The 56,038-nt window shown below is 67.9% G+C and carries 50 protein-coding genes and 7 pseudogenes (1 of these 57 cut by a window edge); 22 read left to right on the top strand and 35 right to left on the bottom strand.

The annotated features are described in order from the left end of the window. Together ACFV6X_RS28265 and ACFV6X_RS28260 are read left to right on the top strand one after the other, a co-directional pair. Positions 1-132 (top strand): annotated as a pseudogene (locus ACFV6X_RS28265) (hydroxypyruvate isomerase) (its annotated part extends 45 nt beyond the left edge of the window); the annotation flags it as partial. Positions 133-628: 496 nt separating this feature from the next. Next, positions 629-1,561, top strand: a complete 933-nt coding sequence (locus ACFV6X_RS28260) for a hypothetical protein (protein ID WP_385387976.1) — start codon at positions 629-631, stop codon at positions 1,559-1,561. A gap of 499 nt (positions 1,562-2,060) precedes the next feature. Here the strand turns inward: ACFV6X_RS28260 and ACFV6X_RS28255 are convergent, their stop codons facing one another. Next, positions 2,061-3,089 carry a cytochrome d ubiquinol oxidase subunit II gene (locus ACFV6X_RS28255; RefSeq protein ID WP_385387974.1) on the bottom strand — a complete coding sequence of 343 codons (1,029 nt, stop codon included), beginning with the start codon at positions 3,087-3,089 and terminating at the stop codon, positions 2,061-2,063. 7 nt (positions 3,090-3,096) lie between these two features. Then, positions 3,097-4,461, bottom strand: a complete 1,365-nt coding sequence (locus ACFV6X_RS28250; protein ID WP_385387972.1) for a cytochrome ubiquinol oxidase subunit I — start codon at positions 4,459-4,461, stop codon at positions 3,097-3,099. Between the two features lie 287 nt (positions 4,462-4,748). Between ACFV6X_RS28250 and ACFV6X_RS28245 the strand changes: the two are divergent. Further along, positions 4,749-4,953: pseudogene (locus ACFV6X_RS28245) on the top strand (IS5/IS1182 family transposase); the annotation flags it as partial. A 536-nt stretch (positions 4,954-5,489) separates the two neighbouring features. Here the strand turns inward: ACFV6X_RS28245 and ACFV6X_RS28240 are convergent. The 7 genes from ACFV6X_RS28240 to ACFV6X_RS28210 all read right to left on the bottom strand — a co-directional run bounded on the left by ACFV6X_RS28240 (position 5,490) and on the right by ACFV6X_RS28210 (position 10,471). Then, positions 5,490-6,074 (bottom strand): hypothetical protein, encoded by a 585-nt coding sequence (locus ACFV6X_RS28240; RefSeq protein ID WP_385387970.1) that lies wholly within the window; start codon positions 6,072-6,074, stop codon positions 5,490-5,492. 520 nt (positions 6,075-6,594) lie between these two features. Then, complete coding sequence (locus ACFV6X_RS28235; protein ID WP_385387968.1) at positions 6,595-6,750, bottom strand: hypothetical protein; 156 nt, start codon at positions 6,748-6,750, stop codon at positions 6,595-6,597. Between the two features lie 422 nt (positions 6,751-7,172). Next, positions 7,173-7,559: an FhaA domain-containing protein gene (locus ACFV6X_RS28230; RefSeq protein ID WP_385387965.1), complete on the bottom strand. Its 387-nt coding sequence runs from the start codon at positions 7,557-7,559 to the stop codon at positions 7,173-7,175. A gap of 97 nt (positions 7,560-7,656) precedes the next feature. Continuing rightward, positions 7,657-7,965, bottom strand: a complete 309-nt coding sequence (locus ACFV6X_RS28225; RefSeq protein WP_385387962.1) for an SCO5918 family protein — start codon at positions 7,963-7,965, stop codon at positions 7,657-7,659. Positions 7,966-8,015: 50 nt separating this feature from the next. Continuing rightward, entirely contained in the window at positions 8,016-8,420 is a 405-nt protein-coding gene (locus ACFV6X_RS28220) for a CBS domain-containing protein (RefSeq protein ID WP_385387960.1), read from the bottom strand. A 44-nt stretch (positions 8,421-8,464) separates the two neighbouring features. Further along, the gene (locus ACFV6X_RS28215) at positions 8,465-9,955 is read right to left on the bottom strand and encodes a DEAD/DEAH box helicase (RefSeq protein WP_385387957.1); all 1,491 of its coding nucleotides are present in this window, start codon (positions 9,953-9,955) and stop codon (positions 8,465-8,467) included. Positions 9,956-10,267: 312 nt separating this feature from the next. After that, positions 10,268-10,471: a cold-shock protein gene (locus tag ACFV6X_RS28210; protein WP_267058905.1), complete on the bottom strand. Its 204-nt coding sequence runs from the start codon at positions 10,469-10,471 to the stop codon at positions 10,268-10,270. A 743-nt stretch (positions 10,472-11,214) separates the two neighbouring features. Here ACFV6X_RS28210 and ACFV6X_RS28205 point away from each other — a divergent pair. Further along, on the top strand, positions 11,215-12,045 hold the full coding sequence (locus tag ACFV6X_RS28205; RefSeq protein ID WP_385387954.1) for a hemolysin III family protein: 831 nt from the start codon (positions 11,215-11,217) through the stop codon (positions 12,043-12,045). Here the strand turns inward: ACFV6X_RS28205 and ACFV6X_RS28200 are convergent. Together ACFV6X_RS28200 and ACFV6X_RS28195 are read right to left on the bottom strand one after the other, a co-directional pair. Beyond that, a pseudogene (locus ACFV6X_RS28200) lies at positions 12,032-12,229 on the bottom strand (MerR family transcriptional regulator); the annotation flags it as partial. The gene ACFV6X_RS28205 and the pseudogene ACFV6X_RS28200 sit on opposite strands and share 14 nt — an antisense overlap. A gap of 61 nt (positions 12,230-12,290) precedes the next feature. Next, a complete protein-coding gene (locus tag ACFV6X_RS28195) occupies positions 12,291-12,587 on the bottom strand; it encodes a hypothetical protein (RefSeq protein ID WP_385387952.1) in 297 nt (98 codons plus the stop codon). A gap of 702 nt (positions 12,588-13,289) precedes the next feature. On the opposite strand from ACFV6X_RS28195, the gene ACFV6X_RS28190 reads away from it, so the two are divergent. Next, the gene (locus ACFV6X_RS28190) at positions 13,290-16,622 is read left to right on the top strand and encodes a S8 family serine peptidase (RefSeq protein ID WP_385387950.1); all 3,333 of its coding nucleotides are present in this window, start codon (positions 13,290-13,292) and stop codon (positions 16,620-16,622) included. A 204-nt stretch (positions 16,623-16,826) separates the two neighbouring features. Here ACFV6X_RS28190 and ACFV6X_RS28185 read toward each other — a convergent pair. Next, positions 16,827-17,291, bottom strand: a pseudogene (locus ACFV6X_RS28185) (transposase); the annotation flags it as partial. 712 nt (positions 17,292-18,003) lie between these two features. Between ACFV6X_RS28185 and ACFV6X_RS28180 the strand changes: the two are divergent. After that, positions 18,004-18,501: a hypothetical protein gene (locus ACFV6X_RS28180; protein WP_385387947.1), complete on the top strand. Its 498-nt coding sequence runs from the start codon at positions 18,004-18,006 to the stop codon at positions 18,499-18,501. Between the two features lie 8 nt (positions 18,502-18,509). On the opposite strand, the gene ACFV6X_RS28175 is transcribed toward ACFV6X_RS28180, so the two are convergent. Beyond that, a complete protein-coding gene (locus ACFV6X_RS28175) occupies positions 18,510-20,108 on the bottom strand; it encodes an ISL3 family transposase (protein ID WP_385387945.1) in 1,599 nt (532 codons plus the stop codon). Between the two features lie 255 nt (positions 20,109-20,363). On the opposite strand from ACFV6X_RS28175, the gene ACFV6X_RS28170 reads away from it, so the two are divergent. Further along, positions 20,364-21,395 (top strand): hypothetical protein, encoded by a 1,032-nt coding sequence (locus ACFV6X_RS28170; RefSeq protein WP_385387942.1) that lies wholly within the window; start codon positions 20,364-20,366, stop codon positions 21,393-21,395. A gap of 204 nt (positions 21,396-21,599) precedes the next feature. On the opposite strand, the gene ACFV6X_RS28165 is transcribed toward ACFV6X_RS28170, so the two are convergent. The 3 genes and pseudogenes from ACFV6X_RS28165 to ACFV6X_RS28155 form a co-directional block, all read right to left on the bottom strand. After that, positions 21,600-21,797: a hypothetical protein gene (locus ACFV6X_RS28165; RefSeq protein WP_385387939.1), complete on the bottom strand. Its 198-nt coding sequence runs from the start codon at positions 21,795-21,797 to the stop codon at positions 21,600-21,602. Then, the gene (locus tag ACFV6X_RS28160) at positions 21,794-22,012 is read right to left on the bottom strand and encodes a LexA family protein (RefSeq protein WP_385387937.1); all 219 of its coding nucleotides are present in this window, start codon (positions 22,010-22,012) and stop codon (positions 21,794-21,796) included. The genes ACFV6X_RS28165 and ACFV6X_RS28160 overlap by 4 nt, the downstream gene beginning before the upstream one ends. A gap of 382 nt (positions 22,013-22,394) precedes the next feature. Beyond that, positions 22,395-23,627, bottom strand: a pseudogene (locus ACFV6X_RS28155) (PP2C family protein-serine/threonine phosphatase). A 258-nt stretch (positions 23,628-23,885) separates the two neighbouring features. On the opposite strand from ACFV6X_RS28155, the gene ACFV6X_RS28150 reads away from it, so the two are divergent. Then, positions 23,886-24,527 (top strand): hypothetical protein, encoded by a 642-nt coding sequence (locus tag ACFV6X_RS28150; RefSeq protein WP_385387935.1) that lies wholly within the window; start codon positions 23,886-23,888, stop codon positions 24,525-24,527. A gap of 371 nt (positions 24,528-24,898) precedes the next feature. Here the strand turns inward: ACFV6X_RS28150 and ACFV6X_RS28145 are convergent. Together ACFV6X_RS28145 and ACFV6X_RS28140 are read right to left on the bottom strand one after the other, a co-directional pair. Further along, positions 24,899-25,234: pseudogene (locus tag ACFV6X_RS28145) on the bottom strand (GNAT family N-acetyltransferase); the annotation flags it as partial. Between the two features lie 135 nt (positions 25,235-25,369). After that, complete coding sequence (locus tag ACFV6X_RS28140; protein WP_385387932.1) at positions 25,370-25,894, bottom strand: hypothetical protein; 525 nt, start codon at positions 25,892-25,894, stop codon at positions 25,370-25,372. A 544-nt stretch (positions 25,895-26,438) separates the two neighbouring features. Between ACFV6X_RS28140 and ACFV6X_RS28135 the strand changes: the two genes are divergently transcribed. The 4 genes from ACFV6X_RS28135 (at position 26,439) to ACFV6X_RS28120 (ending at position 29,660) form a co-directional block, all read left to right on the top strand. Then, a complete protein-coding gene (locus ACFV6X_RS28135; RefSeq protein WP_385387930.1) occupies positions 26,439-26,714 on the top strand; it encodes a hypothetical protein in 276 nt (91 codons plus the stop codon). An 868-nt stretch (positions 26,715-27,582) separates the two neighbouring features. Next, complete coding sequence (locus tag ACFV6X_RS28130) at positions 27,583-28,041, top strand: SPW repeat protein (RefSeq protein WP_385388032.1); 459 nt, start codon at positions 27,583-27,585, stop codon at positions 28,039-28,041. A 1,062-nt stretch (positions 28,042-29,103) separates the two neighbouring features. Continuing rightward, positions 29,104-29,298, top strand: a complete 195-nt coding sequence (locus ACFV6X_RS28125) for a hypothetical protein (RefSeq protein WP_385387927.1) — start codon at positions 29,104-29,106, stop codon at positions 29,296-29,298. 86 nt (positions 29,299-29,384) lie between these two features. Continuing rightward, positions 29,385-29,660 (top strand): hypothetical protein, encoded by a 276-nt coding sequence (locus ACFV6X_RS28120; RefSeq protein ID WP_385387925.1) that lies wholly within the window; start codon positions 29,385-29,387, stop codon positions 29,658-29,660. Between the two features lie 219 nt (positions 29,661-29,879). Here ACFV6X_RS28120 and ACFV6X_RS28115 read toward each other — a convergent pair whose 3' ends face one another. Both ACFV6X_RS28115 and ACFV6X_RS28110 read right to left on the bottom strand, forming a co-directional pair. Next, on the bottom strand, positions 29,880-30,224 hold the full coding sequence (locus ACFV6X_RS28115; RefSeq protein ID WP_385387923.1) for a MerR family transcriptional regulator: 345 nt from the start codon (positions 30,222-30,224) through the stop codon (positions 29,880-29,882). 640 nt (positions 30,225-30,864) lie between these two features. Beyond that, on the bottom strand, positions 30,865-31,362 hold the full coding sequence (locus tag ACFV6X_RS28110) for a hypothetical protein (protein WP_385387921.1): 498 nt from the start codon (positions 31,360-31,362) through the stop codon (positions 30,865-30,867). Between the two features lie 28 nt (positions 31,363-31,390). Between ACFV6X_RS28110 and ACFV6X_RS28105 the strand changes: the two genes are divergently transcribed. The 3 genes from ACFV6X_RS28105 to ACFV6X_RS28095 all read left to right on the top strand — a co-directional run bounded on the left by ACFV6X_RS28105 (position 31,391) and on the right by ACFV6X_RS28095 (position 34,787). After that, positions 31,391-31,861, top strand: a complete 471-nt coding sequence (locus ACFV6X_RS28105; RefSeq protein WP_385387919.1) for a DUF6233 domain-containing protein — start codon at positions 31,391-31,393, stop codon at positions 31,859-31,861. Between the two features lie 168 nt (positions 31,862-32,029). Then, a complete protein-coding gene (locus ACFV6X_RS28100) occupies positions 32,030-32,359 on the top strand; it encodes a DUF6207 family protein (protein ID WP_385387916.1) in 330 nt (109 codons plus the stop codon). A gap of 235 nt (positions 32,360-32,594) precedes the next feature. Further along, entirely contained in the window at positions 32,595-34,787 is a 2,193-nt protein-coding gene (locus ACFV6X_RS28095) for a SpoIIE family protein phosphatase (RefSeq protein ID WP_385388030.1), read from the top strand. A 189-nt stretch (positions 34,788-34,976) separates the two neighbouring features. On the opposite strand, the gene ACFV6X_RS28090 is transcribed toward ACFV6X_RS28095, so the two are convergent. From ACFV6X_RS28090 to ACFV6X_RS28050, 9 genes are all read right to left on the bottom strand, one after another. Beyond that, positions 34,977-36,206, bottom strand: a complete 1,230-nt coding sequence (locus ACFV6X_RS28090; RefSeq protein ID WP_385387913.1) for a CaiB/BaiF CoA transferase family protein — start codon at positions 36,204-36,206, stop codon at positions 34,977-34,979. A 5-nt stretch (positions 36,207-36,211) separates the two neighbouring features. Beyond that, complete coding sequence (locus ACFV6X_RS28085; protein ID WP_385387911.1) at positions 36,212-37,429, bottom strand: acyl-CoA dehydrogenase family protein; 1,218 nt, start codon at positions 37,427-37,429, stop codon at positions 36,212-36,214. Between the two features lies 1 nt (position 37,430). Beyond that, positions 37,431-38,384, bottom strand: a complete 954-nt coding sequence (locus ACFV6X_RS28080) for a 3-hydroxyacyl-CoA dehydrogenase NAD-binding domain-containing protein (protein WP_385387910.1) — start codon at positions 38,382-38,384, stop codon at positions 37,431-37,433. Further along, entirely contained in the window at positions 38,381-39,127 is a 747-nt protein-coding gene (locus tag ACFV6X_RS28075; protein WP_385387907.1) for an acetoacetate decarboxylase, read from the bottom strand. The genes ACFV6X_RS28080 and ACFV6X_RS28075 overlap by 4 nt, the downstream gene beginning before the upstream one ends. Before the next feature lies 1 nt (position 39,128). After that, the gene (locus ACFV6X_RS28070) at positions 39,129-39,896 is read right to left on the bottom strand and encodes a crotonase/enoyl-CoA hydratase family protein (RefSeq protein ID WP_385387904.1); all 768 of its coding nucleotides are present in this window, start codon (positions 39,894-39,896) and stop codon (positions 39,129-39,131) included. 30 nt (positions 39,897-39,926) lie between these two features. Further along, entirely contained in the window at positions 39,927-40,433 is a 507-nt protein-coding gene (locus tag ACFV6X_RS28065; protein ID WP_385387901.1) for a CoA transferase, read from the bottom strand. Between the two features lie 364 nt (positions 40,434-40,797). Beyond that, the gene (locus ACFV6X_RS28060) at positions 40,798-41,706 is read right to left on the bottom strand and encodes a LysR family transcriptional regulator (protein ID WP_385387899.1); all 909 of its coding nucleotides are present in this window, start codon (positions 41,704-41,706) and stop codon (positions 40,798-40,800) included. Positions 41,707-41,991: 285 nt separating this feature from the next. Then, positions 41,992-42,405: a DoxX family protein gene (locus ACFV6X_RS28055; RefSeq protein WP_385387897.1), complete on the bottom strand. Its 414-nt coding sequence runs from the start codon at positions 42,403-42,405 to the stop codon at positions 41,992-41,994. Positions 42,406-42,875: 470 nt separating this feature from the next. Then, positions 42,876-43,439, bottom strand: coding sequence for an NADPH-dependent FMN reductase (locus ACFV6X_RS28050; protein ID WP_385387894.1), 564 nt, complete (start codon positions 43,437-43,439; stop codon positions 42,876-42,878). Positions 43,440-43,572: 133 nt separating this feature from the next. Between ACFV6X_RS28050 and ACFV6X_RS28045 the strand changes: the two genes are divergently transcribed. Further along, complete coding sequence (locus ACFV6X_RS28045) at positions 43,573-44,067, top strand: MarR family winged helix-turn-helix transcriptional regulator (RefSeq protein WP_385387892.1); 495 nt, start codon at positions 43,573-43,575, stop codon at positions 44,065-44,067. A gap of 267 nt (positions 44,068-44,334) precedes the next feature. Here the strand turns inward: ACFV6X_RS28045 and ACFV6X_RS28040 are convergent, their stop codons facing one another. Beyond that, positions 44,335-45,672: a PLP-dependent aminotransferase family protein gene (locus ACFV6X_RS28040; protein ID WP_385387890.1), complete on the bottom strand. Its 1,338-nt coding sequence runs from the start codon at positions 45,670-45,672 to the stop codon at positions 44,335-44,337. 88 nt (positions 45,673-45,760) lie between these two features. Between ACFV6X_RS28040 and ACFV6X_RS28035 the strand changes: the two genes are divergently transcribed. Then, positions 45,761-46,384 carry a DJ-1/PfpI family protein gene (locus ACFV6X_RS28035; protein ID WP_385387888.1) on the top strand — a complete coding sequence of 208 codons (624 nt, stop codon included), beginning with the start codon at positions 45,761-45,763 and terminating at the stop codon, positions 46,382-46,384. Between the two features lie 544 nt (positions 46,385-46,928). On the opposite strand, the gene ACFV6X_RS28030 is transcribed toward ACFV6X_RS28035, so the two are convergent. Together ACFV6X_RS28030 and ACFV6X_RS28025 are read right to left on the bottom strand one after the other, a co-directional pair. Then, on the bottom strand, positions 46,929-47,384 hold the full coding sequence (locus ACFV6X_RS28030) for a nuclear transport factor 2 family protein (RefSeq protein ID WP_385387885.1): 456 nt from the start codon (positions 47,382-47,384) through the stop codon (positions 46,929-46,931). A 50-nt stretch (positions 47,385-47,434) separates the two neighbouring features. Further along, a complete protein-coding gene (locus ACFV6X_RS28025; protein ID WP_385387883.1) occupies positions 47,435-47,689 on the bottom strand; it encodes a hypothetical protein in 255 nt (84 codons plus the stop codon). A 103-nt stretch (positions 47,690-47,792) separates the two neighbouring features. On the opposite strand from ACFV6X_RS28025, the gene ACFV6X_RS28020 reads away from it, so the two are divergent. Together ACFV6X_RS28020 and ACFV6X_RS28015 are read left to right on the top strand one after the other, a co-directional pair. After that, positions 47,793-47,948, top strand: a complete 156-nt coding sequence (locus ACFV6X_RS28020) for a hypothetical protein (protein WP_385388035.1) — start codon at positions 47,793-47,795, stop codon at positions 47,946-47,948. A 16-nt stretch (positions 47,949-47,964) separates the two neighbouring features. After that, positions 47,965-48,176, top strand: a pseudogene (locus ACFV6X_RS28015) (integrase core domain-containing protein); the annotation flags it as partial. Positions 48,177-48,238: 62 nt separating this feature from the next. On the opposite strand, the gene ACFV6X_RS28010 reads toward ACFV6X_RS28015, so the two are convergent. The 3 genes from ACFV6X_RS28010 to ACFV6X_RS28000 all read right to left on the bottom strand — a co-directional run bounded on the left by ACFV6X_RS28010 (position 48,239) and on the right by ACFV6X_RS28000 (position 52,234). Continuing rightward, positions 48,239-48,727: a GNAT family N-acetyltransferase gene (locus ACFV6X_RS28010; protein WP_385387881.1), complete on the bottom strand. Its 489-nt coding sequence runs from the start codon at positions 48,725-48,727 to the stop codon at positions 48,239-48,241. 427 nt (positions 48,728-49,154) lie between these two features. Then, the gene (locus ACFV6X_RS28005; RefSeq protein ID WP_385387879.1) at positions 49,155-51,512 is read right to left on the bottom strand and encodes a glycoside hydrolase family 65 protein; all 2,358 of its coding nucleotides are present in this window, start codon (positions 51,510-51,512) and stop codon (positions 49,155-49,157) included. Next, positions 51,509-52,234 carry a hypothetical protein gene (locus ACFV6X_RS28000; protein WP_385387877.1) on the bottom strand — a complete coding sequence of 242 codons (726 nt, stop codon included), beginning with the start codon at positions 52,232-52,234 and terminating at the stop codon, positions 51,509-51,511. Before ACFV6X_RS28000 ends, ACFV6X_RS28005 begins: the two co-directional genes overlap by 4 nt. Before the next feature lie 140 nt (positions 52,235-52,374). On the opposite strand from ACFV6X_RS28000, the gene ACFV6X_RS27995 reads away from it, so the two are divergent. From ACFV6X_RS27995 to ACFV6X_RS27985, 3 genes are all read left to right on the top strand, one after another. Then, positions 52,375-52,524 carry a hypothetical protein gene (locus ACFV6X_RS27995; protein ID WP_385387875.1) on the top strand — a complete coding sequence of 50 codons (150 nt, stop codon included), beginning with the start codon at positions 52,375-52,377 and terminating at the stop codon, positions 52,522-52,524. A 360-nt stretch (positions 52,525-52,884) separates the two neighbouring features. Next, positions 52,885-54,963, top strand: a complete 2,079-nt coding sequence (locus tag ACFV6X_RS27990) for a SpoIIE family protein phosphatase (RefSeq protein ID WP_385387874.1) — start codon at positions 52,885-52,887, stop codon at positions 54,961-54,963. Positions 54,964-55,237: 274 nt separating this feature from the next. Next, positions 55,238-55,828, top strand: a complete 591-nt coding sequence (locus ACFV6X_RS27985; RefSeq protein ID WP_385387872.1) for a hypothetical protein — start codon at positions 55,238-55,240, stop codon at positions 55,826-55,828. Positions 55,829-56,038 lie beyond the last annotated feature (210 nt).

Genomic DNA, 56,038 nt, shown 5'->3' with positions numbered 1-56,038 from the left:
TTCACGGAACTCCCGCTCCTGGAGCGCCCGGCCGCGGCCGCCGCGGCCGGCTTCACCGCGGTCGAGCTGTGGTGGCCCTGGGTCGACTCCCCCGCCCCGAGCGGTCCGACAGCACGAACGCTTGATCGCGCGTGAGCTTGATGGTGATCGCTTCCTCGTCCACGACGTCAACCCAGCTCCCCTGGGAGACGGCGTCTCTGCCCCAACGACAGACGAAGACCAACACGCTTTCCAAGTCTGTCGGTGGGGGTGAGGAGTGCGGTTGGGGGCACCTGCGTTCATGTCCGAGCGGCGCTCTCGAACCCGAGGGCAACGGCGCCGTTCTGGCGTGACCTCGTCTCCTGACTGCACGGTGGCGGGAGCAGACAAGCACTGAGCTTGGGAATCACCGGCGCTGTCGGGCGGCATTGTGCCGATCACCTGCCTGAACGCCCGCACGACGGCACTGGAGGCCGGTAGGCAACGACCGGCATTGACCGTGGGTTTTCCTCTGTTCCGGCACGGATCTGGCACAAGCACCGGAAGGCATGTGTCAACTTCCCCCGCAGTCATAGTCCCTGCACCATGAGGATGATCGCCGGGCGCAGCTCGGCCGGCGGTGTCATTGGCCTGTGGTTCACTCCCGGTCATGGACGAATGGGAATTGCTCGCGGCCATTCACGCCCTGGTGGCACTGGATCAGGGAGATCTGGTGTGCAGCCAGGTCGGTCATGAGGCGGGGCATGTGTGCCTGGCGGCAGATGACGGCATGGACCTGCCTGCCTTCGGCCGGGTACTCAGCGGCCGGTACGGACAGAGGCGCAACCTGGCCATGGACGGGTACGCCGATCCGACACTGACCGGACGAACCGGAGCGCCGCTCCTCGCCCCCTTCGGAGACCGGGTCGTCGAGATGCGCGCATGGACGCACGCCGACCGATGGATCGGCTGCGGCGCGGTCCGGGCCGGCAGCGATGCGAGGCCGGTACTGCTGGTCGCCGAGCGGGCCGTACCGCAGCCGGACGGGCTGACGGAGGATGCTCCCTGGGTGGACCGCGTCGTCGCCGTCACCGGGTGGGAGCGGGAGCGGAGCAACGCGGTCGACTGGGTGACGGTCGAGACCCGTCTCGGGACGGCGCTGCCCAGTGACTACAAGGAACTGGTCGAACGCTTCGGGTACGGCGAATTCGACGACAACCTCGGCCTCCTGATCCCCGCCGGGCCGCCCGGCAGCCTCGACCTCGTCGGGACCAACGAGTTCTGGGCTCGATCGGCCGGAGCCGACGGCAGCGGCAGGTGGGATCCGTACCGCCTGTACCCGGCTCCGGGCGGGTTGCTGCAGTGGGCGAGCACGGAACAGCAGACGTCGTTCTACTGGCTCACCGAGGGCGCCGACCCTGACCGGTGGCCCATCCTCCTGACCGAGGACGACCACTCCGAGTGGGACCGGTTCGACGGCTCGACCGCGGAGTTCATCTATCGCATGCTCACCGACCCGCGGCATCCACACTCGACCGCTCGCTACTTCGACCGTCACTGGTTCATGAGCTACGAGAGCCCAAACAAGGAGGACGATCAGTAGCGCCGTCCGACACCCGCTCCACACAAGCGCCCTGACGTGTGGTGGGTCGCCTGCACCACGGGAGAGGAACCCCTCACCACACGAGAGCCGGCTTGAGCTCTCCCGCGCCGGCTATGCGCGCACAGCAGGGGGTTCGGAGTCCAGCCCCGGGGTGAGCCCTTCCGGCTGCAGCACAGTCGCGAAGCCCTGTGAGAGTTGAGCAGTCAGCTGTCTCAATCCGCGGCGGCGGCCGCTGACCTGGGATGTCCGGTTGTTTTGATGACGCGTAGTCAGGGGCGTGGGTGTGATAAAGGCCCAGGTGATGGTGTCTGTCCCGAGTGCGGCAGCACCTGGTACGCCGCAGACACTCCGTTCGGGAAGACGAAGAGATCCGACAGCCTGTACTGCTCACCCCGCTGCCGAACGAGGACCTGGCGTAGACGGTCGCGTTCATCCCACTACAACCCAAGCACGAGCCTCAGTCGGTGGCTGCGCCTCTGGGGGACCCCGTTCGTCGCCGTCACGAGGGGGGCGTGAGCTCGCGGTGCTCCCCGGTGCGATCGCGTTGGAAAGTGGCGTACAGCCACCACAGGGACGGCACGAGCAGGACGGCGCCGACCGCCAGGGCGCCGAGGCTGGCTCCCAGCACGGCGCCGGTCGCGGCTGCCTCGTCGAGAGAGACGCCCGGGAGCAGCACGGGGTGCTGGCCGATACCCCATCCCCACAGGAGTCCGGTGACCGCGAGGGCGGCGGTCAGCCGGACCATCAGGTAGGAGCGGCCCCATGCGAGCAGTGCCAGCGAGACGACGCCGGCGGCCACGGACAGCACGAGGAGGGGCAAGGCGGCGCCGGAAGTGAGGTCGTCGAACAGTGGCCGGGCGTCTGCGCGCAGAACGAACAGCCCGACGGCCGACATCACGCCGACGAACACCCCGGTGTGAAGGGCACGGAGCCTGAAAGCCTGGGTGAGGGCTTCGTCGCCGGTGCGCTGGGCGTCGCGGGTGAGATAGACGGCGGCGAGGTACGCCGCGGTCCCCACCGCCAGCACGCCGCTGATGAGGGAAGTGGGGTTGACCCAGCTGGTGACGAGGTCCCCGGCCGCAATGCCGGGCGGTACGCGGCCGGAGGCGATGGCGCCGGCGACGGTGCCGAGGAAGAAGGGTGTGACGAGTGAGGAGAAGGCGAAGGTGGCCCCGAACAGCCGTTGCTGCCACAGCTCGCGGCTCACCTTGCGAAACGCGAAGGCTGCCCCGCGCGCGATGATGCCGAGCGCGACGGCGGTGAGCGGGATGTAGAGGGTGGAGGCGATCGCGGCGAAGACGGAAGGGATACCGGTCCAGGTGAGGACGATCACGAAGATCAGCCAGACGTGGTTGGCCTCCCACACCGGGCCGATGGAGTGCTCGACCAGGTCGCGCTGGTCGCGGCCCCGTTCGGCTCCTCCAGCGAGCAGGTCCCACACCCCGGCGCCGAAGTCGGCGCCGCCGAACAGGACGTACGCCGTCAGGCCGATCCACAGCACGACCAGCATGATCTCGGGCAGGTGCACGGGAACCTCAGATGACTTTGTAGTCGGATACGTCGCGTTCCTGCGGGGCGACGGGAACGGGCTCGTCGCGGGCCAGGCGTCGCAGCACGTAGATGGTGGCAACGGTCAGGACCGCGTACACCAGCGCCACCAGGACGAACCCCCAGATGAGGCCGGGGGCGGGGTTGACCGCTTCCGAGGTGCGCATCACGCCGTAGACGATCCAGGGCTGGCGCCCTACTTCGGTGACGGTCCAGCCGGCTTCCAGTGCCAGGACCGCGCCCACGCCTGACAGGACGCAGGCGCGCAGGAACCACGGTGAGCGTGGCAGGTCCCGGTGGCGCTTCCAGGTGAGCGCGAGCCAGGCGGACAGCGCCAAGAGGCCGAAGCCGGTACCGACCATGATCTGGAAGGCCCAGTGTGTGACGTTGACCGGTGGCCGGTCGGCCTCCGGTACGTTCTCCAGTCCGACGATCTCCGCGTCGGGTGACCAGTGGGCCAGCAGGGACAGCCCGTTGGGGATCTCCAGCGCATAGCGGAGCTCGCCGCCGATGGCGAAGCCGCCCAGGTGCAGCGGGGCTCCGTGCTCGGTGTGGAAGACGCCTTCCATGGCGGCAAGTTTCACGGGCTGGTTCTCGGCGACGAAGTGGGCCGCCCAGTCCCCGACTCCGATCTGCACCGGGGTAATGATCGCGGCGACTGTGAAGGGAATGAGGAAGCCGAGACGGTGGTAGCGGTGGCGTCTGCCTCGCAGCATCGCCACGGCGTAGACACCCGCCATGAGAAAGCCGGCGACCATGAACGCCGCAAGGATCATGTGCACGGTCTGCGGCGGAGTCGCGGGGTTGAACATCGCTGCCCACGGATCTACCGAGACGATTTGCCCGTTCTCCGTGTCGAAACCGGTCGGCTGCTGCATCCAGGCGTTGGCGGTCACGACGAAGAAGGCACTGGCCACCCCGGCCACGACGATGGGCAGGCCGGACAGCATGTGTGGAACCGGCGGCAGCCGGTCCCAGGCGTAGAGGTAGATCCCCAGGAAGATCGCCTCGATGAAGAACGCAATGCCCTCCAGCGAGAACGGCAGGCCGATCACCTCGCCGTACGTCCCCATCAGCCCCGGCCACAGCAAGCCCATCTCAAACGACAGGATCGTGCCGGAGACCGCGCCCACCGCGAACAGCACACCCATCGCCCGCGCCCAGCGCCGCGCCAACAGTCGGTAGTTCAGATCTCCTGTGCGGTGTCCACGCCACTCCGCGATCAGTGTGATCGCGGGCATTCCCACGCCCAGGCAGGCCAGAATGATGTGCCAGCCCAGCGACAGCGCCATCTGCATCCGCGCGGCGCCAAGATCCGGCTCCCCGAATGCGGCATCGACGAAAGACGGCATGGTTCCTTCCTGGTGAGGCATGCGGCAAATAAGTACGGATCCCCACACAGGTCTCCACCTGGGGTGCCGGCGCAACTCGGCCAGCCACTTCATCGTCCGTATGGCGGCAGAAAATCACCCAACTGACCACGGCACGGTGCGGGTTGAAGCCTCAGGGGTCTGTCAAACGAACGGCCCTGTCTCACTTTCGGTGGTGACGGGGGGTGGCGCTGTCCGAGGAGAGAACCTTCTCCTCTCAGGAGCAGGTCTCCGTGCCGCAGCCCGGAGTCAGCAGGCCCTCGCATCCGCGACGCGGAATCCGGCACACCATCCCCGAAGGTCTCGACCAGCGCCAACACCGGCAGAATCGACGTTCTGGAGCGGGCGGCCCACCGGGTTCGACAGCGAGCGCTACAAGAAACGAAACACCGTTGAAGGGCCATCAACCGGCTGAAGGGCTTCCGCGCCGTCGCCACCCGCTTCGAGAAACGTGCCCGCATCTACCTCGGCACCTCGCAGCCCTCGCGATCTGGCTCCGCACATGATCCAAGAAACAAGGGCCTAGGAACAGGCTTACAGGGGGCCCTCCACCGGTGGGCAGTAGTGGAGGGCCCGCACAGAGCTGTTTCCCAGCCCCGCTGCCCCGAGTGGCCAGCAGTGGCCCACTTCATTCGTATGAGCGCGGCCGGCCGGAGCAGGCGCCCGGGGCGCCCGCGTGACACTTCATCGGGGGTGTCGTTGAACCGTGCACCCCCGAGTCGGGCCCCGGGGATTTCGCCCCTCGCCCCCGGGGCCCGTGTGATCTCGTGAAGAACCATCTGGCGGGCCCGCCCGATGGGCGTCTGGTGGTCAGTTGCGGCGCTTGAAGAGCGCTGTGAGGAGACCTGGATGCTGGCGGGACAGGTCCGTCCGGCAGTCGGGGCAGTGGCGGCCATCCTCCGCGGGCACGTCGTCATAGCGGATGCCGGGCTGCCCGGCACGGGGCTGACCGCACCGCTCGCACGCCTCCGAGGTGGGTGGGACGGGCCGCCTTGCGGCGGGCAGTTGCTCTAGGCGCTCATGCAGCACCGCCGGTCGCGGCGTGGTGGTCGGTTGGTCCCAGGCGATTTCCTGCTGCTGTTCGCGCTGGCGTTGCTCGTCGCGTTGGCGGCGGCGCGTTCCTCATCGCGCTTGTTCCAGGCGTCGACGTCGTCGGGGTTGGCCAGGACGGAATCGAGGGTTTCCCACTGGCCGTGTCCGCAGCGCCACCACACGGCCGCTCGCGGGCCGTGTGTCTGGAGTCGTTCGAGGGTGGTGAACAGGATGGGGATGGCGTTGGCGTAGTTGTAGTAGCCGTCCGGGTTCTCGACGCCGATGCCCATGCGCTCAAAGCTGCCGGACCAGATGGCGCGGGTCTCGGTCATGACCGCGTTCATGCGGTTCTTCAGCGCCTGCGATCCCCTCCTGGTGCCCGGATTGCAGACCACGGCGACCGGAGGGTGGCCCTCCCGGCCGGTCGGCGGGTACAGGTTCCGCCACGCCGGAACCTCCCCGCCGCGGTGGTCCTTGCTCTTCAGGCGGAAGAACCGCAGGTACTTGTCGGACTTCGCGGCCACGACATCGGCCGGCGGCGCTCCCGCTTCCGGTGCCTGCATGACCGCGTCGGCGCGGACCCGGAGCGGTTGCGGCCCGTGCTGGGCAGGTTCAGCCGCGACCTCGCTTGACCAGGACAAGACGCTGCCGATCCCCTCACCCGGCGCAGCCGGTGCGGTCTCGGTCGCCGGGGGCGTCTCTGTAGCTGGGTGCTGACGTCGTCGGCTTGCCGCCGCCACCAGTCGGCGGTGATGCGACGAACCATGCCGACGGAGCTGTGGCGTGCGCGGCGATGGTCTTGATGGTGAGGTGGTGTAGCGACGCTTCAGACCGCCTGGGCAGGTGCAACCTCCAAACGATCCAGGTGAGCGTAGAAAGCGCGGAGACGGCGAGCACGGTTGGACGCAGCGCACGGTGCCCTCCAGCGTCGCGGACAGCCAGCCTTCTGCCTCACGCAGACGACGTCAGCGGGCGCCTGGGCCCGCTGCTCTCAACGAATACATCAGCTACCACGGCTGACAACAACCACCGTCACACGCAGCGCGCCCCAGCCGACTGACGGGGAGGCGCCGCCCCTCGTCTCTAACCTTTGGGCAGCTCGGCCCACACGCGTGCGGCCATGCCATCGGCCTCGTCCTGTGGGGTCCCCGCCTGCACCAGGATGATCCCGCGGGACTGGTCCGGGAACGTGACCTCCCGCATCTCCGTACCCAGCGGGCCCATCGCCTCATCCGACATGGCGGCCTCCCTTCGACGGCTGCCGCTCACGCTAAAGGGACAACACGCAGAAGACGAGGACCCTCCACCAGACGGACTACAACCCTGGTGTCATAGACAGCCCAGCTCCACTCCCGCCGACCCGGGATGCAGGCTGCCTGCCGCCCGCAGCCCAGTTCGCTGTAGAGGCAAGCGATGACCGTGTGCGGGGGACGGCTTGGACGGCGCGGCGCAGTAGGCGTCCAAGTCGACCGGCGCCCGAGGGGGCCGTCGACGTCGTTCTGCACAGCGGCGTCCGCCGATTGCGGTGGTCGCCGCGCACCCGGGGGCCGTGACCGGGAGCAGCTGCGCGCGGTGGAGAAGGCCGACGTTCTCCGCACTGCAGCTCCCTGCCTGGTCTGAGCGGCGCGGCGCAATCGGCGACGACGCTCGAGCGCCGAGGGCTAGGGTCGCCCTCGCGCCGGGCTGATGCGGCTGTGGATGCGGAACCGGGCGGGCGTGTCACCTGGAGCGGGGCGCAGGTCGACGGCGACGGGGCCGGCGAAGGTGTATCCCTGTTCGGCGGCATGACGGCACACCTGATGGACGAGGACGGGTGCCACGGGCAGGGGGTTGTCGGAGAGCTGCCGGTGGATATCCGGGGGCAGTTCGATGACGAAGGCATTGGGCGCCACGATGTGCTGCCGGCCGAGAATCAGGGCGTTGTCGTCGCACTGCCGCAGGAGTATGGCCACGACCTCGCCCGGCTGCGGCTTGGCCGGCAGCAGGTAGCCCCGCACATTAGTTGCCCAGCGCTCCATGACGCGTTCACTCGTGCGTAAGAACCTCATCGGGGGCTCCTGCTCCCTCGTCTGGTGCGCAGGCTCACCCACGAGAGTGGTCTCGGATAGGGCAGCTGGCAGCCGCATGGCATGGGGCGCGTCGGTGTCAGGCGGGCAGAGGAGCGCCGAGCATCGCGGAAGCCCGCTGGAGCGGATCGATGATCCTTGCGGGCGCGGCTTTGGGAAGGGTGCGGCAGGTGAAGCCGAGCTGGGTCATGGCCCGCAGGACCTCGCCCGCGCTGAAGTCGCGGGGGTCTTGGCGAGTGACGACCTGGCCGACCTGCTTGGCGGGGTAGTGGCGGCGCCCGACGATCACGGTGTCGCCGACGACCGGCTCGGGCTTGACACCCTTCATCGATTCCAGCACGCCGTTCTTGGTCAGGTCGAAGGGAAAGCGGGCGATGACACAGCGCATGATGCCTCACAGGGAGAAAGAGGGAAGGAGGAGGGGCAGGCCGAGGAGGTTCAGCGGGAGAGGGCGAGGACGCCCAGGGCGTTGCCGTGTTCGTCGACCACGGGCAAGGTCGCAAGCTGCCGGTGGCGCATCGTGTGCTCGGCTTCTGCGATCGTGGTGAGTGGCGTGGCGAAGGGCCCGTTGTGGCCGACGATCTCGCGCAAGCGGACCCGGTCGGTGTACGCGCGGCTGTCCCGAACGGCGGCCAGCCGGGCGTGGGTGACGATGCCGGTGCACCGTGCGTCCTCGTCACAGACGACGAGGTGAGCTGTGCGGGCGGCGGTCATGACGGACAGCGCCACCTCGACGGTCATGTCGTCCAAGACCTGAGGCCCGGCCGGGTCCATGGCGTTGGCAACCGTCCGGTGCAGCAGGTCGGCGTTGATCGCGTGATGGTGTGTTTGGGTCAGCGTCAAGAGGTGCCTCCTGGGGGTGAGCCGGTTTCCTGGTCAGGACGGTTCTATGCTGCCGCGACGCCGGTGGACAGCTGGACGGGCGCGCGCCGGGCTGCCGAGGTGGGGCGGCGCCGGCCGCGGGTGGCGCTGCGCTTGGGGCGTTCGACGACGGGCGCGGTGATGACGACCGGGATGCCGCAGGGCGGTTGGGCGCCGGTGATGCGGTGCAGGGCCTCTTCGCCGGAGCGGACCTGGGTGGTCTGCGGGACGATGCCGGCCGTTGCCATGAGGCGGGTCATGGCGCGGCGCTGATTGGGGGTGACGAGGGTGACGACGCTGCCGGACTCGCCGGCACGGGCTGTACGGCCACCGCGGTGGAGGTAGTCCTTGTGGTCGGTCGGAGGGTCGACGTTGACGACGAGGTCAAGGCTGTCGACATGGATGCCGCGTGCCGCGACGTTGGTCGCCACCAGCACGCTGATGTGCCCGCTTTTGAACTGCGTCAGCGTCCGGGTGCGCTGCGGCTGCGACTTGCCCCCATGCAGGGCGGCGGCCCGCACCCCGCTGTTCAGGAGGTGCTCGGTGAGGCGGTCGACGGCGTGCTTGGTGTCCAGGAACATGAGCACCCGGCCTTCGCGTGCGGCGATTTGGGTGGTGGTCGCGTGCTTGTCGGCGCCGTGCACGTGAAGCACGTGGTGCTCCATCGTCGTGACCGCGCCGGCCGACGGGTCCAGGGAGTGCACGACCGGGTCGCTCAGGTAGCGGCGCACGAGCAGATCGACGTTGCGGTCGAGGGTGGCGGAGAACAGCATGCGCTGTCCCTCGGGCCGTACTTGGTCGAGCAGCGCGGTGACCTGCGGCATGAAGCCCATGTCCGCCATCTGGTCCGCCTCGTCGAGGACGGTGACGCCGACCCGGTCCAGCCGGCAGTCGCCGCGCTCGATGAGGTCCTTGAGGCGTCCCGGGGTGGCGACGACGACCTCGGCTCCACCACGCAGCGCGCTCGTCTGGCGGCCGATCGGCACTCCGCCCACCACTGTGGCCAGCCGCAGCTTCACGGAACGGGCGTACGGAGCGAGCGCGTCGGTCACCTGCTGCGCCAGCTCACGCGTCGGTACGAGAATCAGCCCGAGCGGCTGCCGGGCCTCGGCGCGCCGCCCGGCCGTACGGGCCAGCAGAGCCAGCCCGAAGGCCAGGGTCTTACCGGAACCGGTACGCCCCCGGCCGAGGACATCACGGCCGGCGAGGGAGTTCGGCAAGGTCGCGGCCTGGATCGGGAACGGTGCAGTCACGCCCTGCGAGCCGAGTGCGGCCAGCAGTCCTGCGGGCATGTCGAGATCGGCGAAGCCCTGGACGGCGGGGAGTGCCGGGGTGATCGTCTCCGGAAGAGCGAACTCCCCCTGTAGCGCCGGGGGCCGGCGGCTATGGCCACCGGAGCGGATGGGCCCGCCCGAGCGGCTCGGAGCCGACGGGCCGAGGCGTCCGCCGCTCTTTGCGGGGGCAGCACTGCCATTACGGGTACGAGCGAAACGGTCATTCGTGCGTGTGCGGTTCATGCGGACCTTCCTCGATGCGGCGCATGTCAAAGAATTTTCCGCAGCGATGAGCACGGAGAAACGCAAGAATGGCCTAATTGCATAGTCGATGCGTGTCTGCCGTCAGGCAATGCCCGCCCCGCAGAACGCGGAAATTGAAAAGGGGTGGCGCGATGGCGTTGCTTATCCAAGACGCCGGCTGCGGCGCAGTTATAGCGGCGTGTTCGCGCTTCCTCGGCGTCCCGGTGGCGAAGCACTGCGGGAAAACGCATGTAGCTGGGGCCCGCACCCCGAAGGATGCGGGCCCCAGCTACAAGTACGCGACAGTCAGCGTCAGGCGGGAACGATGTTCTCAGCCGTCGGGCCCTTCTGGCCCTGCGCTATGTCGAAGTTCACCTTCTGGCCCTCCAGCAGCTCGCGGAAGCCCTGGGCGGCGATGTTCGAGTAGTGGGCGAACACATCAGGACCGCCACCCTCCTGCTCGATGAAGCCGAATCCCTTTTCCGCGTTGAACCACTTCACGGTACCAGCAGCCATGTCAATCTCCTTTGGGGCAGTGCATCGGCGCCCGCACTGTACGGACACCGTGTCGCCGCGATGATCACCCCGCCCGGAAAAAGACCGGAAAACAAAAGCGCTGCCAACAACCCGGAGGCCAATTGAAAGCATTTGAAGCTCGGGACCACAACTGCAACTGACAACGACACTAGCACGCCGAAACAGTCTGAGCACATGGAAAGCTTCCACTTCAATCAACGCCGCAATAAAGCTGCCCTGCAAGTGCCGCAAAATTCTGATCCAGCGGACACAGGTATCAAAGCGCGTGGAGCACAGCGTTACGCCGGGACAGCGGGGATACCCAACCGCGCAGACCATGCTCGAGGGCCTCGACGTCCCCGCGGGCCAGCCCGGCGGGAAAACATCACCACCACGCATGGTCACACTCGGCCCCACCGCCGTTCGAGATGACGGCACTGCGCAACCCGTGTGCCAAGTTCAACGACTCTGTAAGGGACGCTCGGTGGGGTTGACGTCGTGGACCTCGTCCCGGGCGAGTTCACCTTCACGTCCGCCATCACGTCCGCCACGGTCCCGGCCGGCAGCGCGGAGTCGGCCGGGCAGTGAACGCAGCTGGTAGTCGTCACCTACGTCCGCTCCGGTTCCGGCCCGCGGTGATCGGCGGGTCGGCACCCCCCAAGTAACTGAGCAGGCACGTCCGATGACACCGGCATGGCCGACGTCCGAAAACGCTGTCGCGGGCAGGCTTCTAGCATGTCCGCATGGTTGCCTGTGATGACCACAAGGCCGAGTCAGGCCGAAGAGCTGCGTTTCGCGACAATGCCGATGGCGGAGTTCTGCCCGCGCGGCTGAACGGAGAGAAAGACGCTTCAGCCGTTCCCTCCGATGGATCAAACCAGCGTGGTGCGCAGGGACGCCCTCATCCTGCTACCACGCTGGCAGAGCGGGCGGCCGACCTGGTCGAACCGATCAAGCCCAAGCTGCGAGGCTGGCTCCACGCTGCAATGGCCCCTGCCTCGTTGATCGCGGGCATCACTCTGATCTGCCTGGCCCGGACACCACAGGCGACCCTGGCCTGCACGGTGTACGCCAGCACCGCCTGGCTGCTGTTCGGGACGAGCGCCGTCTACCATCTCGGTACCTGGGGACCCGTGGGCGAAGCGGTTCTGCGCCGCCTCGACCACGCCAACATCTTCCTGATCATCGCCGGCACCTGCACCCCTCTGGCCGTCCTCCTGCTCCCCTCCGACCGGCAAACCCTGCTGCTGTGGGTCGTGTGGACGGGTGCACTGGCCGGTGTCGCCTTCCGTGTCCTGTGGGTCGCAGCTCCCCGCTGGCTCTACACCCCCTGCTACCTGGCCCTGGGATGGGCCCCCGTGGGCTACCTGCCCGACTTCCTGCACCACGGCGGTGCAGCAGTGCCCATCCTGGTCGTGACCGGGGGTCTGCTCTACAGCGCAGGCGCGGTGGTCTACGCCCTGAAGCGTCCCGACCCCTCCCCCCGCTGGTTCGGCTTCCACGAGGTGTTCCACGCCCTGACCGTGACGGCCTTCGCCGCGCACTACACCGCCATCTCGATCACCGTCCACTGACCGCTGGTCGGGCGGCGGGGCGGCCATCGGCGTTGAGCCGCTGGCCCTCTTCGAGCTGGTCTTCCAGGATCACGATGCGGCAGGCGGCATCGATGGGGGTCCCATGGTCGACGAGTTCCCGGGCGCGGGCGGCGATGCGCAGCTGGTAACGGGAGCAGCAGCGGCGCCCGCCGGCGAATCGGACTTTTGACCTGCCGCGGTCACGCTCAGGGTCGAGGCGGCCGACGCCGTGGTCGGGCCTGTGGTCAGGGCATGTCACCCGAATAGTAGAAGCGACAGCTCACACCCGGACCCGGCGGGCGAGGCTCGCCGGGGCGCGGGTCGTACAGGGCACGGCCGCCCGGCCACCGTGACAGCTCAGTGAAAAGGGCAACGCCGTCATCGACGTCCTCGCTACGCCAGCCGGTGATGTCCAGCAACAGCCCGTCCAGCGGCCCGCCTACGAGAGCCGCGTACGTCTGGTGCGGAAGCGGGCCCGGGTTGGGGTCGTCGTGGTCGTGCCCGTAGACCCGGCCACGCAACAGCTGCTCATCACCATTCATCCGACCAGCCTTCCAGCCGCCACCGACAACGAAGGCTCGCCCCGATTCGTCATCTGTGGGAATGCCGTGCAGCGGCCGGCGCGGGCTCGCTTGATCATGCCTCGCTCGGTCCAGCGAGCGAGTTGTCGATACGTGGCGACGAGGGTGACGCCGCCGAGCAGCTCGGCGACCTCCCTTGAGCGCCAGAGCTGTTCGGGCTCTGCCTGCATGATGGCCAGGACACGCGCCATGCGGCTGCCGGTGTCGGCCGGGCGGGAGATGGGGATCCCGGAAAACGCCAGTGCCACGCCCCGCCGAGGGCCCTGGCGGGCTATCACCAGTGTCGTCTGCCGCTGCGGTGCGCGCGGCGTCGGATCTGGACGAATGGAACCGGGCCAAAGGCGAGCGTACGTGAAGGACGCCGCGGGCAACTCCTTCCAGCAGACCGTGATGAAGGCCTACCTCTTCAAACGTCAGGACCAGTGCTCGGCCCGCCGGGATCCATCCGGCGTCCTTCTGCCCTACAGGGCCCACCATCGAGTTCGTCACCAGTCGGAGTCGTCCGTCCACCTATCGCCTTTGGCGGAGAGGTGACTTGTCGCTGGTTGGACAGGCGGGAGGTGCTGACCTGCACCCTCGATGAGGCCACGCTGGCCGCCCATGAGACATGTGAACAACAGGTGGCGGCCGAGGGCCCACAGATCCCGGCCGCAGTATGTGGCGGTGGCCGCTCTGACAGCGCTGCTGGCAGGGATGACCGCCACGCCCGGTGTGGCCCACGACGCCGACCGGACCGCCGAGCAGACCGACTCGACGACTCAGAGCAAGGGCGCCGAGAAGCCGCGAATCACTGGGCAGCACGTCACCCTGATCACGGGTGACCGCGTCACTGTGGAGAAGGACCCGACCGGCCGGGAGAGTGTCTCGGTGGAACCGGCCGAGGGCCGCGAGCACATCAAGTTCTTGAAGCGTCAGGACCGTGGCGAGTGGACGGTCATCCCCGTCGACGCGCTTCCGCTGCTGACGGCGGACCGCCTCGACAAGGCCCTGTTCAACGTCTCGGCCCTGGTCGAGGAAAAGTACGCGGACCGGGCGAGCCTGCCGCTGATCGTCGAGTACGCGGGGGCGGCGGCCTCCGCCGAACGCCGGCTGACCACGGCCGGCGCCGACAAGGTCCGCACCATCTCGGGGACCCCGTTCGCGACCCTGCGCGAACACCGCAACGACGCCGCGGGGTTCTGGAAGAGCATCGCCCCCGCCGAGGCTGGCACCAGGGCCTTCGGGGCGGGCATCCAGCGGGTGTGGCTCGACGGCCGCTCCAAGGTCCAGCTCGACCGGACGGTGGCGCACATCGAGGCACCGCAGGCCTGGGAGAAGGGCTTCAAGGGCGATGGGGTCAAGGTCGCGGTGCTCGACACCGGTTACGACCCGAACCACCCTGACCTCAAGGGTCTCGTCGTCGAAGCGGCCAACTTCACCACCGAGCCGAACACCGATGACGCCAACGGCCACGGCACCCATGTGACCTCGACCGTCGCGGGTTCCGGAGCGGCCTCCGGCGGCACGTACAAGGGCGTGGCGCCCGGTGCGCGGATCCTGTCGGGCAAGGTCTGCACCTCGGACGGCTGGTGCGACAACTCCGATATCGTCGAGGCCATGGCCTGGGCGGCCGGGCAGGGCGCGAAGGTGATCAACCTGAGCCTGGGCGACACCGACACTCCGGAGACCGACGTCATCGAGGTCATGGTCGAGACCGTGACCCGTGAGCACGGTGTCCTGGTCGTGGCCGCGGCCGGCAACAACGGTCCCGGCAAGGTCAACTCGCCCGCGTCCGCCGAGGGCGCGCTGGCCGTCGGCGCCACCCAGATCAACGACGAGCTCGCCTTCTTCACCGCGCTAGGCCCCCGGGTGGGCGACTTTGGCCTCAAGCCCGACCTGGTTGCCCCCGGCGCCGGCGTCGTCGCCGCCAAGGCGGGCGGTACCACCGCCGACGACGGCTACATCGGCATGTCCGGCACGTCAATGGCCACGCCGCACGTCGCCGGTGCCGCCGCCATACTGTTCCAGCAGCACCCCGACTGGACCCCGGCGCAGGTGAAGCGTCAGCTGATGCAGACCACGTCCGGCGGCTTCGAGCGCGGCGCCTACTACCAGGGCGCCGGACGCGTCGACGTCGCCCGGGCGGTCGGGCAGCAGGTCACCGCCGAGACCAGCGGACTGTCCTTCGGGCAGATCCGCTGGATGGACGGCGGGCGGCCGCCGGTGAACAAGACGCTGACCTACCGCAACCCGGGCAGTGAGCCGGTCACCCTCGACCTCGCGCTCAAGGCGAGCTACCACTCGGAGAAGCCCGCACCGGAGGGTCTGTTCCGCCTCAGCGCCGACAAGGTCACCGTGCCCGCGCGCGGCACCGCGGACGTCACCCTTACCGCCACCCCGGAGATCGCCGCGATCTACGCGGCGTACAGCGGTGTGGTCATCGCCTCCACCGCGGACAAGTCGGTCTCGGTGCGCACTCCGCTCGGCATGGACGTCGAGCAGCCGGCCTACGACCTCCGCCTCAGCGTGAAGGACCGCTCGGGCGGAGCCCCCGACCACGCCTACCTGATCGTTGACTCGAACGACCGACAGTCCTACGAGGTGGAGCTGCACGGCAAAAGCAGCACCGTGCTGAGGCTGCCCCAGGGCAAGACCTACTCCGTGGGCGGCTTCCTCTTCGACGAGGCGTACACCGAGGGCACCGTAGTCGGTGTGCCGGAGGTCGTGATGACCACCGACCGGGACGCCGCCATCGACGCCCGGCAGGCCAAGCCCGTCACGATCTCGGCCCCGAGCCGTTCGGCTCGGATGCTTTCCAACGAGTTCGGCACCATTGGCTTGTCCGATCACCTGTTCACCGTCAATATGCCCGGCGCGATTGGCGGCGACCGCATCGAGGGCCTGTACGCGGCGCCGACCGCGAAGGTCAAGAACTCGACGTTCACCTACCTGGTCAGCAGCATCTGGGCTGAGCCCGCCGCCGACGGCGCGAACCCGTCCTCGGTCTACTACCTCACCAGGCCCGTACACGGCGGCATCCCGGCGGACCCGTCCTACCAGCCCCGTACGTCGGAGCTGGCCGAGGTGACCACCACGTTCGCCGCCACCGCACCGGGGACCACCGCATACCGCTTCATCTACATGCACGTCGACAATGTTCGTTTCGCCTCACACCGAATGGACGGGCTGCCGGTTCCGAACCGGCGGGTCGACTACTTCTCGGCGGCCGACGGCCTGCGCTGGCAGACCGCCTTCGACCAGTGGAACATTTTCGACCCGGACAGCCCCCGCGGACAGAGTTACCTCGCCACCCTGCACGGCTACAAGGCCGGCGCCAAGGTCGAGGAGCGCTGGAACCAGGGCGTGCAGGCCATGGGCTTCGCCCCCGAGGGCGTGGACACCTACCGTGAGGGCGACGACATGTGGTTCGCCATCCAGGACGCCGCCAACGGCAGCCTCGACCTGGTGGCGGGAACGTCGACCGGCAGCAAGCCCGAGTACGAGCTGCGCCGCAACGGCGAATTGGTCCCGTACCACTGGGGCTATGCGGCAGTACCGACCGACGTCACCCCGGCCGACTACCGCCTGACGTTCCAGCAGAAGCGCGACCTCTCCCCCGTCAGCTCCGTCTCCACGGATCTGCGGGCGGAATGGCGGTTCCGCTCGCAGACCGCGACGGAACGCAAGGCGCTGCCGCTGTACGCCGTGCGCATGGCGCCCGAGCTGGACGAGTGGAACCGAGCAAAGGACGGGCGCACATTCGACATCCCGGTCCTGATCCAGCGAGCGGTCGGCGCCACCGAGTCGCCGATCCGTACCTTCACCACCGAGGTCTCCTACGACGAGGGCAAGACCTGGCGGACGGCCAAGGCCAAGGGCTCCGGCATGAAGCGGACCGTGACCGTGGACCACCCGCACCGCTCCACGGGCGGCTCGGTCTCGCTGCGCACCTACGTGAAGGACGCCGCAGGCAACTCCTTCAAGCAGACCGTCATCAAGGCCTACCTCCTCAAGTAGGCACCACCAGCAGCACAGGGCCCGCCGGAACCGTCCGGCGGGCCCTCACTGCTGTTCCCGCAGCACAGGATGTTCGCGACGAGACCGGGCCGCAACCAGGAAGAGACCGGACGCCCTCTACCCTCCGTGACCCCCGCACACCCGCCCGCATCACCGCCCTCCCCACAGCCACCACCACCGGCCCCCGGGACGGCATCGAACGCCTCATCCAACTCCTCGACGAAGAACCCTCCTCCTTCCGGAGACCCCTCCAGCAATCCGAAACACCGCCACAGCCAGCCCCTTAACTGGCCCTGACAAAGCCTCTGGACGTGGCGGTGGGTGATCAGACAGACGGCTTCCGAGGAACGCTTCGTTGATGTCGTCGCGCCTTTCCCAGCGGATGCGCAGGCGGCGGAAGCCGTGCAGCCATGTCGGGCCGTCTCCGCGGTCGGCCGACAACCCCGGCCACCGCCGGGATCTTGTCGAGCAGGGGCAGCAACTGGGTTACGTCGTTGCGGTTGCCGCCGGTCAGCGACACGGCGAGCGGGATGCCCTGGCCGTCGGTGATGACGTGGTGCTTGCTGCCCGGGCGTGCGCGATCGACCGGACTGCGCCCGCTTTTGGCCCTCGCCGGGCCGCTCTGGCGTGCGAGGTGTCGATCACCGCCCGGGACCAGTCCAGCGGTCCATGGGTGGGGAATGGCACGCGGTCAGGTGCGCCATCCGAACCGACTGTCGCGGAGGCGTGCACGTTCGCCGCGGGCGCCGGCCTCTTGATCACAAGGTCGGGCGTCGCTCCCGGACTCCCGCGTCGTGCCCGGCAACGGCCGGGCGGATCCGGAAAAGGAAATCGGGCAGGCGACAGGGATGACTTCGACCCGGTCCACCACGGATGAGCTCATGGCTTCCTCAGCGGCCTCCGAGCGGACACCCGCCCCCGCAGCCGACCACAGCCAAACCGAGGCCGAACGGCTGCGCACGGAAAACCGGCAGCTGCGACAGGCCGTTGGTTCGTACACCGGGGTCGGCCAGGCCATCGGCGTCCTGACCGTCCTGGGTGAGACCCGCAGGACGGTTTCACCGTGCTCAGGGAGGTCTCCCAGCACACCAACATCAAGCTCACCCAGGTCGCCGAAGAGATCCTCAAACACGCCCAAGGCGCCGCGCTCCCCGAGTGCTGCACGCAGCCCTCGCCCGCCACACTCCCGGTACACGGCCGGAGCCCTGAATTTCACGCGGTGCCCAGTCCATCGCTGGAGACGGTTGTGGCGCCAGACGCCGAAGTGCCTCCCGAACTGAGGTTCTTGTCCAACTTCTGTGGAGCCCTCACACTCTGTAACCTGACGGGGCTGGATGCCCCTTCGTTACTTGCGGACAGACCTGTTTGGGATCATGCCCGCATGGACTTCGACCTCGCCCCACCAAACGGCGTTGGCCCGTTGCGGATCGGTATGACTCGACACGCGGCCAACACCGCGTTGGACTCGCTCCGCGATCCTTCTGCGATCTCGGAGTCCGACCGGTCGGGACAGCACGTGTTCCGTCCCAGCGGGCGGATGATCAGCATCCACTGCGCGCGCGACATGCTCGAAGCCATCGAGCTGGGAAGACCGTCGTCCCAGACGGACCGAGTGTTGTTCCAGGGTGTGGACGTGTTCACGCCTCCGGCCCGCGAGGTTGTCCGGCGCGTCGGTGAGCTCACCTCGATCGAGGAAGATCCTGACGACGATGCTTCATTCATCGCCCCGGACTTGCTGCTGAGCTTCTGGCGTCCGTTCGCAGCCGATGATGAGCCGGAAGAAGAACAGGGCTACTACTTCAGCTCGGTCGTGCTGGCACGGCCTGGCTACTACGACACCCCCGCTCAGGCTGCGGAGCGACTCGAGCAGAGCTCGTGACTGTCCCGTCAGGATGCCAACAGGACTCGTTTCCGCAAGAGGCTGAAGCCGGCACGGCCGTACATCTGGCGCTTGATCATTTTGATCCGGTTGACGTGGCCTTCGACGATGCCGGAGCTCCACGGCAGCGTTAGGCCGGCGGTGACAGCTACGAGATCTCGTTCGAGGCCGTTGACGAAGGCGTGGAGGCTGGGCAGGTCGTCAGCGCGGACCGCCTTGATCCATTGAGGGAGCTGGTCACCCTGGAGCTGGGTCAGCATCTTCCCGAACGCGCGGACGTGCCCAGTGAGGGCATCGAGTTCGGGGCAGCCGGCAAGGACGGATTTGAGCTTCAGGCGCTCGCTCTCCTGCAGGGTGTCGGGGTGAGTCAGGATCCAGCCGGTGACCGTGCGTGGGGACGGCGGACGGGCTGCAGGTGCGGTCGGGGATGTGCGGAACGGCTGGAGGTAGGCGCGGACGGCGCCGTAGCCGCCGGTGTAGCCGTGCGTCTTGATCTCTTCCCAGAGGGTCCAGGCGTTCGTGCAACTCTCAGACCACCGCTCGTGCAGGTAGGGCTTGAAGTTGTCGAGCTTCGTCCTGCGGTTCTGCCACTGCCCCTGGAACAGGTCTTCCGGCCTGGCGGCGTCGGCCAGCCGTTGAACGGTGCGGTAGGTCATGCCGAGCTGTCGCTGGATCGAGCGTCGGCTGTGGCCGGCGGCCAGCAGCGCGTGGACGGTGGCGTGCTTGGCACGGGTGCGGTCGGCGAACCGGTGCCCGGTGGGCCATGGCGACCCGCTCTCGGCCGGTTCCGGAGCCGCAGTCTTCTCCGGCTCCGACTCTGCGAAGGTCGCACGGAGGCACGGGCGGTGGCGGGAGACGCACCGCTCGGCCGCTTCGCCGAGGTTGCGCCAGAGGTGGCATCGGTCGGCGACCTGGACCGCGGTAGGCGCGCCGATGCTGGCGCCTTCGGCGAAGTACGGGGCGCGGTCGCGGCAGACGACCTCGATGCTCGGGTGCTCGGCCAGCCAGGTCGCGACAGTGCCTGCCTCGCGATCCGGCAGGAGGTCCACCGGTCTGCGGGTCTCGACGTCGACCAGCACGGTCCCGTAGATACGGCCTTGCGCATCGCGTATTCGTCGACGCCGACCACACGCGGGGCCTGTGGCTGGGGTTCCGGGAGAGCGTCGACCAACCGCAGGACTGTGTTCCGGCTGACCCTCGCCGGCGAAGACGTCGGCCAGCCGGGCACCGGCGCGACCGGCCAGGGCGAGGCCGACCTCGGCCAGCGCCGACCGCATTCGCTCGGTCCGCTGGCTGTACCGACGGGTCAGGCCCGCAACCTGCTCGACGAACGTCCGCTGCCCGCAGGAGACGTCTTTGCACGTGAAGCGCCGGACACGAAGCTGCAGCACCACCCGCCGTCCCGACATGGGGAGGTCAGCGGGAAACCGCAGGTAAGTGCCGTGCACCCGCCCCGACCAGCTTCCGCAGCCTGGGCACCGAGCCCCGGTCGTCCGGCATCTGACACCGATTCGGATCACCTCGCCATCGTCCTGCATCGACTCCACCTTGATCCCCGGATCCGCCAGGAAGAGCAGCTCTTCCAGCCGGAGCAGTACCTCGCACACAGCCCAGAACCATCAGCTCAAACGCGGTCGGCACCGGCAGTTTCCAGACGATCTCGTGTGACTGAACGCGATAGGTGGCCCCTGAGCATTCCGGTTGGCCCGACCGCATTTCGCCCTGAGAAGGGTGCCTTCCGGGTTCTCGGTGCTTCGTGGTGTGTCGGGATGTGCCCCTGGATGTCCGGCAGCCGACCGGCGGGGACGGACGGGCGGGCGGGCATGATCGAATCTCTGGGGATTCGATGGCGGGGGTGTGGTGTGAGGGATTGGTGGATCGATCCGGCGTTCGAGATGTGCCGGGCGCTGGTGAACGGAGCGGATCTGGCCTCGTTCGCGGGAGGCTCGTTCGATGTGCGGGCGGTGGTGGCCGGCATCCAGTCCGGGGCCCACAGCGGGTTGCTTCTCGACGCCGTTCCGTGGGGGAACTTCCCTCACGGGAACGATGCCCGGAAGGCCGTTCACCTGCTGCACACCGGCGAGGACCCCGCAAGCCACGCGACGGGCGTGCTGGGGGGCCTGTGTGCCAACGACAGCCGGGCCGCCGTCGCCCTCACCGTACCGTTCCTGATCCCCATCGCCACCGATGCCCACCACCCACACCGTGCCGCCGCCCTCGGCGTACTCTCCAGCCCGGCCCGCGCCCAGCACTTCGGCGTCGCCTCCCGCGATGAACTCCTGCTCCACCGCACCGATCCTCGGCGTCACGCCCCCGACGACTACGACGACTACGGCGTCGAGGTGACCGGCTACCCGGCAGGCTGGTCGGTGGCCGCCGCCCGCGCCGCGATCACCGCCGAAGCACCCGTGCTCCTGCCCCTTCTCAACGACTCCGACCCCACCATCCGCATCGACGCCGCCTACACTCTGGCCACCGCTGGCGACCCCGACCACACGGTCCGAAGCGACCTCGCTGCCAGGTTCGCCACGGAGCATGACGCCATAGTCCGTGCCGCCCTGCTCCTTGCCGCCGCGGAGACCAGTCGGGCCCACGCGCATCCGCCGACCGTCTGGTGGCTCCGTGAGCGGTGGCAAGACTGGACAGAGGCGCCCGAAGTCCGCCTGGCCGCGGCGATCGGCTGGCTCTGCGTCACGGACGAACCCGCCCCCGAGGACCTCCACCAGACCATCAACACTTTCGCCACAGACGAACGCGCGCATGCCATGGACGCCCTGCCGTGGATGAACGCCGCCGCCGGATCCGGTGAACCGGGACTCCGGCGCTGTATTCGCTGCATGCTCCACCCCGAAGAGCCCGAACCGTCGGACGACCCCTGGGCCTCCTCGCCTTGAGCGCCCAACCTCGGCCCCGTTTGTGCATCGAAGTTGTCCACCGGGGCCAGGTACGGTGCTCGGTCACATTTCGCGGGACCTACCAGCAACGCCCACGGTCACAGGGAGTAGGCACACCACAGAAGTTGGACCAGAACCCGAACTGATGGAGAAGCTGCTCCTCGACACGCACTGAGTGGAGGCCATGCCGGGCGCTCCGGCGTCCTACCGGTGGGGCCAGGCGGCCAGGACGTGGTCGGTCTCTTCGTCGCTGAGGGTGAGGTGGGCGTCGGGCATGCTGCCGTACTTGCCGACCCACCGCCGGAACTTGTCGCGCCCGGTCTCCTCACTTCCCCACCAGCCGTGCTGCACCGGCCGGCCACCAGTGGCGAGCAGCAGATGGTAGCGGCCTGGGCTGTTCACGCGAGGCGGATTTCTCTCCACCGGCTCGGCTCGCGCACGATCGCAGCCTTCGCCTCCAGCTCCGCCAGCTGGTAGTGCACCGACGCCCCGCTGCGCATGCCGACGGCTGCCCCGATCTGCTGCATCGTCGGCGCGTGGCCGTGATCGGCGATGTGCTGGCGGATACAGACCAGGACGCGCTCCTGGGTGTCGGTGAGGTGGTCCACGCGATGCATACTTCTATTAGAGCTCTTGTTCGATTAGGTGGACAAGTGGAGAGACACGGCAGCCGGGAGCAGCAGGTGAGTGGGCAGGAGCCGCTCTCGCGTCTCGACGCGCTGCACTGCGCCCGGCGCGTCGTGGAGCAGCAGCCTGTCCAGCAGCTGCGGGTCATCGACCGCTGTATCGCCGACGAGGAACGACGTGAGGCGGAGCGGCGGCGGGGTGAGGAGCGGCGGCCGCCCCCGCGGGACTTGGCTGGTCCAGTACGGTCTCAACGACGCGAACGTAGCGGGTACCGCCGTGCATCCACTGCCGACCTGACACAGCCGAAGAGGCGCGGCGCGAGAGCTTCTCCCCGGCCGCCTGCCACCGTTCAGGCGAGCGCCCTGGTCACGGCTACCTATTCGTGCGGCCGACTGAGGCTTGCTGAGTGTCCGCGCCGGAGCTGACGTGCCGATGCGTTTCCTGCGGGCCGTGCCAGTCCAGGCACATCACGGTGGCATCGTCTTCGAGTCGGCCGCTGGCGACGTCCCGGACAGCGGACGTCAGCGTCAGCGCGGTCTCCCGCGGGTGCAGGTCCCGGGTTTGTTCCAGCAGGGCGGGCAGATCGACCTTCTCCCCATGCCGTTCGAGCATGCCGTCGGTGAACATGAGCAGACGGTCACCCGGGCGCAGATCGAGGTCCTGAACGCGGTAGGGACGCGGCGCGAGCGAGGACAGCCCGAAGGGATGGTCCACCTTGCAGGTGATCACTTCCACAGCGCCCTCACGCATGCGCAGTGGTCAGGGGTGGCCGGCGTTGACGAGCTGGGCCTGCCCGGTGTGGAGATTGATGCGCAGCAGCTGCCCGGTCGCGTGACCGTGCCCGTGGTCGATCAGTGCCTGGTCGGCCCGGTGGGCCTGCTCGGCCAGACCGGCTCCTGCGCGGCGGGCGCCGCGCAGGGCGCCCACCAGGACGGTGGCGGCCAGGGCGGCGTCGATGTCGTGGCCCATGGGATCGGTCACCGATACGTGCAGGGTGTCGCGGTCCAGGGTGTAGTCGAAGGTGTCGCCGCTGAGGTCTTCGGAGGGCTCCAGGCTCCCGCACAGTGTGAATTGTGCCGCCTCGCACGATAGTGACGGGGGCAGCAGCTGGTACTGGATTTCTGCAGCCAGGGTCGGGGGCTTGGAGCGTTTGCCCCAGGTGTAGAGGTCGGTGAAGCGCCCATTGGCGATCACGACGTAGGCCAGGGCGTGGGCGGCTTCCCCGACCGCATCAAGGACGTCTTGGCCGGGGTCGGCCGGCAGGAGTAGTTCCAGCAGCCCGATCGCATCCCCCCGGTTGGTGACCGGCACGATCACCCGCTGTCCCTGGCCGGTCGCCTCCTGATACAGCCGCTGGGTACGAATCACCGTCTCGTAGACGCTGCCGAACAGGGGGATCCGCTCCGCTTCCCGCCCACCCTCCGCGGTCTCGGCAGTGGGCAGCCGCGCCACCGCCTTCCCCGTCAGGTCCACGATGAGAAAAGAGACCTCCGTGGCCTCGAAGCGCTGCCGCAGGTCCTCGGCGACTACGTCAACGGCTTCCACCGGCGCCGCTGTCTCCGCTGCCGTCAGCAGCCGGGGAAGTTCACTCTGCCCACCACTCACGACCACGGCCCCTTCCACCAGCCCCTCCCACCAGCTTGGGAACCTCCAGGATGAGCGTCAATCTGTGGCCAGCGCGGTAAGCGCGAAGGCGGTCACGTTGTCGTTCCCGGAAATGAGTAAGTCCTGGCGTCCGTCGCGGACGGGGCCGTCACGTCTGCCCTGGTCGCAAAACTCGGCGAGAGGCTGGCCGGATCCGTCCCACTGCTGGGCAGCCAGAGCTGGGACGCGCACAGGCGTCCCGTTTGTTTCGATGGAACCGTGTCTCACGAGACACGGCAAAGTCTGGAGAAGGACGGCTACCGCGCCCAGCTCGCCGTGTGTGCGGACGGGCGGGTGCTGCTGCGCTCAAGGCAGCGGACGGACATGACGGCCTGGTTTCCGGAGATTCGGACCGCGGCACTTGCGCAACTTCCGGCGGACACCGGGCTGGATGGCGAGCTGGTGGTGTGGGAGTCTGGCCGGCTGGCGTTCGAACGGCTCCAGCAATGCCTCACCCGTCGCGGGGCCGGTGCGGCGAAGGCCGGGCAGGAGTGGTCGGCGCACTACGTGGTCTTCGACCTGGTCCATGCGGGCGCTGATCTGACGGGCCGGCCGTACGCGCGGCGGCGGGCGGCCCTGGAAGAGCTGTTCGCATCGCGGGAGCTGCGGGCGCCGCTGACGCTGTGCCCGGCGACCACCGACCCGGCAGTGGCCCGTGAATGGCTGTCGTGGACGGCGGCCGGGCTGGAGGGGCTGTGCTTCAAGCGGCTCGACGGCCCCTACGTGCCGGGTGCCCGGTCGTGGCAGAAGTACAAGGTGCGGGTCACCGCCGAGGCCATCATCGGCGCCGTCACCGGCACCCTTACCGCGCCGCGCACGGTACTGCTGGGCCGCTACGACACGGCGGGCCGCCTGCAATAGACCGGACGCAGCACCACCCTGACCCAGTCCACCAGCCGCACCCTCGCCGGCGTATTGGCCGCCCCGGCAGGCGCCTACCCCTGGGCGGGGTGGACGTTCAGCGCGGGTGGGGAACGCGGGACACTCTCGTCATGCAGCTGGTGCAGCCCAGACATCGTGATGGAAGTCGCCGTCGACGTCGCACGCGACGCCTCAGGGCGATGGCGCCACCCCGTCCGGGCACACCGCCTCCGCACAGACATCGACCCAGCACAGGTCCCGCTGTTCGGTGGAACTGACCCCTGACCTGCCGTGGTCAGGCTCATGGATGACTCCTACCGCCTCGCCAGCACACGGGCACGAGCTGAGGAGCCGGCGAAGGCCGGCTGAGCTCACGGCGACCAGACATATTGTGTCGTCGTGGTGACCGCGTGCAGGCCAAGCCGGGTGAGGATCGGGGCGCTGTCTGCCAAGGCGTCGACGTAGACGTAGACGTAGACGTAGGGGATATCGCGGGCAGCAGCGAGCTGGGCTCGGTGGGCGACCATGGCCCGGTAGATGCCCTGTCCGCGCCATTCGTTGAGCGTAGAGCCGCCCCAGAGGCCGCCGAAGTCGACGCCGTCGTTAAACACTAGCCAGGCGGCGCAGACAACTTCGGTGCGCGCCTCGGCGACGAGTACGACGGTGTTTTCTGGGGCGTTCTCGATCCGGGCGGCCAGGTCGTCGCAAGAGTCGCGATCAATGACCGTACTTGCCGACCCACCGCCGGAACTTGTCGCGCGCAGTCTCCTCACCTGCCCACCAGCCGTGCTGCACCGGCCGACCCCCGGCGGCGAGCAACAGGTGGAAGCGGCCGGGACTGGTCATGCGAGGCGGGTCCCCCTCCACCGCCCCGGCTCACGCACGATCGCGCACTTCACCTCCAGCTCGGCCAGCTGGTAGTGCACCGAGGTCCTGCTGCGCATGCCGACGGCTGTCCCGATCTGCTGGATCGTCGGCGCGTGGCCGTGATCGGCGATGTGCCGGCGCATGCAGGCCAGGACGCGCTCCTGGGTGTCGGTGAGGTGGTCCACGCGATGCATACTTCTATTAGAGCGCTTGTTCGAATAGGTGGGCAAGCGGACGTCCGGCAGCTGCGGCTCATCGACCGCTGGATCGCCGATGAGGAACGACGCGAGACGGAGCGGCGCCGCGGCGAGGAACGGCGGCCGGCCCCGCCGGACTGGCTGGCCCAGTACGGCCTCAACCACACGAACCTGGACGGCGGGCACAACGGCGACTGCTCGGCAGCCGCCGACGGCGGACGATGCCGCCCCGCGACCCGGCAGCAGGTGGTCGACGCCCTGCGCCAGCAGGTCCCCGCCGTGCATCCACTGCCGACCCGACACAGCCCTCGGTGTTTTGGAGTGACGCAGAGAGCTCCCGCCAGCGTGCTGGCCGGGACTGAACTCGCGAAGGGGGTGTGTTCGTGAAGAGCGGTCGCCTGCACGGCGACAGGCTGTGCGGGCTTCAGCCGAACGATCACCCCGCATGCGAGACGTGAGGCCCGGGGACGCTGCCCCCCTTCACCATCACGCGCTGCTTACGCGCTGCCCCGCGATTGTTCCGCAGCTGCCAGCCACCCGGGCCAGATCCTGAAGACCGACGTCACGCCATGTCCCGAATTGGCCCACAGCATCCCCTAGGGTGCGGCGCCGTTCGCATGCCCACGAGGTGCACAGCGTTCCCCTGGAGGGGAAACGGTCGGGGACGGCATGTCCGTCGCAGGACCCGTCTGGGATGCTGAAGGCCAGGCTCGACAGGGGGCAGACGGTGTATACGGAACCTATGGCGCGAGCCGTTTTGGAACCAGCAGTACTCAAGCTGATACGGCAATACCCCCGTGGCAGGTCGTTCTCCACGACGGTCACATTCGGCGGGGACGGCTTCAGCATGTGCGCCCACATACGGGCGCAGTGGGCGGCACCCGGGCAGGTGAAGATCGCACTGGCCTGTTGGGCCGTCGACATGGACACCGCACGCTATCTCGGTGACAACCCACCTGCGGGGGAGGAGATGCGCCTGCCACCGGAAGGCACAGCGGAGTGGGACGAGGAACTGACCAGCCGGGTGATCGGCCACCTCGCAGCTCGTATGAACGCTCTTGCCACCGCCCTGCCGACCACCGACGAACACCTCACCATCACCGTGCCTCTCGTCCTGACGTAGTCCGGTTGAAGGGTCGGCCGCACAAGGCAGCAGTCCCGCCAGCACAATGGAAACCTTGACGCGCTTGCCCACAGGTTCACGCCGCAGCTCGAAACTGCGGCACACCGCCATCACGATCTCCAGACCGTGCTGCCCGACCCGGCCCGGATCAACAGGACAGGCCGCCGACAGCGCCGGATCGGCGTCCCCCACGCTGATCTCCACCGCACCGTCGCTGACCTCCAGGTCCAGCAGGCACGGCCCGGACGCGTACTTGTAAGCGTTGGCTACAAGCTCGCTGACCACCGGCTCGACCACGCCCGTCGCACGGTCCGACACCTGAACCCGTGAACGGCCTGCACCTCGGTCATGAACCGGCGGGCCGCATGCCGGGACTCAGCGATCGGCTCACCGCCGTCCAAGGCCACCGCGGACAGAACGGGGCGGCTGACCAGCGGCTCATATTCGTCTTCGTGCACCACTCGGCCACACCGCCACCCACCCCGAGCCACACGGCTGATGGCGCCCCGATACCCCTGAAACGGGGCCACACCAGGCTCGATGCACGCAGAAATCCGACCGGCTCCCACCGTCCCGAATCGCAGCACCTGCAGCCGCCCGGTGTGCTGTGCTGCGCAGTCTTCCCGCAGCGGCCGCAGCGGCTGCCGCATCAGTCACGTACGACGACTGCGCCCTGCCCGGCTACCGCCCGCATCCTGGAACGGGGACTGGCGGACGACGCACTCCCTAATAGTGCACTGCCTGCAACAACGACGAGATTGTCTGAATTGGGAGACTCTGCCGCTTTTATCACTACCTTATGGGTACCTGGGTGGTCGAACAACGAGCTCTCACACAGGAGACGATCGTGACTCACACCCGCCCCACCATGGAATCGCATCCCGACATCTTGGAGATGCGGGCTCGCCACGAACGTGCAGCCACCACCCCACGCGCACAAGCCATCGAAGCCATGGGCGTGATCACCGGCCTGTACCTGGCCGCTTCACCCTGGATCGCAGGCTTCAACAACCTCTCAACCCTGGCCGTCACCAACTTGATCACAGGTCTGGCCTATGCGCTGCTCATGGGCGGCTTCGGCCATGCCTACGAGCGCACCCACAGCATGGCTTGGGCTGCCGCCGCACTCGGCGCCTGGACTGTCATCGCACCGTGGGTGGTAGCCGGTGACGTGGACACCACACGAACCATCACCAACAACATCATCGTCGGGTTGATCGCACTCCTGTTGGCCCTGGCCGCTGCCTCCAACGCGAGCATGCGATCCGATCGCAGGATGCGCGGTACCTCATCCGGATACGGAGGTCGCACCTCTTCCGAAAGTTAACCCCCGCCTGAGACGCGAACATCCAGTCGTCCCAAGATCTTCGCCGCCGACGGCGCAAAGCGGCAGATCGTGCTGCGCGAGGCGGGGAACAGCTACGTGGCGATCGTCCGTCACGCCGACACCGGCCTGAGAACCATTAGCCCGACCCCCCAGCCGGACGCCGACGGGAAGACCGGCGCCTTGCCGTGCGAGCCGCCTAGCCATGACGAAGTCGCGGTAGCCGTCGCCGTTGAAGTCGTCGGGCAGCTCTGCGGGGCCGACGACGCCGCGGGGCGGCGTCAAAAGCGGCGTGCGGACTGCTGCCGCGGGGGCCACGGCAGCCGCGAGGGCGGTACTTCACCCATGCTGGGTGATGCGCGAAGAGCCCATACAAGTCGAGTCGAGCATGAGGTCACCTGCATCGAAAGATGGTAGTGACCTCATGCTCTACGAGTTTCGCGTCCTGGGCCATGTCTCGTCGGAAGCAGACTACGCATTTCCCGAACTCGGGACAGTGACCATCGGTGACCTGGTCTTCTACGGCGCCGTGATCGACGAGGCGCACCTGTTGGAGCTGCTAGCCCGGCCGCCTGTCAGTCTGGCGGCCGGGCCACGCTGGATCGCTTCGGTTGGGACACAAGGATATTCCGCCCCGATTCGGCCGCTACACGCGGTCGGGGCCACCCCGGCGAGCGGTCCACCCAGTCCATGAAGACCTGAGCCTTGTCGTCGAAGCGGCGGTCCAGAAGGGACATTGGAGCGCGCAGCGGTATCCGACGTCCATCCGACACGTGCACGACCACCGTCCGGACCCCAGCGGTCTTCTGGACCGTGTACCCCCGAGTCGGGCCCCGGGGGGATTCCTCACCCCGGGGGCCCGCGTGATCCCTGCGGAGCTGCGGCAGGCCTTGCGGGGGACGTCAGTTGCGGCGCTTGAACAGCGCGATGAAAAGACCCGGGCGCAGCTGGGACAAGGCCGACCGGCAGTCAGAACAGTGGCGGCCACCCTCTGCGGGCACGTCGGCGTAGCGGATGCCAGGCTGTCCGGCACGGGTCACCGGCAAGAGCAGACAGCCAGGTCCGGTGGTCTGGGTGCGGACGGCCGCGTCCCGCGCTCAGCGCGAGGGAGACAAGAGCGAGCCGCAGCAGCTGAGCAAGGCAGAGCTGTGCGAGCGGGCAGCCGAACAGGACATCACCGGCCGCTTCGGGCTGAGCCGCGAGCAGCTCATCGACGCACTCACCCATCCGTCGCGCCGACGGAAGAAGAGCGCCGACTGATTCAAAAACGCATCTATTCCGTGATGAATAGGATGCATCTTCAGTGGTTACTCCGTCCCCCGACCACGCAGAACGGAGACCATTCAATGATCATCAAGAAGATGCACGAAATGGGCGTCCGCAGCGAACACGCCTACATGGCTGCCATAGCCTCCATAGGGCTCACCGTCGCGGCCTGGGCCGGCTCGCTCAGGCTGGAGCCGGGTGCCGGGGTGGCCCGCGCCGACCGCTGGGGCCTCTTCGTCGGCGAATGGGCACCCACCTTCTTCGGCCTCGGCCTCGCCCTCTCCCACTACGAACAGACCGAAGGCAACCTCGGCGCGACCGTTCACGAACTCCGAGAGCACCAGAAGGCCGGCTGACCATGCAACTGCGCCTGCTCTGGCCAAGGGACGGGCCCACGAGCTGTCACGGCCTCAGACACCCGAGCGTCAGAGCTGCTGGCATGGCTCGCCCCCGGGTGAGCAGGCCTGGGGCCAATGGCGTAGTCCGAGCCGTTGCGTGCGGTCAGGCGTGGTGCAGGTAGTACACCCCTTACGGCGCAGTCGCGAAGCCCTGTGAGAGTTCAGCAGTCAGCTGTCTCAATCCGCGGCGGCGGCCGTCGGGTTCGTCGATTCGGCGGCGCGGCGGTATTCGGCGTTGAGGCGCTGGGCTTCTTCGAGCTGGTCTTCCAGGATCACGATGCGGCAGGCGGCCTCTATGGGAGTGCCGTGGTCGACGAGTTCCCGGGCGCGTGCGGCGATGCGCAGTTGGTAGCGGGAGTAGCGGCGGTGGCCGCCGGCGGAGCGCAGCGGGGTGATGAGGCGGTGTTCGCCGATGGCGCGGAGGAAGCTCTGGGTGGTGCCGAGCAGTTCGGCGGCCCGGCCCATGGTGTAGGCGGGATAGTCGTCGTCGTCGAGACGGCCGAAGGTGTCGTCTGCTGTCATTGCACCTCTCTGTGGAACGCGTGGAGGGGCCCTGGCGCCATTGGCGCCAGGGCCCCGAAGGAACGACTACACCATCTGCCGGCCCTGGTACTGCGCCGGCCTTCTGTTTCCGCTGATCCGACCAGGCTGCGGTCGGGGGCGCGGGGATCGCGGTTGCTTGACCGGAGACCACCTCACTATCGATGTCCTGCGGTACCCGGGCTCAACATCTTTGCCCGGGCGATCCTGATGGTGCTCGGCTCCTCCGTTCTTCCCTCTTGATCAACACTTACCAACGGGGACTGGGTACTGCGGTACTGCGCACTGCTCTGTACTGCTGGTGATACGAACTGCTGGTGACCTGACCAAGCGTCACCTTCCGACAGCCAGCCCCGTCGCCCGTCCTGCGTCTGCTCTGGCTTGGAACCCCACTGCCGAACCTCCCGGTGCGCGCGCCCGCAGCCGACGCCTTCACCGAGGTACTGCTCACCGACTTCACTGCTGGGTATGGCGAACTGCACTTACTGAACTGCTAATGCGGTACTGCTCACGGCAGCCCCTGATCACTGCGGGCCACCCGGTCCGGTCGTCAGTCCCGTCACCTGTCCAGCAACAACTTTGGCTTCGGAACTCCACCACCGCACCGTCCTGCGCACTGCACCTACGGGTACTGCTGCCGGCAGTTCATCTCTGCCAGGCCCTGCTGTCTTCCTTGGCTACGAGGGAAACCATAACCACACCACCGCCCAATGTCTACTCCAGTCAGCATAGAATTTCTGCGTGTTCGAAGGGGAGGTAACCGGCCTCGAACAGTGACGGGAGTGAGCGTAAGACGGTCAATCCTGGCCTTCTCCCACCTCATCGCCTTCTCCCACCTCCTCGCCAACGCTCTTCGCCACGGAGGCGGCACCTGCACCCAACCCACCGCCGAAACCTGTCGCGCGCTACCTCCTCGCGCCCCCACCAGCCGTGCTGCACCGGCCGGCCGCCGGTGGCCAGCAGCAGGTGGTAGTGGCCGGGGCTGCTCATGCGCGACGGATCCCTCTCCATCGCCCCGGCTCGTGCACGATTGCGGACGTCGCGGCTCGTCCAGCTGGTAGTGGATCGACACCCTGCTCCGCATTCCGACGGCCGTCCCGATCTGCTGGATCGTCGGCACGTGGCCGTGATCGGCGATGTGCTGACGGATGCAGCGCAGAACGGGCCTCCTGGGTGTCGGTGAGGTACTCCACGCGGTGCATCATTCAATAGAGCGCTTCTTCGGATTCGTGGGCAAGCAGAGACACGGCAGCCAGGAGCAGCAGGTGAGTGGGCAGGAGCCGCTCTCGCGTCTCGACACGCTGCGCTTCGTCCAGCGCGTCGTGGAGCAGCAGCCCGTCCGGCAGCTGCGGCTCATCGACCGCTGGATCGCCGATGAGGAACCATGTGAGGCGGCGCGGCGCCAGGGTGAGGAGCGGCGGCCGGCCCCGCCGGACCGGCTGGTCCAGTACGGCCTCAACCACACGAATGGACGGCGTGCACACCGCGACTGCTGGGCAGCCGCCGACGGCGGACGATGCCGCCCGGCGACCTGGCAGCAGGCACTCGACGCCCTGCGCCAGCAGGTCCCGGCATGCGTGCACTGCCGACCCGACACAACCCTCGGCATTCCGGCGTAAAAGCAGAAAGCCCCGGCCAGCGTGCCGGCCAGGGCTGAACCCGCACAGGGGGTGTGATCGTGAAGCGGCGGTCGCCTACGCGGCGAAAGGCTCTGCGGGGCTTCAGCTGAACGATCGTCCCCGCATGCGATGGATGAGGCCCGGGGACACTGTCCACTTCACCATCACGTGCTCTTCACGGTGCCGGACCGGCAGACAGTCCCGCGTCCGGTGGCGCACCGCTGCCTGGTAGCCGTGCTGTTGAGCCGTTACGCCGTCAAGGCCACCATCAGGGATCCGCTCGCTGAGGTGATCACTTCCCGTGTGGAGCACGCGCGGCACGCGCCTCGTCTGGCCGGGTGTGGCGCCATTCAAAACGAAGCACACGTGGCGCGGCCTGGGCTGATCGTTGTGGACGTCGCAGCCTCCGACGACCAGACTGCCCACGGCGTTTCAGATGCGCGCCAGCCGCTGGACCGCAGTGCGGAAGCCACTCTTCCCTGCCTTGATGGCACCTAACGCGACGACCACAGCTGGCTTCGTTCACGAGATCAGGTTCTGGCTCCACAGAACCTGAGCCAGAACCCGAGATGTGCAGCAGTGGGGTGCTTACCAGGAGAGCATTGCGGTGCTTTCAGGAAAGCTGCAGGTCATGCCGCAGGTACCGAAGGTCGCATCGGAATCCCGACGGGGCGGGCGGCGGACGTAAAATGGGCTCAGCACCGGAACCAACGGCCGTTGGGCGGTGAAGCACATGCAGGGACATAGGGTCACTCCGTCGGGTTCGAAGCGTCTTGCCACACCCAAATCCAACAGGGAGCAGCTGCTGGCCTCCGCCGCCGGAGACGTGGTGCGCGACCTGAGGGCGTCGGCCGCGACCGTCTTCCTGAAGGTTCCGGGCGTCCCTGAGCTGCATGCCGCGGCGGCGGCGTTGACCGCCATGGGTGTGGGGGCGCTCGAGCGGATACCCCTGGACGACCTCACTTACGCGTCGTCGCGGGCATGGCGGTCGGGCAGGGTAGAGGTAGGCAGCAATGTGGAGATCCTGGCCGGCCATCCCAACCTGACCGTCTTCGCCGCCTTCCCGCTGGAGGCGGCTGCCGCTCCGCTGTTCTCGCCGACCCGCCACTTCGGGACGCTCACGGCGTTCTGGCAGCGAGCCGGCGTCGAGGCCACCGAGCCGGAACGGCAGCGTCTGGCGGCCGCCGCCGCGTCACTGGCCCAGGACCTGGATCGACTGGCCGATCACGGGATTTCGCTGGCCCCGCCCGGCGTCCCGTACGTCGTGGCCGCCGAAGACCTGGCAGCGGGAGAAGAGGCTGGGGCCTTGGCCTTCACCGCGCTGATCTACCACCTGCACAAGCTCGCCATGCTCCTGGCGAGCGCGGTGCACCCGCAAGAGGTGGTGGAATGGACCATGCAGCGCGTCATGGACGGGCTGGGGGCCCGGGCGGCCCTGATCTGCCTGGTGGATGCCGACCGGCTCACTGTGGCCGGTGCGGCGGGATGTGCCGGCGCATTCGTCCGCGCCATCAACGACTCACCGCTCGGGCAGTGTCGGCCCGAGGCGGAGGCGATGCGCCGTCAGCAGCAACTGATGTACGGCCCCGCAGACCAGCGGACGGTCGGCCGCCTGCCCGAGCCGCTGTCCGGCCAGAAGTGCTTCTGGGTGGTCCTGCCGCTGCTCGCCGGGCACAGGGCGGTCGGTGCGCTGTCGATGGCTTTCGGCAGCGAGCGCCAGGACATCATCGCCGGGCAGGGGCCGCTGACGGCGCTGGCCACGGCTGTCGGCCAAGCCGTCGAGCGGACCCAGATGGACGAAGTCCGCCATGCGCTGGCCGACGACCTGCAGCACGCGCTGCTGCCCCCGGTGCTGCCGCAGCCGGCCGGGGTGGTGAGCACCAGTAGATACGCGTCGGCGACCAGCGGGATTGACCTCGGTGGAGACTGGTACGACCTCATCACCCTTCCCGAGAACCACCTCGTGATGGTGATCGGGGACGTGCAGGGCCACAACACGGCGGCTGCCGTGGTGATGGGCGAGCTACGCAGCGCGGTGCGTGCCTACGCGACCGAAGGACACGATCCCGCGGTTGTGCTCAGCCGGGCCAATCAGCTCCTCATCGGACTGGACACCGATTTGTTCGCCACGTGCTGCTGTGCCTGGCTCGACCCGGACACCGGCCGGGCCCAGATCGCCACAGCCGGGCATCCGCCGCCGCTACTGCGCACCGCCGACGGACGCATGCCACCCGTCCTCGTCGAGGCGGGCATGCCGCTCGGCATCGACCCACAGGCGGCCTTCACGGTGACGGACTTGTACCTGCAGCCGGGAACCCTGCTTGCCTTCTATACCAACGGGCTGGGCGGGGTTGGAGGCGATGTGGATTCGGCAGCGGTGAGTGCGGCCTTCGACGAGCCCGGCAATCTGGAGTCCATCGGCGACCGGCTCATCAGGGGTTTCAGTGCATCGTCCCCGCGGCACGCCGACGACGCCGCCCTGCTCCTGGTCGGATACGAAGGGCCCTCGGCCGACGCCCAGCGCAATGTCCGCCAGCTGCGGATCCACCGGCGCGACCTGCACGGAGCACAGCGCTCCCGCAGAATGCTGCGTGAGTGGCTGGAGGGGTGGGAGCTGTCCACCATGGCCGACGACGAGGAACTCCTCGTGTCGGAGGTTGTCACCAACGGCTTGGTCCACGGCGACAGCGACGTGTACGTCTACGTCCGCAGGTATCCCGAACGCATACGGGTGGAGGTCCGCGACAGCGATCCCCACCTCGCCCAGGCCGTGACGGTCCCGCGCGAGGAGGACCAGGCGGAGGGCGGGCGCGGACTGGTCATCGTTTCAGCGCTGGCCTCCGCATGGGGCAACTCACCCGGCGGACGGGGCAAGACGGTGTGGTTTGAGATGCCGACTCCCGCTTCCCACGACGCCGAAGCATGACTCGGTGACCTCGACGCCCACCGCGGGACGCATGGCGTCGCCGTCCACCACGGCCGACATCGCGCCACCACCCCACCTCAGCCGCCGGCCGCATCTTGTCGCGCATCCCACCGCAGGCCTCGCGCCTGCGGCGCCCGTGCGTACGTCGCCACGTCGCTCTGGACCAGCGCGTCGTCGGGCGCCGGCTCATCACGCCGCCTCCTCGCCTGTCGTGCCGGGGATCGCTCTTCGGGCGCGCAGCTGGGCGATTTCGGCGGGGCCGAATCCCAGCTCGGCGAGGACCTGGTCGTTGTGCTCGCCCAGGTCCGGTGCCCGCTTGGCCGGGACCTTCGGTACCCCTCGGAGGGTGACCGGACTGTTGATGGTGTACTCCAGCCCTCTGACCCCTTCCAGAGGGACGACGATGTCGTTCGCGCGCAATTGTGGGTCCTGTGCAGCCTCTTCCGGCGTCTGGATGAGGCTGTAGGTGATGCGCTCCCGGCCCAGGGCCTCCTTCCAGTGGGCGAAGGGCCGCGAGCCGAACTCGGCGGCGAGCAGCTCGCTCAGCGCGGCGGCGTTCTTGGTGAAAGACTCGATGTCCGTGAAACGGGGATCACCGATCAGTTCGGGGCGCTCGATGGCCCGCGCCAGTCCCCGCCAGTGCAGCAGCGAGGTTGCCAGCATGATCCATCGGCCGTCGGCAGTCTGGTAGGGGTTGGTCAGCGCGTTCACCGGTGTGCTGCGGTCGTGCAGTTCGAACGGTGTACCGTCGGCGAGCGCGCCCGCCACGAGCGTGCCCGTGGCCCAGACGCCCGTGGCGAGCAGCGACGTCCCGACACTCGTGCCTTGTCCGGTCCGCTCGCGGCGGTAGAGGGCGGTCACGATCGCCGCGTAGACGGCGATCGCCGATGTGTAGTCGCCGCTGCCCCAGACCGGCACCGTCGGTGGGGCTCCCGCGTCCCGGGTGGCGGCCAGCAGCCCGCTGCGCGACCAGAAGGCGGTCAGGTCGAAGCCCGGTTGCCGGGCGTCGGGGCCGGCATCGCCGAAGCCTGTGAGGTCGGCGTAGATGACTCGCGGGTTCCAGCCCGAGACCACGTCGTAGCCCAGGTGCAGCTTCTCACGCGTGCCGTGCGGGAAGTTGGTGATCACCACGTCGGCCCACTCGACGAGGCGCTGGAGGACCTCGGTCGCCGCCGGGGACTTCAGGTCGAGCACGATGCCGCGCTTGTTGCGGTTGGTGAGATGCCAGCCGTAGTTGGCCTCGGCCCGGGGGCTGGGCGGCACGGAGCTCAGCCGCCGCTGGGGGTCGCCGATTCCCGGTGGCTCGATCTTGATGACGTCCGCCCCGAAGTCGGCGAGCATGGTGGCTGCGGCTGGTCCCGCGATGAAGGTCGACGCGTCGAGGACCTTCAGGCCGGTGAATACGGATTCTGTGGTCATCTTCTTCACCCCACGAAGGCGCTCTGGCCGGTGATGGACTTGCCGACGATGAGGGTCTGCATCTGGTGCGTGCCCTCGTAGGAGTAGAGGGCTTCGGCATCGGCGAAGAACCGGGCGATGTCGTAGTCGACGAGAATGCCGTTGCCACCGAAGATCTCGCGGCTCCAGCCGACTGATTCCCGCATGCGGGTCGTGACGAAGTCCTTGGCCAGTGCGGACTGCTCATCGCGGAAGACGCCCTGGTCTTGCAGCCGGGCGAGCTGCACCAGCATGCCCCAGGAGGCGGTGATGTTCCCCAGGCTCTTGACCAGCAGGTCCTGCACCAGCTGGAACTTGGCGATGGGACGGCCGAAGGCGATGCGCTGCCGCGAGTAGTCGAGCGCGAGTTCATAGGCGCCGATCATGAGCCCCAGGGCCTGCCAGGCGACCCCGCTGCGCGTCTTGCGGAGAACCTCGGCGACGTCCCGGAAGCCCTTCATGTTCTGCAGCCGGTTCGCCTCCGGCACGTGGACGTCGGTCAAGGTGATCTCGGCGTTCTGCACGATCCGCAGGGCGATCTTGCTCTCGATCTTCACCGGCGCGAAGCCGGGGGTGCCCTTTTCGACGACGAAGCTCTTGACCTTGTTGTCGTCGACGTCCCGTGCGAAGACCACCACGTAGTCGGCGAAAGTTGCGTTGCCGATCCACTTCTTGGCGCCGTTGAGAACCCAAATGTCGCCCTCGCGCCGCGCGGTGGTACGCATGCCGCCGGAGACGTCGGACCCGCCGAGCGGCTCGGTCATGGCGAACGCGGCGATCTTGTCCATCGTGGCCATGGCGGGAAGGAGCCTGTCGCGCTGCTCCTGGTCGCCGCCGTAGTAGATGGAGTAGAAGCCCAGTCCGTTGTGGACGCCGAAGAAGGTGGCGCACGAGGCGTCGACGCGACTCATGTCCAAGGCGAGCATGCCGCTGAGCAGGTGGCTGATGGCCGGCTGGTGCTCGCCGTAGCCCTCGTAGCCCAGGGCGTTCAGTCCGCTGCCGCGAAACTTCTCGATCAGCTCCTGGGGCAGCTCGCCCTTGCCCCAGGCCTCGTTGACCAGCGGCTTTATCTCGTCCCGCAGGAAACTACGGGCCTTGAGCAGTATCTTGCGCTCCTCGTCCGAAAGCAGCGACTCGTAGAGGTAGAAGTCGGCGGCCAGCTGGTCGTCGAGCTGCGCGAGAGGGGTGGTGTTGTTGCTGCTCATCTCAGTTCTCCTTCTGGTGCTGGTGGTTGGGGCGGGCGTCTTCGACTGCGGACAGGACGGCGAGTTGCTTGCGGTCGCGGGCTTCGGCGAGCTCGGTGTACGGCGTGGAGGCGTATGCCTTCTCCACCGCTTGGACGACTCGCTCGCGGTCCTTGGCATCCTGCGAGGGCTGTCCCAGGGCCAGCTGCCGCATGGACTGGCCGATATGCGCGCTCATGTGGCGGTAGCCGCCGGGGCCGCCGCCCAGGTGGGAGCCGAGGAACGGCCCGACCGTCGCCCAGCGGATGCCGAGCGAGTGAGTGACGACGGTGTCCAGGTCGTCGGGGGTCACGACGCCCTGCTGCACGAGGTAGACGGCCTCCCGGCTGAGCGCGCTCTGGAGGCGGTTGCCCACGAATCCTGGGATCTCCCGGCGTTCGACGACGGGGGTGCGGCCGACGGCGGTGTAGAAGTCGACGGCCCTCTGCACGGCTTCCTCGGTGGTGCGTTCGCCCGGCACGACCTCCACGAGCGGCAGCAGGTGCGGCGGGTTGAAAGGGTGTCCGACGAGGATTCGGCCGGCGTCTTCCAGTTCCGTGGTGAAGGCGGTCGCCGGGATCGCCGACGAGGAGCTCAGCAAGAGCGCGTGTCCAGGGGTCTCTCGCACTAGGCGGGCGAACAGCTCCTTCTTGAACTCGACGCGCTCGGGCCCGTTCTCCTGGACGATGTCCGCGTCCCGGACGGCTTCGGTGATGTCGGCCGCGAGGCGGACACGGTCGGCGAGCCCGTCGGTACCCAGGCCCTGGGCGGCCAGGTGCGGGCCGAACTCCGCCAGCGCCTCGGCAACCGCCTCCTTCAGGTCGGAGCGGGGATCGCTGACACGGACGGTCAGACCGTGTGCGGCGAACAGCGCCGTCCAGGACAGTCCGATGGTGCCCGCGCCGATCACGGCGGCGGTACGGAAGGGGTGCGTCATCGCGCGCCTCCCTTGAGGTAGTCGAAGACTGGCTTGACCGGGGCAAGAGTCAGGTCGGTGAGGATGTGGTTGGCGGAGACGATTTCCAGGACGGGCAGGTCGGCCAGCGGGGCGAGGACGTGCTGGAACAGCTGCAGCCTGGCCGGGCCTGTGTAGGCGGCCTTGACGACCACGTCGGTGATCTCGGTACGGACCAGCTCCAGGACGCGCGGGGCGCCGTCGTAGCCGGGCATGGCCTTGAGCATGAAGGTCGCCACAGTGATCTGCTCTTCGGCGTCGCAGGGGTCGAGCACGTGGTGCTTGTAACCCATGGTCGCCGTGGCGACCCGCAGCGTGCCGTAGTCGAGGGTGCCCACCAGCACGTCCTGGTCGATGTACAGCCTTGGTGTACCGAGCACCTTGGGGTAGGCGCTGACCTCGCGTCCGGCCGCGGTCGCGGGGAAGTTGTCGAGGTACATCGCGTGCAGGTACTCGCCCCGCTCGCCGTCGAAGCTGACCTGGATCGCCTGGCCGCCCTCGGTGTAGGGGCCGAACCCGGTCACGTCGTTCATCTTCACGATCTCGAACCGGACCAGCGGCTCCTCGATCCGCAGCGGCTCAGGAACGACAGCCCGCAGCGCGTCCGGGTCGGTGCGGTAGACGATGTTGAGGTACTCGCGGTCGCTGAACCAGGCGGCGGAGCGAGGAAACGCCGGGCGGGTCAGCGGTGTGGTGGCCTGGCGGCGCACGTCTTCGATCCGCATGTCACTCCCCCGTCCACTTGGGGGCGCGGCGCTCGGCGAAGGCGGTCATGCCCTCGCGTGCGTCGGTCGAGGACATCAAGGCGCGCATCTGCCTGTCCTGCGCGGGGAAGACCTCGCTCTCAGGGACGCCCTCGGCGGCCTGGAGGAGGCTTTTCACCGCGGCCAAGGCGAGCGGGGCGTTGCGGCGGAGCTGCTCGGCAAGTTGGAGGGCAATGGCCACGGCCTCACCGGGCGCGGTGACCCGATTGACCAGGCCCAGCTCGCCGGCGCGCCTGCCCGTGACCGCCTCGCCGGTGAGCAGCATCTCCATCGCCAGGTGGTACGGGATGCGCTTGGGCAGCCGGATCACGCCGCCGCCGGCAGCGATCAGGCCGCGCTTGACCTCGGGAAGGCCGAGGGTGGCGTTTTCGGCGGCAACCAGCAGGTCACAGGCCAGGGCGAGTTCGAATCCGCCGCCCAGGGCAAAGCCCTCCACAGCGGCGATCAGCGGCTTGGTCCGTTCGGCCTCGGTCAGGCCGCCGAACCCGCGGCCCGGGATGGCCGGCGGCTCGCCGTTCAGGGCGGCCTTGAGGTCCATGCCGGCGCTGAAGGTGCCGCCCGCGCCGGTCAGGACACCGGCCCGCAGCCCGGGCTCGGTCTCCAGTTCATCCAGCGCGGCGGCCAGGCCGACGGCGACCGCGGCGTTGACCGCGTTGCGGGCCCTGGGGCGGTCGATCGTGATCAGCAGCGTCGAGCCCAGCCGCTGCACGCGTACGTCATCAGTGCTCATCGCATTCCCCTGCGGGTTCTCGACGCGTCTTCAGCGGGTGGCGGCCAGCTCGGTCAGAACATGTGCGGTGCCCTGTCCGGGAACCGGGGCCAGACGACGGATCGAGCCGGGCGTGGCGGAACACCGCACCGGAATCCCGTTCGACCGCAGCGGGCCCTCGGTGGGGCGCACGACCGGGTCCAGCAGGTAGCCCTCGCGCACGTAGGAATCCCCGTGTGTGTGATCCAGTCGAAGCACCGGTCCCGTCGGGATGTCGTGCTCTACGCACACCTCGGCCCACTCGGCCGTGGTCAGCGCCTCATCGACCAGGTCGGACGAGTCCTCTACGTCGTCGAAGTCCAGAGCGGAGCCGTCGACGCATGGAGCCGTGCCCAGGTCCGGGCGGCTCGCGGCAGAGAAGAGGTGGCGGAAGTTCTGCGGGGTGTAAGGGATTACGGCAGCCAGGCCGTCCCGGGTGCGCCGCGAGCCCATCACCACCGTCGACAGATCAATGCTCGGCACGCTTTCCAGCGGCCCTGCCATATGCATCTTCGTCATGGTCGCATTCCTTTCGTCGCCTCGACCGGCTATGACAGGGAACGCTAGCGGGAAATATCCAGTGCCGGAATTACCGCCTCGCTCATGCCGGTGTTACCGTGAAAGTCACACCGACACCGGGGGGTGACCGACGGGGAGGAGCGGCCGTAAATCGGTGTTTCCGTCTTCCTGATTCTTGGTTCCTGGGCGTGCGGCCGGGTGCGGGCATCACAGGTGAAGCGGGACAGCATCGACCTCATGAGCGCAAGCCTGGCTCGCACTCGCAGGCGAGGCCCCCCACGGACATCGGGGACACCAACGACTCTCCGAGAGCCTCGCGTGCGGGGACCCGTGCTCTACCTGGACATGCCGACAACTGCGGGTGTCAGAGGTCAATCGGCTCGGCGAAGACCTCACGAGCTACTTGCACGAGTTCATCTAGATCGCCGCCCGAGGCGCGGTCGCGGCGCCAGACCAGAGCGGTCTCCAGCCGCGGCTCGAAATCAGTAAACGACACCACCTTCGTATTCTCCAGCGCATACCCGTGCATGGGGCTTTCCGGGTCGAGCATGGCGAAATAGAAAGCCATCCCGGTGGAGACCATCTCAGCGATTCCACCATATCCGGCTTCGGTCAGCTTGGTGCGTTTCCTGATTCCCCGCTCGAAAATTTCCCGGTCGAGCTGGTCGAAATACGTGGATCTGATCTCGTTGGGCGCCACGACGAAACACAGATCGCTGAGGTCGTCCAGGGCCACAGAATCCCGCCCGACGAACCGGTCGGCCGGCACCACCGCTCCGAGCCGTTCCGACATGACCGGCAGCACATCCAGCGACGCATTGCTGACCGGCAGCCGGGCCAGCGCGATCGCCAGCGTGTTCTCCCTCACCCCGGCAATCAGAGCCTTGGACGTACCCGGCCAGCGCAGCAGCTCGCACCACTGCGCGACACGATCGGCGAGCGCGTTGACAAGGTTCCGCAGCTTCGGATGCATCCCGGTGGGAATACCCACGAACATGGTGCTGCGCCCCGGCTGGGTCGCCTCACGCACCCGGTACGGAATGGCATTCATCTGCTCCAGCACCTCCCGCGCGAGCGGCAACAACGCCTCCCCCGCGGGCGTGAGCATGACGCGGTGGGTGTCACGCTCGAACAGCCGGCGATCAAGTTCCCGCTCCAGAGACCTGATCCGCTGACTCAGGGGCGGGGTTGCCATGTGCAGCCGCCGGGCCGCCGCCGAGAAATTCAGCTCCTCAGCAACCGCAACGAAATACCGCAAATGCAACACATCCACCCGGCCACATTAACCCCGAACCGCCCGCCCTCACCGACCCGTCCCGCACGGAAAGCGCCACCAGTGTGGTGGCGATAAGGTCCCCGCGGAGAAGCCCATTTCGAACGTGGCCGACTCCTGGGGATACGGGCGGCCGTACGCGGGGCGGGCACCCTGAGACGGTGGCCGTCACGGACGGACCGACTGCCCTGCACCCTCACACAGACGCACGGTGCCGTCCCGCGGACGGCACCGTGCGACTTCATGAGCAACGAAGGCCGGGCCCTCGGGCCGGGCCCGGACCGATCAAGCGGACGTCCCGCTTTGGCCGACGATGCCGAGCGTGAGCTCACGGCGGTTCCACATGACGACTGCCGCCAGGACGAGCAGCACCGCTGCCGGTACCGGACTTTCGTCGATCACAAACAAGCAGGTCAGGAACGCGCCCGTCATGACTCCGGTGAGTATCAGACCACCCAGGGCACTCAGTCGGGGAACGAGCAACAGTACGGCCCCGGCCAGCTCCAGGGAGCCGGTGACGTACCGAAGCCATTGCCCGGCACCGACGTCCTGGAAGATTTTGACCATGTCCTGCGCGCCGGCCAACTTCGAAGCCCCCACCATGACGAACACGCCGGCCAGAATGACCTGTAGGACCCACAGAACGATGTTCCGGGCCTTCCCGCCCACCGTAGGCACACTCTGCACAGAACGAGACATTTCTTCTCCCTAACGCCCGAAAGTGGCCGACGCTCACCGTCCGGCGCGAAGCCGACCACACACTTGAACTTTCATGTCACACCGTACGGTGCAACTCATGAATGTTCAAGTCAGAGCCGGCTCGTGAGCATTAAGGTCCCTCCCGGGCCAACGAGCTTGTGAATACCGCGTTTTCGGGGCTGAACCCCCTGGCCGTCGAGGAGGTGGTCGACCAAGGCGAGCGGATCTGGGTGCGGGCACGGACGCCCGAGGGTCCGACTGTGTGCGGGGCTGCGGGGCTGAGGCGACCCGGGTGCACCATCTACGGACCGCGCGAGTTGGATCACGCCCGTAACGGGGCCCTGGTCACCAGGGCCCCGTTACGGGTTCAGCCGCGGAGCCGACCGAACAGGCCGCCGGCGCGGCGTTCGCGTTCGCACTCGGCTACGGCGATAGAAGTCCTCTCGCTCGCCTTCCGGCGGGCGAGGGCGTCAGACCCGGACCGTCTTGAGGGCGCGGGCCCAGGACTCGAGCTGTTCGAACAGGGTGGTCGTGGCGACGTCGTGCTGCTCAGCCGGCTTGAACAGGGAGAAGTTCTCGAAGTCGGTGAACAGCGAGAAGGACAGCTGCTGGCGCACGTGGGCCAGCTGCAGTTCGCTGGCCACGGCCCGCAGGTGCTCGATGGCCCGGGCACCGCCGAGAGAACCGTAGGAGACGAAGGCGGCGGCCTTGTTGTTCCACTCGCCGTACAGGTAGTCGATCGCGTTCTTGAGGACGCCGGAGGTGGAGTGGTTGTACTCGGGGGTCACGAAGATGTACCCGTCGAACTCGGCGACCTTGGCCGCCCAGGCCTTGGTGTGCTCACCCTGATACTGGCCCATCGCCGGCGGGATGGCCTCGTCGAGGTGGGGCAGCGGGTAGTCGGCGAGGTCGATCAGCTCGTACTCGACGCCGGTACGGGCGCCGGAGCGGTAGACCACCCAGTCCGCGACAGCCTTGCCGTTACGGCCGGGTCGGGTGCTGCCGAGGATGATGGCGATCTTCAGGTCACTCATGGGGTCTTCTCCTTGATGGGCCGCCGGTGCGAGGCCTTCACTTGAACTTTCATGTCACACCCTAGGGACCAACTCATGAATGTTCAAGTGAGAGCCGTGACTCGTGAACGTTCATGCCCGATAGACTCCGGGCATGCCTGAACAGCCTCCGCAGTCGAACGATCAGCCCCGCTGGCTGACCCCGGAAGAACGGGAGATTTGGCAGCAGTTCGCGATGATGGTGCACAGACTGCCTGCCGCCCTGGGAGCGCAGCTGCAGCAGGACGCAGACCTCAGTTACATCGAGTACTACGTCCTTGCCGGACTGTCCGACCAGCCGGAACACCGCATGCGCATGAGCGAGCTGGCCATCCTCGCCAACTCCGAGCAGTCGCGTCTCTCGCACATGATCAGCAGGCTGGAACGGCGGGGTCTCGTCCGCCGGGAACCCGATCCCATCAACGGCCGGTACACACAAGCGATCCTGACCGACGCCGGTCACGCCCTTCTCACCGAAGCCGCCCCAGCGCACGTGGCCCGGGTACGCGACCTCGTCTTCGACGTGCTCGACACCGCCGAGCTGGGCAACCTACGCACCGCCGCCGAAAAGATCAGCGAGAGCATCGACCACTGGGAGCAGCGGAGGTAACCCCGCAAGGACCCCGCCACTCAGCTGCCGCAGCGGGACGCCACGCCGTGAGGGACAGCCGGCCAGGAACGCGAAGACCACCCGCTCCCAGAGCTCGTCCGCGATCGCGTGGCTGGAGAAGAGCGGCTGGGTCCGCCGCGAGGACTGCGCCTCCGACCAGCGCGGCCAGTTCGCGGTGCTCATGGGTAACCGGTGTCTCAATGGGCAACCACCGGCACCGCCACCTCGTGGGGCCGGTGCGGCGGGAATCGGCTGGTCGAGTGGAGTTCAGGCGTAGGCGTCCTCGACGGCGACTCGTCGCACTGTGCGCAGCGTCGACTGGAGACGGTCCAGATCGGTCGAACCCAGAGCGAGGCGGAGCGCCTGTGGTGTGTGCATCGAGGTGGTGAAGGGCTCCGCTGTGCTTACCGAGATGTGTTGACGCGCGAGGGTGGCGGTCAGGCGATCGGCGCGTGCGTCGTCGGGCAGGGTCAGCCATGTGAAGTAGGACGATGGGTGGCTGACGAGTGGTAGGCCAGCCAACTCCTGTCTGGCGAGTGCTTGGCGCGCCTTGGCGTCGTCTCGTTTCTGCGCTTCCAGGTGGTCCACCGTGCCGTCCTCGAGCCAGCGGCAGGCGATCGCGGTGGTGAGGACCGGGGCGTTCCGGGTGGTCGCCCGAATCGCGCGTTCGAGCGACGGCACCCTGGACGGCGGGGTGACGACGAAGCCGACCCGGAGGCCGGCCGCGACGCTCTTGGACAGGCCCGAGACGTAGACGGTGATGTCCGGTGCACTTGCGGCCAGAGGCGGTGGAGGATTCTCGACCAGGTAGGCGTATGAGGCGTCTTCGATGATGAGCGGACCGTGCTGCCGAGCGATCTCGATCAGACGGATACGGTCAGTTGCCGGCATGACCCACCCCAGAGGGTTGTGCAAGGTGGGCATGGTGTAGATCGCGCGCACAGGGCGGGTCGCGCACAGCTTCTCGAGCGCATCGAGATCCGGCCCGTCGGCGGTTGTGGGTATGGGCTCCAGGTCGAGATGAAAGGCATGCGCGAGCACCTTGAAACCCGGGTACGTGAGTGCGTCGACCGCGACGACGTCGCCGGCGTTGAGCGCGGCCATGACGGTGATGGCCAGGCCATGCTGCGCACCGTTGACGATCAGGATCTGATCCGCGTCAGGAGTGATTCCCCGACGCCTCAGGTGCCGAGCGATCGAGGCTCTGTCCTGGGGACGCCCTCGCTGTGGTTGGTAGCACAGCAGCGAGTCGAGATCACCAGAGGTGGCCACCTCTCGCAAGGCCTGCCGGAGAAGATCGGCTTGGCCGGGCAGCGACGGATAGTTGAAGTTGAGGTCGACCGCATCCGTGGCGACGACCTGCTGATCGATGCCGTGACCGGCGGGAACCGCGATGTCACGCACGAACGTGCCGCGGCCCTGTTCCCGGCTCACCAAGCCCATCGCTTCCAGCTCGGCGTACACCCGAGTCGCGGTCACCACGGCGATGCCCTCGCGGGCGGCGAGTCCGCGGTGCGTCGGCAGCCGCACGCCTGCGGCGAGCCGGCCTGTCCGGATGTCGGATGCGAGCGCGTCGACCAGCGTTTTGTACCGCGAGGCTGCCATACGCCGAATTGTATCCATGACAATTCTTTGACTGTCCTGTTCGCGGGTCCTTACCGTCAAGTCCCACTCATCCGGAAGGACAGCCGCCATGCACATCGCCATCCTCACCTTCGAGGGCTACAACGAGCTCGACTCCCTGATCGCGCTCGGCGTGCTCAACCGCATCAAGACCGACGACTGGCGCGTCACCATCGCCACCCCCAGCCCCAAGGTGACGTCAAGGAACGGGGTGGTCATCGAACAGATGTCCACGCTTGAGGAGGCGTGTGCCGCTGACGCCGTCATCGTCGGCAGTGGCATCGCTACCCGCGAGGTCGTCGAAGACCAGGCGATCATGAACATCCTGCGCGGCCTGGACCCATCACGCCAACTCATCGCCGCGCAGTGCTCCGGCGCGCTCGTGCTGGCCAAGCTCGGCCTGCTCAACGACATCCCCGCCTGCACCGACCTGACCACCAAGCCCTGGGTCATCGCCGCCGGCGTCGAGGTGCTCAACCAGCCCTTCTACGCCAAGGACAACATCGCCACCGCCGGTGGCTGCCTCGCCTCGCACTACCTCGCCGCCTGGATCATCGCCCGCCTCGAGGGCAAGGACGCCGCCGAAAGCGCACTGCACTATGTCGCCCCGGTCGGCGAGAAGGAGGAATACATCGAGCGCGCGTGGCGCAACGTAACCCCCTACCTGCCCGCTCCCGCACCGGCGCTCGTCTGAAACGACCAGTCGCAAGCAGTGACCGGCCAGGAAGTCATGCCCTCGGCAGCCTGGCTGGTCGTTCGCAGCCCGAACACCTACCGGGCTCCTCTAGCCTCGATCCTTCGTGACGGGTCGTCTGATTCTCCGCCGGCCCCTTTCGGTTGTTGAGCTGATGATGGGCAAGGCGGTGGCCCGGCTGTCGCGTCGGGTGGGCGCCGGCACGGCTCCGGTCATGGGGTTGAGTGCGTCGGGTCGGGTGGTTGCTGCAGGTCAGCTGGGGTTCGGCAGTGCGTCGAGGCCCCTGATCGCGGCTGTGATCACGCCGGTCCAGGGCCAGTGCCGGGCGAATCTCAGCTGTCGGCGGCGGGCGGTGGTGACCAGCTGGGCGGCTTCCGCCACGTGCCAGCGCCCGCCGATGTCGCATGGTCCAGGCGGGCTTGCGGATCGTCTCGACCAGCAGCACACCGCCGGCCTGGGAGACCACCCCGCGACCACCGCCTTCGGCATGGACGACGTCAACGACCGAACAGCCGCCGCGACCGTCACACAGGTCCGTGGCTGGCTACCGCTCCCCTGGCGGCCCCCAGTTCGGGATCGGTCCGACGTTGAACGTCCGGGTCACCGTCCGCCGCGCAATGCGCCAGGCGCCGTCGTGGCGGCGGTACTCGTCGAGGTAGGTGGCTCCGCCGGTGATCCAGGTGGTGTCCTGGAGCTGGATGTGGACGATGACGTCGCTGCGGCCGGTAGCGGCCTCCACGTCGACGTCGAGATTGACCGTTCCGTGCGACATGGCCGGGAACATCTGCCACTGCCGTTCGACGGTTTCGCAGATCGCCCCGATACCGGTGAACACCATGTCGGGGCTGAGCTCCCACACAGCGTCCGGTGTCCACACGCCACGCCAAAGCTCGAGGTCGCGCAGGTCGCCCGCGACGCAGTACTGGTGTGCCGCGCGGCGCAGGGCAAGCTCGGTCTCGACCCGTTCCAGCCGGGCGATCACCTCAGGAATGTCACTCATGAAGATTCATGATACGGGTTCCTGCCGTGATACGAAGTCAGCTGGCAGCTCTACCTCCTCGCCGTCTGGAAGGACCCGAGGACGCGCTTCGGCACACCCTGCGGACACTCGCCAAGCGGTGAAAGTACCTGGACGTCGAGGCCAAAGAGCTGACGAAGATGATCGGCAGCCTGGTCCAGCCGGTCGCCCCGCAACTGCTCGAGCCCTTCGGTATCGGCGTGGACACCGCTGCGGAGACCCTTGTCGTGGCCGGCGACAGCCCTGAGCGGATCAAGTCTGAGGCCGCTCTCGCCGTTCGCGGGCATGGCTCCCGGGCCCACCGGCTCCGGCATGACCGGGGGCAGGCACCGATCACCACGGCGGTCACTGCCGGCTCAACACCGCGATCTACTGAACCGTCATCGCCGCATGCGGTTCCACCAGCCCACGATCGACTACGTCGCCCGCCGCACCACCGAAGGCAAGACGAAACGCGAGATCATCCAGTGCCTCAAGCGCCACGTCATCCGCGATGTCTATCACCTGCTTCGGCCCGCCCCACGGACAGCCTTCGCAGCGAGTTGAAACCTATGGGAGCGTCAACGCTCTGGCCGAGTCGTTCTTCCAGGTCCTCATGCGTGAGTTGCCTGCACGGAAGGCGCTGGACCTCGAAGGCCGCAGACACGGCTGCAGCTGTTCAGGTGGCTGTCGTACTACAACCGGCGCCGCCGCCACTCCGCCTTCGGTTACCTCGCGCCAGCCGAGTACGAACAACAATTGATCACGTCACGCACGCTGTCACTCGTCGTGTGAAACCCGATGTCTACCGCGGGAATCAACTTCGAAGCCGGTGCCCCGCGAACCGGCACACCGCGTCATTCCGAAGGAATGCGAAACTCGAATTCGGGACGGTCCCACGGCACGGCGGGCGGGTTCGCGAACGCGGTCCCGGTCCGCACCGCACCAACGCGGTGGTAGAAGTCCTCGGCGGGAAGATGCGACACGACCATGACACGGTCGAGCCCGGCGGCACGGGCCTCGGACTGCATGTGCGCCACGAGCAGCCGTCCAATACCCCGTCCTTGCACTTCGTCGGCGACGAACAGCAGGTCGAGCTCCGGTGGAGCGAGGACGAGCGAGTAGAACCCGAGGACCCGGCCTCCATGCTCCGAGTCGCCAACGGCCACGAAGGCGCGGTGGGCTTCGATGTAATCAGGACCGACCCGGTAGCCCGCGACTGCGGCTGCATACTTACCCTCGTAGGCGCCTGAGCCACGCACGAGCCGCGTGAGCCGTTTGGCATCCCGCGCGACAGCCCTCCGTATCGTGATCGGCTGACTGACCGGGGAAGTGCGTGAACTCATCGGGACAGTATTTCGCACCGGGGAATGCCTTCCTGCGGCGGGTCGACTGCTCGCGCATGCCTTCCTGTACCGCTCCCGGGAACCACTCGCCCGGGCCCCGACCGACCACGTCACTGCCGCCGTCGCCCGCCAGCAGCAACTGGACGCCCGAACCGCTGCGGCGGAGCTGGAGAACGGCGTGGTCCACGGCCTGCTTTCCCTGGGCCTGCCGTGGCGAAGCCGAGCCGGTACAGGAAAATTCCGAGCCGGCCACGTGAGGCGGATCATCTGGAGTGGGACAGCTGGGCCTGCAAAACCCGGGCTCGAGTCGTTCAGTTGACGATCCAGACCGATAGCCAGCCACCCCGGGGAGCCGCCGCGCAGGCCGGGATCAGACCGGACGGCGGAACACGCCGTGGCACCGGGCACCGGCCGGGGACCACCGCCACTACTCCCGTCGGGGACTGCCCCGACCTGGCCAGCAGTGCGGCGGCCGGTCCGGCGACGGGTGGGCGGGTGCGTCGGGTATGGGGCACCGCGTGGGCGAGCCGGCTACGAGCATCACCACTTGGCCGTGGTGGCAGATCGGCATCGGCTCTCCTGCGAGCAGAACATAGGTGGCGTCCTCGTCTGTGATCTCCACTCGGAGGCGGCGGCCCCAGATGTTCATGTGGAATGCCAGGCGGCTGAGTTTTTCAGGCAGCCTGGGGACGAACGTCAGGGTGTCCTCGTTGTGCCGCATACCTCCGAAACCGCCGACCAGAGCAATCCATGTGCCTGCCAGCGAGGCGATGTGCAGCCCGTCCCGGGTGTTCATGTGGAGATCGTTGAGGTCTATGAACGCCGCTTCGACGGCGTATTCGTAAGCCATACGCCCGTTGCCCACCTCCGCTGCGACGACGGCCTGGCAGCAGGCGGACAGCGAGGAGTCGCGCACGGTGAAGGACTCGTAATATTCGAAGTTTCGCGACTTGTGCTCCGCGTCGAAACAGTCGCCACAGGTGTACATGGCCAGCACCAGGTCCGCCTGCTTGACCACCTGTTTCCGGTAGATGTTGAAGTAGGGGAAGTTGAGCATCAGAGGGTACTGGTCGGGGCGTGTGGCGGCGAAGTCCCACGGCTGGCGGTCAGTGAATCCGGCGTGCTGTTCGTGCACCCCCAGGTCCTCGTTGTAGGGGATGTGCATCGACTCCGCGGCGCTACGCCATGACGCGGCCTCCTGGTCGTCCGCGCCCAGGGCCGCCGCTTCGTCGGGGTAGCGGTCGACGGCATAGGCGGCCCCGCGAAGGTTTTTCGCCGCCATGAGGTTGGTGTAGATGTTGTCATTGACGATCGCGCTGTACTCGTCCGGTCCGGTAACGCCGTCGATATGAAAAGCGCCGCGGTGGTCTTCATGGCCCAACGACATCCAGAGCCGGGCGGTCTCCACGAGCAGTTCCACACCGCTGTCGCGGGCGAAATCCTCGTCGCCGGTCGCGGAGACATAGCGTATGACCGAGTCGGCGATGTCGGCGTTGATGTGGAAGGCTGCGGTGCCGGCCGGCCAATAAGCGCTGCACTCCGCGCCGTCGATGGTTCTCCAGGGAAACGAGGCCCCGCGCAATCCGAGTTGGCGTGCGCGGTCGCGTGCTGCCGGCAGCGTGCTCTGCCGCCAGCGCAGCGCTTCGGCGACGGCGCGGGGCGAGATGTACGTGAGCAACGGCAGCACGAAGGTCTCGGTGTCCCAGAAGGTGTGACCGTCGTACCCTGTGCCGGTGAGTCCTTTGCAAGGGATGGCTCGCCGTTCGGCACGCGCACCGGCCTGCAGCACGTGGAACAAGGCGAAGCGGATGGCCTGCTGCAGTTCGTCGTCGCCGTCGACCTCGACATCGGATCGTGCCCAGAAGTGCTGCAGGTAGGTCCGCTGTTCCTCCACCAGGCCCTCCCAGCGTGTGCTGCTCGCCGCCGCGAGAGCCGCTTGGACCTGGTCCCGCACTGCCGGAAGCGACCGCATGTGCGACCAGCCGTAGGCGACCATCTTCTCGATCCGCAGTCTTTCGCCGGCCGCCAGCTGCGACGTGACGGTCAGGCGTGCGACGTCCTCGGTGCTCTCGCTGCTGGTTCGTGTTCCGGCGGGTCCATCGACGGTGTGGTCGGCCGCGGTCGCGATCCGGAGCTTGCTCCGGCGAGTGGAGTGGACCAGCAGCAGCCGGTTTCCGGATGTGCGGTTCTCCTCGGATTCGAGAGGTGACTTCAGGGCCGCGGCTGCGCGGGGATCGCCCGAGACCGCCGGAAGCTGTTCGTTGGCGATGAGCTCCGACTGGACGACGATGCGCACGGGGGCGTCCACGGCCTCGACCTCGTAGGCGACGGCTGCGATCGCACGCTGAGTGAAGGAGACCAGGCGAGTGGAGCGCAGACGCACTGTGCAGCCGGCGGGCGAAGTCCATTCGCAGTGGCGGCGCAGCAGACCGGCACGCAGGTCCAGGGTGCGCTCGTGGCTGTGGAGCCTGCCGTAGCGCAGGTCGAAGGGCTCGTCACCGACCAGCAGCCGGAGCACCTTGCCGTTCGTGACGTTGATCGCCGTCTGACCGGACTCCGGATAGCCGTATCCTCCTTCCGCGTAGGGCAGGGAGTGCGCCTCGTAGAACCCGTTGAGGTACGAGCCGGGTATCCCGTGCGGCTCGCCCTCGTCGAGGTTGCCCCGCCAGCCGAGGTGTCCGTTGGACAGCGCGAACACCGATTCGCTCTGCGGCAGCATTTCCAGTACGAGCGGTGTCTCCCTCAGACTCCAGCGGTCCACGGAGAAGCAAGGCTCTGTGATCATTCCCGATCCACCAGTTCTGAGATGTTCCGCACGACGACGTCGGCGCCGTGGGCACGCATGGCATCCCCTGACCCGCCCGGTCGACCCCGATGGGTGAAGCCGAAGCGGCCCGCTCGGGCGGCGTCGATCCCCCGCGAGCGCGTCTTCGACGACGGCCGAGACCGAGGCCGTGGAACCGAGACCGTGCGCGGCGGCAAGAAACGTGTCGAGGTGCCGTTTTCCGGGCAGTCCCCGTTCCGCGGCGACGAGCCCGTCGAACAGGTCCTCCGCCCCTGTCGACCGCAGGACCTCGGGCAGTTGGCGCTGGAGGACACCACACCGGTCCTCAGCCCGAGCCGCCTCACCTCGTCGATGTAGCGCAGGGTGGTGGGATACGGCTCTACGCCCTCGCTGCTGATCTTCTTGAGCAACAGCTCGTTCTTGCGGCGTCCCAGGCCATGGACCGTGTCCTGCTGTGCGCTGTCGCTGGCGAGGCCCTCCGGGGCCCCGACACCGCGGGAGGCAAGCGAGCTCCCTACGCCGTCGGCACGCGGTCTGCCGTCCACGTACTCGCTGTACTCATGGAAGTCGAACCGCCGGAAGTCGGCTCCGAGCCGTCGGCGCAGGAAGGTGTCGACTCTCACCCGCCAGGCGGCTTCATGCACCGCGGCGGTCTTGGTGAGGACACCCTTCAGGTCGAAAAGGCACATGGCGATCGTTTCCGGCAAACCGAGATGCGTCATGGCGCGGCCCTTCCTCGAAGCAGGGGCCAGCCACCATCCGGCGGGCAGAGACGAAACGGGCCGACTGCCTCTCACCGAGCGCGTATCCCACGATCCTCCCGACTGCGATTCGCCGCAACGGAAGAGGACGGCAAGATGGCGTGGGGCGGTCACATGATCGCCCGGACGGCTCCTCGGCGGCGGACGTGGCCAGCGAGCCGCGGGCCAAGACGGTTGTGCCTCGGGCGTGGGCGGAGTGGTACTTCGTCGTCGACCTGTTCGGCGCTGCCGCCATGGTCTTCATGCCGTAGCCGTATCACCTCCGATTCGCCGCAATCGTGGAGACCGACCGCGTAGAGGACGATCGCTGTGAGGGGAACCGGGCCTAGCGGGCGAGACGTTCTCCGCGATGGCTGTCCGTCCGGTGTGACCCCAACTGGGCAGTCCGCGTCGGGACCACCCGACGTTTTCTCATCGTGGGGCCTTCTACGGCTGGGGAGGGGCCGCCGGACCGGCAACGCCCCGCCTCCCTTCACCGCGGCGAACCACCGGCGAGCGCTCGACAACAGCGGACTGAGCCGCAACGCCGGGGCACGTTCGGACACGTCGGGCGATGCGAAGGAGCGGTGCACAGGAGCCAGGAGCAGGCTGGGTAGGGGAGGTGGGATGCCGTGGCACACGACGAAGCCATTTCACCCGTCGAGGGTGCGGCAGTACTGGAAGCTCTGTTCCACCAGTCCCCGACTGGGCTGATGGTCCTGGACACGGAACTGCGAATCCTACGGATCAACGTCAACACGCCGGTCCTGGACACAGCACCCCCCGAACAGATCATGGGCCGGCACTTCACCGACGTGTATGACCTCGCCGCGCCCGGTGAGGTCGAGGCGCTGCTGCACGGCGTGCTGAAGAGCGGCGCGCCCGCACGGGGGCGACTGGTGGGGGTGCGTCCGAAAGGCGCGCCGGGGCCGGAGTACCAGTTCTCCGTCTCGGCATCTCGTCTCGAGGACGCGCAGGGGAGGATCTTGGGGGTGCTGACGGAGGTACTCGATGTCACCGAGCGCGAAAAGCTACGCGTCCGTCTGCGCGTCTTCGGCTCGGTGCGCGAGCACGTGGGACAGACCCTCGACGTGGTGGCCACCTGCGAGGAACTCGTACAGGCGGTGGTGCCGGACCTCGCCGACATCGCCGTCGTGGACGTCGTGGACGCAGTGGTGCGTGGCGAGGAACCTCCGCAGAGTCCCCTCGGACCGGAGGTGCCGCTGCGCCGTGCCGCCTTCGGCCGCAGTGGCGGCGAGCAGCAGGTTCAGGCACATCCGGTGGGTGACGTGCGCGCTCTGCCGTTCCCGACGCCGTACGCCCAGACGCTGACCGACCTCAAGCCCCGCCTGGTCGCTCTGGGCCCCGAAACTCCCTGGCTGGCGGCCGTCCCGCCGCGCGCCGAAGCGATCCGCGCCTCCGGTGCCCACAGCCTCATCACGACACCCCTGACCCTGCGCGGAACCGTGCTGGGACTGATCAGCCTGTACCGCGCCGACAAGAGCGACGTCTTCAACAAGGGCGATGTCACCCTCGCCATCGCAGTGGCCGCTCACACAGCGCTGTGCATCGACAACGCCCGCCGCTACACCCGCGAACACATCATCGCCCTGACAATCCAGCGCCACCTGCTGCTTCCCCGCGCTGTCACGCGGACGACCGTTGAAACCGCGCACCTGCACGTTCCCTCCGAGGCGGGCGGAGGCGGCGGGTTCGACACCTTCGCCCTGTCCGGCGCCCGCACCGCACTGGTGGTCGGCGAGGTCGCTGGCCAAGGCATCCACGCGGCCACCACTATGGGACAGATACGGACCGCCACGCACTCCTTGGCCGCACTCGACCTGGAGCCCGACGAGCTCCTCGCACGCCTCAACGACACCGCAATAAGCCTGGCCCAGGAACGCGCAACTCTGCCGCCCGGCGACCCCATGCCGCTCACGGGAAGCTGCGCGTACGCGGTCTACGACCCCCTCGCCCAAACCTGCACCATCGCCCTGGCCGGCCACCCCCCACCCGTGATAGCCCATCCCGATGGGAGTACCGAGATCCCTCACCTGCCGAGCGGACCTCCCCTGGGCAGTACCGAAGGGCCCCCCTTTGCTGCCACCACTGTCTCTGTCCCCGACGGCAGCGTCCTCGCCTTCTACACCGCATCCCTCCAGCACACCGCCCCGGATACCCTTCAGCGGGTGCTGGCCCACGCTGACCGGCCCCTTCAGGATCTGTGCGATGACGTGCTCTACAGGCTGCGGAACGACACCCACCACGGCGACGTCATCCTCCTCCTCGCCCGCACCCACGCATTCCCCGCTGACCAGGTCACCGCGTGGCATCTCGACCACCAGCCCCAAGCTGTCGCCACGGCGCGCGCCCGAACCCGACACCAACTCACCCATTGGGGAGTGGATGAGGAAACCACCTACACCACCGAAATGATCGTCAGCGAACTGGCCACCAACGCCATCCGCTATGGCACCCCGCCTGTGCACTTGCGGCTCATCAAGGACCGCACGCTCACCTGTGAAGTCCACGACAGCAACTCCCTCGCGCCGCGGCTTCGCCACGCGAAAACCATCGACGAAGGCGGGCGCGGCTTGTTCATCATCGCCCAACTCGCACAGAACTGGGGCGTCCGTCACTCCAACGACGGCAAGACCGTCTGGGCCGAGCAGGCTCTCCCGCCCGCAACCTCGCCCGAACAGCGGTCGTAGTGACAGCGAGGTCGCCGAGGACCCGGAGGATGCCGGAGACGGCACCGGACAGGGCTGGTCCGGCCAGGGCGAGGCGTTCACGGCGGGTCAAACGCGTGCGGGACATGAAGTCCTCCACAGCGAGTGTGGTGGGTGGGTGGGGCAGCCGGCCGACTTGCTGTCCACGCTGAGCCCCCCGACGAGATCGACTCCGAGTTGCGACGTGCCCTCAACGGGCCCGGTTCTTAGCGCTGTTCACGCCATGTCGGAGGGCGAGAGCGGAGACCATGGTGCGATGAGTGGCGACACCGGGGGCGGGCGGCCGGGCCCGAAGGAAAGTCCGAAGCGGCAACGGCCGTTGAAGCGGGCGCGCGTGGGATGGCCGTCGGCGCTGCGCAAGCTCAAGGAGCTGCTGTACGAGATGTACCTGGCAGCCGGGGGCCCCAGCTTGGATGAGATCACCGGGGACATCGCCGACGACGGCTTGGCGGGGTCGCCGAGCCGGGACACGGTCCACCGCGTCATCAGCGACGGCGAGCGGCCTGGACAGCAGGCCGATGTGGTGGCCGTGGCAACGGTGCTGGCCCGGCGGGCAGCCTGGGACGCACATTGCCGCCCTCGAACAGCGGACCGCCCTGCGCTACACAACGCCCGGCACGACGCCCACCGAGACAGCCAGCCACATCAAGCGCCACCTCGGCCTCGCCGGCCGCAGCGACCAGCTCTTCACCGACGACGCCGTCACCTCATCCACACCACATCGCGCGGCTCCCCCCGTGCCGTCAACAACCTCTGCCTGCTATCCCTCGTCGCCACCTTCGCCGCCGGCAAGTCCCTCGTCGACGACAAAGCCGCCCAGTCCACCGTCACCGAAGTCCTCGACTGACATTCCACACCCTCGAACTCGATGTCGGTGGCGCCGGATACCTTGCGTCATACGATGCACACCACTGGAGGGGACATGCCGTCTCAAGGAACAGCTCTCGCCGCACTCACGGCGGTCATGCCGCCCTACCTTCTTGAGTGCGTCCCTGGAGTTCGCGACTCTGGGACAGCGCGGGTGGGGCAGGGATGGGTTTCATGCTTGCTGCCCTTG

Origin of the sequence: Streptomyces sp. NPDC059861 (assembly GCF_042731435.1) — a bacterium.
Lineage (GTDB): Bacteria > Actinomycetota > Actinomycetes > Streptomycetales > Streptomycetaceae > Streptomyces.
Note: the sequence above shows the minus strand (reverse complement) of the source record. Positions and strands in the feature narration are given on the sequence as shown.

Coding starts and splice junctions, on each gene's coding strand:
- ACFV6X_RS28260 (WP_385387976.1), top strand. CDS start 629: ATGGACGAATGGGAATTGCTCGCGGCCATTCACGCCCTGGTGGCACTG.
- ACFV6X_RS28250 (WP_385387972.1), bottom strand. CDS start 4,461: ATGCCGTCTTTCGTCGATGCCGCATTCGGGGAGCCGGATCTTGGCGCC.
- ACFV6X_RS28240 (WP_385387970.1), bottom strand. CDS start 6,074: ATGCAGGCACCGGAAGCGGGAGCGCCGCCGGCCGATGTCGTGGCCGCG.
- ACFV6X_RS28235 (WP_385387968.1), bottom strand. CDS start 6,750: ATGTCGGATGAGGCGATGGGCCCGCTGGGTACGGAGATGCGGGAGGTC.
- ACFV6X_RS28230 (WP_385387965.1), bottom strand. CDS start 7,559: ATGAGGTTCTTACGCACGAGTGAACGCGTCATGGAGCGCTGGGCAACT.
- ACFV6X_RS28225 (WP_385387962.1), bottom strand. CDS start 7,965: ATGCGCTGTGTCATCGCCCGCTTTCCCTTCGACCTGACCAAGAACGGC.
- ACFV6X_RS28215 (WP_385387957.1), bottom strand. CDS start 9,955: ATGAACCGCACACGCACGAATGACCGTTTCGCTCGTACCCGTAATGGC.
- ACFV6X_RS28210 (WP_267058905.1), bottom strand. CDS start 10,471: ATGGCTGCTGGTACCGTGAAGTGGTTCAACGCGGAAAAGGGATTCGGC.
- ACFV6X_RS28205 (WP_385387954.1), top strand. CDS start 11,215: ATGGTTGCCTGTGATGACCACAAGGCCGAGTCAGGCCGAAGAGCTGCG.
- ACFV6X_RS28195 (WP_385387952.1), bottom strand. CDS start 12,587: ATGAATGGTGATGAGCAGCTGTTGCGTGGCCGGGTCTACGGGCACGAC.
- ACFV6X_RS28180 (WP_385387947.1), top strand. CDS start 18,004: ATGGACTTCGACCTCGCCCCACCAAACGGCGTTGGCCCGTTGCGGATC.
- ACFV6X_RS28160 (WP_385387937.1), bottom strand. CDS start 22,012: ATGCATCGCGTGGACCACCTCACCGACACCCAGGAGCGCGTCCTGGTC.
- ACFV6X_RS28135 (WP_385387930.1), top strand. CDS start 26,439: ATGTGCGCCCACATACGGGCGCAGTGGGCGGCACCCGGGCAGGTGAAG.
- ACFV6X_RS28130 (WP_385388032.1), top strand. CDS start 27,583: ATGGAATCGCATCCCGACATCTTGGAGATGCGGGCTCGCCACGAACGT.
- ACFV6X_RS28120 (WP_385387925.1), top strand. CDS start 29,385: ATGATCATCAAGAAGATGCACGAAATGGGCGTCCGCAGCGAACACGCC.
- ACFV6X_RS28115 (WP_385387923.1), bottom strand. CDS start 30,224: ATGACAGCAGACGACACCTTCGGCCGTCTCGACGACGACGACTATCCC.
- ACFV6X_RS28105 (WP_385387919.1), top strand. CDS start 31,391: ATGCAGCGCAGAACGGGCCTCCTGGGTGTCGGTGAGGTACTCCACGCG.
- ACFV6X_RS28095 (WP_385388030.1), top strand. CDS start 32,595: ATGCAGGGACATAGGGTCACTCCGTCGGGTTCGAAGCGTCTTGCCACA.
- ACFV6X_RS28090 (WP_385387913.1), bottom strand. CDS start 36,206: ATGACCACAGAATCCGTATTCACCGGCCTGAAGGTCCTCGACGCGTCG.
- ACFV6X_RS28085 (WP_385387911.1), bottom strand. CDS start 37,429: ATGAGCAGCAACAACACCACCCCTCTCGCGCAGCTCGACGACCAGCTG.
- ACFV6X_RS28080 (WP_385387910.1), bottom strand. CDS start 38,384: ATGACGCACCCCTTCCGTACCGCCGCCGTGATCGGCGCGGGCACCATC.
- ACFV6X_RS28075 (WP_385387907.1), bottom strand. CDS start 39,127: ATGCGGATCGAAGACGTGCGCCGCCAGGCCACCACACCGCTGACCCGC.
- ACFV6X_RS28070 (WP_385387904.1), bottom strand. CDS start 39,896: ATGAGCACTGATGACGTACGCGTGCAGCGGCTGGGCTCGACGCTGCTG.
- ACFV6X_RS28065 (WP_385387901.1), bottom strand. CDS start 40,433: ATGACGAAGATGCATATGGCAGGGCCGCTGGAAAGCGTGCCGAGCATT.
- ACFV6X_RS28055 (WP_385387897.1), bottom strand. CDS start 42,405: ATGTCTCGTTCTGTGCAGAGTGTGCCTACGGTGGGCGGGAAGGCCCGG.
- ACFV6X_RS28050 (WP_385387894.1), bottom strand. CDS start 43,439: ATGAGTGACCTGAAGATCGCCATCATCCTCGGCAGCACCCGACCCGGC.
- ACFV6X_RS28045 (WP_385387892.1), top strand. CDS start 43,573: ATGCCTGAACAGCCTCCGCAGTCGAACGATCAGCCCCGCTGGCTGACC.
- ACFV6X_RS28040 (WP_385387890.1), bottom strand. CDS start 45,672: ATGGCAGCCTCGCGGTACAAAACGCTGGTCGACGCGCTCGCATCCGAC.
- ACFV6X_RS28035 (WP_385387888.1), top strand. CDS start 45,761: ATGCACATCGCCATCCTCACCTTCGAGGGCTACAACGAGCTCGACTCC.
- ACFV6X_RS28030 (WP_385387885.1), bottom strand. CDS start 47,384: ATGAGTGACATTCCTGAGGTGATCGCCCGGCTGGAACGGGTCGAGACC.
- ACFV6X_RS28025 (WP_385387883.1), bottom strand. CDS start 47,689: ATGCCCGCGAACGGCGAGAGCGGCCTCAGACTTGATCCGCTCAGGGCT.
- ACFV6X_RS28020 (WP_385388035.1), top strand. CDS start 47,793: ATGCGGTTCCACCAGCCCACGATCGACTACGTCGCCCGCCGCACCACC.
- ACFV6X_RS28010 (WP_385387881.1), bottom strand. CDS start 48,727: ATGAGTTCACGCACTTCCCCGGTCAGTCAGCCGATCACGATACGGAGG.
- ACFV6X_RS28005 (WP_385387879.1), bottom strand. CDS start 51,512: ATGATCACAGAGCCTTGCTTCTCCGTGGACCGCTGGAGTCTGAGGGAG.
- ACFV6X_RS28000 (WP_385387877.1), bottom strand. CDS start 52,234: ATGACGCATCTCGGTTTGCCGGAAACGATCGCCATGTGCCTTTTCGAC.
- ACFV6X_RS27985 (WP_385387872.1), top strand. CDS start 55,238: ATGAGTGGCGACACCGGGGGCGGGCGGCCGGGCCCGAAGGAAAGTCCG.